This window comes from Niallia sp. HCP3S3_B10 (assembly GCF_052064465.1).
Lineage (GTDB): Bacteria > Bacillota > Bacilli > Bacillales > Cytobacillaceae > Niallia > Niallia hominis.
In genome coordinates, this window is sequence record NZ_JBQHVO010000028.1 from 1 (window position 1) to 57606 (window position 57606).

Here is a 57606-nt window from a genome sequence, read left to right on the forward strand (position 1 = left end):
ATTATACAATAAAAAAAGGATAGTTCCTTCAAATAATGAAGGACTATACCTTTTAGATTATGAACATTTGGAGGACTTTTTCAGTGGCCTCAATTAAATGGACTGTTTCTTCTTTTCATCATTTAGCACCTTTTATAGTTCATTAAAGGCTTCTGTTAAGACTGGTACGATTTGTTTTTTGCGTGACACAACACCTTTTAATAAAGCTGTGTTCGTTTCTAGCTGTACGTTAAATGCTTTTTCTACTGCCTGTGCTTTATTACCTAAAGCAACAGCAACAGAATCATTATTTAGAATATCTGTTACAACAAGAAGGAATAAATCTAAGCCTTTTTTAGTAATGATCGCTTGAATAGAAGATTCTAATTCTGCTTGTTTAGAAATGACATCATTTGTGTCAACTGCATTTACTTGGGCAATTTCCACTTTGTATGTACCCATTGAGAATTCTTTCGCATCAATGCTTAATAATTGATCAACTGTTTTGTCGCTTAGATCTGCACCGGCTTTAAGCATTTCTAAACCATACTCTTCCGCATTCACACCAGCAATCTCTGCTAATTCTTTAGCAGCTTGTACATCTTGCTCTGTGCATGTTGGAGATTTAAATAATAAAGAATCAGAAATGATTGCGGAAAGCATTAGCCCAGCAACTTCTTTCTTAATTTCCACATTATTTTCTTTATACATTTTATTCAAAATAGTAGCTGTACATCCTACTGGTTCTGCACGATAGTATAAAGGATCACTTGTTTCGAAGTTTGCAATACGATGATGATCAATAACTTCTAAAATTGTTACATCTTTAATGTCTTCCACACTTTGCTGAAACTCATTGTGGTCAACTAAAATAACAGACTTTGTTTCTGAACTTGCTTTTTCGATGAAACGAGGAGCTTCCTTTTTAAAATAATCTAAAGCGAACTTTGTTTCGGCGCTAATCTCACCTAGACGAACAGCTTCCGCTTCCACTCCAAGCTCTTTTTTTAATTCTGCATATGCAATAGCAGAGCAAATAGTATCCGTATCCGGATTTTTATGACCAAAAATCAATACTTTTTCCATTTAGCAAATCTCCTTATTACCATAATCTGATGACGTAATAACTAAAATCATACATCCCACTTTATTTTATCATAACTTACCAAAATTTAAAGAAAAGAACAGAAAAAAGAGGCGATTTTGCTTGGCATTTAATCACAATTTAATGTTTGAAAAGTAGAATGCCACACTAGCTAAACAACAGACCCCATTTATCTATACTTATAAAAGAAATAAATAAAACTGCAAACAAACTACCCATACAGGTGTTTATTTGCAGTCTAATAAGAGTTTGAAGCTCCTATTCTATTTAACTAGTATATTAGAATTTATATTGATAGTTTTCGATTTCCCAAGCATGAATTGTAGTACGGTAGTTATCCCACTCTTCTTTTTTAGCAGCTACATATTCAGTAAATACGTGCTCTCCAAGAGTTTTAAGACCAATTTCTCCAGCTTCAAGTTCTGCGATTGCAGCATCTAAACCACCAGGTAAGCTATCAATGCCAAGTTCTTCACGACGTTCATCTGTCATATGGAAGATATCTTCGTTAATTGGTGCTGGAGCCTTCAAGCCTTTTTCTACTCCATCTAATCCTGCAGAAGCAATAACAGCAAATGTTAGATAAGGGTTTGAAGATGGATCTGGACAACGAAGTTCAACACGAGTTGCCATTCCACGTTTTGCAGGAATGCGGATTAATGCTGAACGGTTGGATGCAGACCATGCTAAGTAACAAGGTGCTTCGTAACCAGGTACTAAACGCTTATAAGAGTTTACTAGCGGATTCGTAATAGCTACGAAATTTTTAACATTTTCTAATACACCAGCAATGAAAGAATATGCAGTATCAGATAACTCTAAATCATTGTTTGCGTCATAAAAACTATTGTCTCCATCCTTAAAGAATGACATGTTAACATGCATTCCAGAACCATTTATTCCAAATACTGGTTTTGGCATAAATGTAGCATGCAAACCATATTGAGCAGCAATTGTTTTTACAACCCATTTATATGTTGTAGCTAAATCAGCAGCTGTTAATACATCTGCATATTTGAAATTAATTTCATGTTGCCCTTCTGCTACTTCGTGGTGAAGTGCTTCAATTGTGAAGCCCATTGCTTTCAAAGTTTTGAAAATTTCCACACGAACTTTTTCCCCTAAATCTTTTGGTGATGGCTCAAAATAACCGCCTTTGTCACCTAATTCAGTAGTTGGATATCCATTTTCATCCGTAGCAAATAAGAAGAATTCTAATTCAGGTCCAACTGAAATCGTATATCCTTTTTCAGCTGCACGTTCAACAGTTTTCTTAAGAACATTTCGTGTATCGCCTTCAAATAAAGTACCATCTGGGTTTGTAACAGAGCAAAGGAAACGAGCTTCTGAATAACCTTCTGTTTCTGTCCAAGGTAATACTGCAAATGTGTTTAAATCTGGTAGTAAATAAGAGTCTGATTTGTTAATGGGAGAAAATCCTTTAATGGATGAACCATCAATCATGATTTTTCCTTCTACAGCATCATCTAATTGTTGTGCAGTAATAGTAATGTTTTTTAAAATGCCTTCAATGTCCACAAATTGTAGATGTAATAATTCTACACTTTTTTCTTTAACGATACTTTCAATTTTCTCTAATGTAAATTCAGCCATGTTAACTTACCTCACAATTCATGTTCTATTATCTAACTTGCTTTCATTATAAGGAATTATTTCTCTTAAAACAATGTTTTTTTATAATTTTTTAAAAATTATATTAGGTAGCGCTTTCATCCCTTTTCGTCGTTTTTCTCCTGTTATTGACACTATTCGCTAAGTGGATAAAGTAGGCATATGTCGAAATAATAGATTTGTATGATTCTTTTCCATATAGCTACTTTTGTAAGAATTAGTAAGCATAAAGTAAAGTGGATCTACCATCTGTAACTATTTCCACTATACTCTCTGTTGCGTAGTTAAACTATCCAGACCTTTAACGGCTGTTAAATAACCACCTACCCTCCCTTAACTCTTATAGTCATATTGTTTTTCCTATTTCACTTCTGAATTTCGTGTATTAAATAATTTTTATTATAAATTAATAAAATTCCGAATTTTTGTTATTTTATGTACTTTTTATCTTCTAATCTCTTGTTTTCTTTTATTTTTAAAGTTTTTTAATATTTCCCATTACGAAATAAATAGCTTATATTAATTGAAATAGCCTTTTTAAGAAAAGGAGTGACTTATTATCCTTTTAACAAGCAATGAACGCATTAGATAGTAAAGCTCTCTTTAATTTTTTTAAAATAACATATGGACGGTGGTAAACATGCATCTATTAAAGCAATTTTCATTTAGTAAAAGGTTCCCTGAAATAGAAGTTGTCGGATCTGCTTTTGCAGGGAAACAAGATGATCTGATCCCTTTATCTTTTGGCTTTCCTGCACCTGAATCTCTTCCAGTTGATAAAATGACCGCAGCGACAGAAGCTGCAATGAATACACAAGGAAGACAAGCTTTGGCTTATAGTGGTGGAACTGGTCCTAAGAACATCCTAAATTGGATTAAAGAGCGATCTAAGCTGAGAGAAATTGAAGCAACAGAAAAAGAAATTATCGTTACTGCAGGAAGCTCCCAAGCGATTGATTTAATCACAAGAACACTCACAGATCCTGGTGATGATATATGGGTAGAAGCACCAACCTTTTTTGGAGCCCTTAAAACATTTCGCTTAGCGGAAACGAATTTGCTTTCTTTTCCAATCGACGAACATGGCTTACGAGTGGATCTAGTCGAACAAGAGCTAATTCAACGGGTAAAAAATAATCTTCCTTTGCCAAAATTGATGTATATCATTCCAAATTACCAAAATCCAGGTGGCGTCAATTTATCTATTGAAAGAAGAAAACGCCTTGCTGAATTGGCTTATGAATACAATTTCTTTATTATTGAGGATGACGCCTATGTGGAGCTTTCCTTCAATAAAAACTACACTCCAGCTATTTATTCATTTGGACCTGAAAGAGTTATTTACTTAAGTACTTTTTCAAAGATAATCGCACCTGGCTTACGACTTGGTTGGGCAATTGGATTAAAAGAAATAATCGAAAAAATGCAAATTTTAAAAATAGATGGGTTAACAAGTGTGTATGTACAAGAAGTCACAAAGAATTTACTTGAACAAATAGATATGGATGAACAAATCAATAATTTGAATTCTATCTATCTTTCACGTAAAAACGCGATGGTTTCTGCGATAAAGCAACACTTTGGTGAAGATGTTTCCTTTCATGAACCACAAGGAGGTTTCTTTCTTTGGCTTACTTTCCCAGATGACATTGATACTAGTGAGTTTGTTGATGCCGCAATGCTGGCTGGTGTTTCCTATATCGCTGGTAAGCATTTCTTCTTACAAAACGAGGGATACAATCATATGCGTTTATGTTTTACTTTCTGTGAAGAAGAAATTATCCAAGAAGCAATTAAACGACTTGCAAAAACCTATTATGAGCATGTTAATAGTAAACAAATGATTGAGGAAGCAAATTAATGACTAATGTATCAAATATGCCTAAAATTTATATCAGAAGAACTATACCAGAAAAGTATCTTGCTCAAATATCTGCATTAGGAGCAGAAGTTATTGTGGATCATTGGGAATACGGAGAACCTGAACCACCGATAAGCCAGGATATTAGTGACTGTAATATTGTGTTAACTTTAGGTTTAACTGATACCCTATCGATTTTGAAAAATGCCCCAAATATAAAATGGGTGCAATCATTAAGTGTTGGTCTGGATGCTCTTTTACATGAGGAAGTAAGAAAGAGTGATATTGTTATTACGAATACAAAGGGTTGCACATCTGTTCCAATCGCAGAACATACAATTGCGATGATGGCTGGTTTGGCAAGAGGAATACACTTAATGATTCGAAACCAGCTGGACAATAGGTGGGCGCCCACTCCTATTACGGACCTTTCAGGCTCAACAGTTGGAATAATTGGCTATGGGGAAATTGGAAAACAAATTGCTAAACGGGCAAAAGCATTGGATATGTTTGTCATCGGCTGTAAGAAAAGACCTTCCAAATTATCTGGTGAGGATCCTGCAGATAAAATCGTTGGTCTGGACCATATAGATGATGTGATAGCAGTGGCTGATTTTCTTATTCTTGCTTTGCCTTCAACCCCTGATACATACCAGCTGATTAACAAGGAAAGATTAGCAAAAATGAAAGAAAGTAGTTTTCTAATTAATATTGGAAGAGGAAATACGATCGAAGAAGAGGAACTCATCCATTTATTAAACGAGAAAAAAATTGCTGGAGCTGCATTGGATGTATTTGAGGTAGAGCCTTTGCCACATGAACACCCATTATGGGAGGTGGAAAATGTTATTATATCTCCACATAATGCCTTCTTTTCGCCAAACACTATAAATCGTTACATGGAGGTATTTCTAGAAAATATCCAGCGATTTAAAGATGGCAAAGACCTAATCAATGTAGTTGATAAACAATTGGGCTATTAATAAGGAAAAAACTGCCGAATTTAATCTCGGCAGTTTTTTTACTTGCTCATTCACTTATACTGTTTCAAACCCTTCTTTTTTCCATGCAGTTGTTCCGCCTTCGATAAAAGCAACATCAGTAAATCCCATTTGTTTTAATAAATATGCACCAAGTGATGCTTGTCCACCAAGACCGCATGTAACAAGAACTGGACGATTACGATCAGCTAATTCTGGATCTCTTAATTCTTCCGGCAATTCCAAATCAGCACGAATTGGAAGCATTCCTAAAGAGATATTAACAGAGCTTGGAATTAAGCCACATGCTCCTGCATCTGCTGCATCTTGCACATCAATTATGTAAGTGTTTGGGTTTTCCTCCATTTTCTTTTTTGCTTCTACAGATGAAATTCCAGGTACATTCTTTCTTGCTTCTTCGACTAGTTGACCAAAAGTTAATGGCATTTACATCACTCCTTATATTATCTAACATTTACATAGTAACAAAATTTTCCTCCATTTACTAATAAATCGCTTCCTTTTTTTACTCAGACAAGAACCTTGACATTATAATGGTAGAATAGTATTCTCCGTCTTCAAGTAGTTTATCCTTTTTTAATATTCCTTCTACTTCAAATCCAAATCGTTTATATAATTTTATTGCTTTCTCATTCGTTTCGATTACAGATAGTGTCATTTTCGCCATTTTATTTTCCGTTGCCCATGTTAAGGATGCTTGTAATAATTTCGGTCCAACTTTATAGCCCCAATAGTCCTTTAATACTCCAATGCCAAATTCTACTTTATGCATAAGACGTTTCAAGCTAGTGCCTTCGCATCGTGAAAAAGCAATAATTTGACCTGTTTCTGTTTCAGCTAGTAAAAACAATCGATTGAATCCTTGTAAATCTGTATGAATCAATTGTTTAAAATCATTTGGAGTTAGCATCCCTTCACCAGGATTTCAATCAAAGAAAGATGTTTCTCCATCTATTTTTAGCCTTATTTGCGAAAGTTGATCTGCGTCTTTTTCTTCTGCACATCTTATCGTATAACGTAATCCATTTTGATGATAAGAAATGGGAATTATTTTCATGAAATAGTATTCTCCTTCATTTAAGATTGTAAATATATACTAATATTATAAAAAATTACGCTAAGGTATGTAGAGGAACTATTAAGTCAATAGAATGAATCAATAAAAATCCTACTAAGATAATAATTCCTAATGAAAAAAACTCTCTCTAGAATGAGACATTTTGTCTAACTATTGAGCATTAACTTACCCAAAAAGCTAGAAAAAACTTGTCAACCTTCCATAGAGAGAGCTTCTCTTAATCTATTAGTTTTTTAATTTCTCACGTAATACCATTGGCAAAATACCACCATGGCGATAGTAATCAATTTCTACTTCAGAGTCAAAACGCACTAACGCTTCGAATGTAATCTTCTTTCCATCTTCTGTAGTAGCTGTTACTTCTAAGAAATCACGTGGTTTAACCGTTTCGTCTACATATACGTTAAATGTTTCTTTTCCCGTTAAACCTAAGCTTTCAGCATTCTCGCCCTCTTTAAATTGTAATGGAAGTACTCCCATTAACACTAAGTTAGAACGGTGAATTCTCTCAAAGCTTTCTGCGATAACTGTTTTAATACCTAATAGGTTTGTTCCTTTTGCAGCCCAGTCACGAGATGAACCCATTCCGTAATCTTTTCCTGCAATAACCATTAAGCCAGTTCCTTCTTCTTTGTACTTCATACATGCATCATAAATGGAGGTTACTTCACCTGTTGGCCAGTGCGTTGTGAATCCACCTTCTGTTCCTGGTGCAATTTGGTTACGAATACGTATATTCGCAAATGTTCCTCTCATCATAACTTCATGGTTACCACGACGAGAACCGTATGAGTTGAAATCACGTGGCGCTACACCATTATCTTTTAAGTATTTACCAGCTGGAGTATTTACTCCGATTGCACCTGCAGGAGAGATATGGTCAGTCGTTACCGAATCGCCGAACTTCCCTACAACTCGCAAGCTTTTTAATGGTAATACTTGTTCAGGATCAGGCTTTAATCCTTCAAAGAACGGTGGGTTTTGAATATAAGTAGAAGTATCATCAAAACTATATAACGAATCACTGCTTGTTTGAATTTCGTTCCAGCGCTCATTATCATCAAATACTCTGTCATATTCTTTATTAAATAGATCAGGCGTAACTGTTCGATGAACTAGTTCGTTTACTTCTTCTGTAGATGGCCAAATATCCTTAAAGAATACATCGTTACCATCTTTATCTTTTCCAATAGGTTCTTTTTGTAGGTCAATATCCACTGTTCCAGCAAGTGCATAAGCAACAACCAATGGTGGTGAAGCTAAATAGTTTGCTTTTACTAGCGGATGAATGCGGCCTTCAAAGTTACGGTTACCAGATAATACACTTGTTACAAGTAAATCGGAATCTGAAATAGCTTTCTCAATTTCTTCTTTAAGCGGACCTGAGTTACCGATACATGTCGTACATCCATAACCTACAAGGTTGAATCCAATTTGCTCTAAATATGGTAGTAGTCCAGAATCTCTTAAATAACCAGTAACTACTTTAGAACCTGGTGCTAAAGATGTTTTCACAAACTTAGGTACTTCCATACCTTTTTCTACTGCTTTTTTCGCAACTAATCCTGCACCAACTAATACATATGGATTGGATGTATTTGTACAGCTTGTAATCGCCGCAATTGCAACAGAGCCAGTCTTCATTGTAGTGGAATCTCCATTTGCAAAATCAACTACTACTTCTTTATCAAATTCGTCTGCTTTTAAGCCAAAACCTTGGTTTCCTTCTGGTGCTGTTACAGACGCATTAAATACCTCTTTCAATTTAGAAAGTGGAATTAAATCTTGCGGTCTTTTTGGACCAGAAAGATTTGGCTCAATTTCTGCTAGGTTTATCTCTACAACATCTGTATATACCGGTTCTAAATTCGGATCGAAGAATAAACCGTTTTCTTTACAGTAAGCCTCAACAACATTGATTTGCTCTTCGGAACGCCCAGTTAAGCGCATGTAGGATAAAGATTCCTTATCGACTGGGAAGAATCCACAAGTTGCTCCATATTCTGGTGCCATATTCGCAATGGTTGCACGGTCTGCAAGTGGTAATTGCGGGACACCAGGTCCATAGAATTCAACAAACTTTCCGACTACACCTTTTGAACGAAGTACTTGTGTTACTTTTAAGGCTAGGTCTGTTGCAGTAGAACCGTTTGGCATTTCACCAACAAGTTTTACCCCTACTACTTCTGGTACTGGAAAATAAGAAGGTTGTCCCAACATACCTGCTTCTGCTTCAATTCCACCAACACCCCAGCCAAGCACACCGATACCGTTAATCATTGTTGTATGAGAATCAGTACCAACTAATGTATCTGGGAATGTTTCGTATTCGCCCTCTGGCGTTTCATTAACATGTACTACATTTGCTAAATATTCTAAATTTACTTGGTGAACGATACCGGTTGCTGGCGGTACGGCACGATAATTATCAAATGCCTTTTGCGCCCAGCTTAAGAATTGATATCTTTCTGCATTTCTTTCGAATTCTAATTCCATATTTGCTTTTAATGCATCTGGAGTTCCGTATTTATCTACCTGGACACTGTGGTCGATAACTAGGTCTACTGGTTTCTCAGGATTAATTTTACTAGGATCTCCGCCTAAGTCAGCCATTGCTTTTCGTAGAGAAGCAAGGTCAACAACTGCAGGAACGCCTGTAAAGTCTTGGAGGATTACCCTCGAAGGTTTAAATGGAACATCAATTTCCTTTACCTCATCCGTTCCCCATTTTGCAAGATTTTCTACATGCTCTTGTTTAATAACAAAATCGTCCATTTGTCGTAAAACTGATTCTAGTAACACCTTGATAGAATAAGGCAATTTCGATACTTTACCGATTCCCTTCTTTTCCAAAGCTGCTAATTGATAGTAATGATAGCGCTTCCCACCTACTTCAAATGATTGGCGGGCATTATAAAAATCCTTTGCCATATGTATTACCCCCTCATTGTAATCATATACCAAAAATAGAAAAATAGTCGAACAATTTGATCACTCTATTATCTATTTACCATCTATAATTTTAATACAAGGAGCATGATAAGTAAATAACAAGTAAGTTATCAAATACGATAAGTTTTTCTTATTGACTTTCATTTTCTTGCTGAAAAAATAGACCATCGAAAAAGACTGGCTTTTCAGATGGTCTCCTATTTTAGATTTCGTTTACTTCGTCAACAATACTTTTTAAATCTTTTTGAAAGCTTTCTAATTGCTCCTTTTGATGCTCAGAAGCTACTTCCAAAGCATTTTCAATTTGTTGATATGTTTCATTTATTTCTTGTTTTAAATGCTTAAGCTGATGTCCATAATTAGCTGAGTCTTTTACTATATCCTGATAAAGATTCTGCGTTTCATACAAATTTCGTTGGGCATCTTGAAAAGCTTCTTGTTTATTACTATGATAAGGCATGTTCATATCCTCCTGCATTATATATTCATGTTGCTTACCAATAAGTTGTGCAGAGAATCATAAAAATATGCGGTATAAATGTCGGCTTGAAAAACCATTCTATAAAGGTAGTGAAGCAATACCTCTTCATGAAAAAACGAAAGGAGAGAATACAAATGAACAAAAATGATAGCAAAGATATGAGAAGAAACGCGCCTAAAGGGAATCAATCAGGACAGCCCGAGCCACTTAGCGGTAGCAAAAAGGTTAAAAATCGTAACCATTCAAGACAAAAGCATAACAACCACCATGATATGTAAGCAACACTAATTTATTTTTAATATATTATACTTGTCACACATTTACATGATCATATATGTGGTAAAAAGAGCCTTCTCAAAGTTGAGTTGGGCTCTTTTTACTTCTGATAAAAAGCAACAAAGAATTTTGTCAATCCATAAGCAAGCATTGAAATAATAACATCTATTAAAAAAACATGAAAATTATTTAGTCCTTTTACAAGGGCAATAAATCCAATTTTCTTTTCAATAGGAACAAATAGGAAGGCAATTACAGCAGCCAATACTATGGACCATAATAGATAATTCTTATCCTGTTTTATACAATACTGATATAATAGCATAAAAGAAACGGGAAGAAAGGAAGATGTTATTCCAATGGCTTGTGGTAAGAACGGAAGAAGAAAATAATGATGATCCATAAGCCCCAATCTGATCAATATTATTTCTGTATAAGTCCATAGCATATGTACAGTGTATCCAAAGAATAGAATTTGAAGTGCTTTCCATTTATCCAGTTTTATTAAAAGAACAATAAGTGGGAGAATTAAACAGGTTAGAATAATCCAAAATTGCCAGCTAGTCCAATCAGAATGCTCATGCCAATAGGAACTAATTAAAGAGGATACTTTCGCGCTTGCGTGGTTAATTTTACTCCAATACTCTTCAACTGACATAGTATTTCCTCCCATTAAAATTATTTATCTATTCTTCTGTAATTTGTCCTAGATACGTCATTTTATACTTAGGTGAAATGACTCTTTTTTAGTTATAAACCTATCTATCATGCCGTTATTTTAAAGTTTTGCTATAAAATCTTAAGAAAAAATAAAGAAATCTTTCTTATAATTAATTATTATTAAATAGGAAGGGAAAGAGAAAGCATGATACAATCTATTTCAAATACCAGCACAGGAATTACTAGCACAAGCACCCGTTCCTCTGATGTGACCAATCAAATTAAAACATTAGAAGCCCAAAAACAACAATTACAATCACAGCAAACTCAAATTGAGCAAAATGAAAGCATTCAAGAAGAAGAAAGAGAAAAACAGATTGAACAGCTTAAAAAGCAAATTTCTGAAATAGAAGAACAGATTCAAGCACTGCAGAATCAGAAATCAGAAGGAAGTAGTAGTTCCAATACAGCTTCAAAAATACAAGAAGATAATATACTTATCAGTAGGGAAGCATACACTTTGTACAAGGATTCAAAAAAAGAAACGGAGAATAATCCAAAATAGTCCATATATCAAAAGTGAATATCCTATTCTTCACTTGATAAATATTGTTCAAAGCTTTGCTAAGATAGTGAGACCGATTTCAAGAGGAAACCGGTCTCCGTTATCTTTTATACTGAATAAATCTTAGCCAATGCTTTCAATAGTATTTTTTCAAACTTGTATTGTCATACAAGCCAATTGTTTTTTTAGTTATGAAATGATTCATGCCTTCAGTAAGCTGTCATTGTGAATAATTCATGTTATCTGGTCTCCACGAACTTCTCCTATTTTTTCATTACAATATAGGCAAATTTAAGGCTGTATCAATATTTTGCAAATTAAGATTGATTTGTTCCTTTGGCTCAAAAGCGTGATACCAGCCTTTTTCAGCCATATAACTTGATAATCTTTCATGCATATCAAGTGCTTCATCTAAATGACGTCCGAGTATCTCTTTTATTTCAGGATGAACAGTTTCCGTTATTGCCATAGAATAATTTCTGATTCCGCTTTTTACTGAAATTAATAAATCAGTCGCAATCATTTGATCGGTTAAAGCATCCATGCCTGTCAAATATTCAATAATAGAATTCATTGCATTTTCACTCCTAAGCCTTCCATCTCTTTCGCTTTTGATAAGATAGAGGAAAATTCTTGTAGCTGTCTAGTTGAAAGGTCTACATCCTCCATCATCATATCTTTTAGCAGAGGGTCTGATACTAACGCACGCATTGTTTTGGATTTTGTCAAACAAATCGTTTTAAAAGTAGCTAATTCTTGAACCTCTAGCACCTCATGTAAACAATAGTTCATTTTATTCCCTTCTTTCCTTATGGTTTGAGAACAACTTTTATACAATTGTCTGTTTTCGTATCAAAAATTTCATAGCCGTGCTTTGCTTCACTAAGAGGTATAACGTGGCTAACTACATCACTTGGATCAATTTTGCCACTAGAGACTAATTCAAACATATATGGCATATAATGAATAACCGGTGCTTGTCCAGAACGAATATTAACATTGCGCTGCATAATATCCCCTAATGGAAAACCATTATATCTACCACCATAAACCCCTGTTAGTTGAATGGTTCCACATTTGCGAACTGCTTGGGCTGCCATGACTAGGGCACTCATTGTTCCGCCTTGTAGCTTCATGCCACTTGCTAGAAATTCTAGGTCATTCATCTTCCCATCCATTCCAACCGCATCTATTACAACATCTGCTCCACCTTTTGTGATTTCCTTTAAATAGTTTCCTACGTTTTCATGCTGTTCAAAATTAACTATTTCTACCTTATTCGTCCGTTTAGCATGTTGAAGCCGATAATCAATGTAATCTACAGCTATCACACGCTTTGCTCCTTTTAGCCAAGCAAACTTTTGTGAAAAAAGCCCAACAGGTCCACAACCAAATACAATGACCGTATCACCTTCCTTAACACCTGCATTATCAACACTCCAAAAACCTGTTGTCATTGCATCGGAAATTACACTTAGCTTTTCATCGGGCTCCTCACAAGTTTCTGGAATTTTAAAATGGGTAAAATTAGCAAAAGGCACCCGTAGATACTCTGCTTGTCCACCTGGATAGCCACCTGTATTTCCTGAATAGCCAAAATAGGCACCCATATCTCCATGATCATTGGAATTATCACATTGACTCTCCAAATTATTTTTACAATACTGGCATTCTCCACAAGCAATATTAAAAGGAATAATGACTCGATCCCCTTTTTTTAGTTTCGTTATACCGGGTCCAATTTCTTCCACAATTCCCATCGGTTCATGGCCAATTATATAATTTTCCTCTAAATTTGGAATCATTCCATGAATTAAATGCAAATCAGATCCACAAATAGCAGTGCTCGTTACCTTTATAATCATGTCATCTGCCTTTAAAATCTTCGGATCCTCTACTTCTTTCACTTCCACATTTTTAATTCCTTGATATGTTACTGCTTTCATTCCATATACCCTCCAAGTTTAATGCGCATCAGGTGTCCGATCAAACATTCCTTTGCGATTTGTTTCACCAGTAAATAAGTTCATATTTCCAATCATTATTGTATTCTTTGCAGAAAGCTGGTCCAATTGATATTGCTCACTTAAATCATGGGGATGAAACCACTTTTTTTCCAACATCAATTCGGTAATTTCTTGATGCATTTGAATTGCCTGCTTAAGCTGTTTGCGCAAGAGAATTCTTAAATCAGGTGATGCTGTTTCAGTTAGTGCTACTGCTAAATTTCTTACTCCTTCTTTAGCGCGAATAAGAAAATCGGTTGCTAAGGTTGTATCAGCAAGCTCTGGCATATTTAATGCATTAATGGGATCAAGATAGTCATTGTTCAACTTTTATACCTTCCTCTCCATCTAAAATTGGTGTTGGACGCATTTCTGGGATTACCGTTTCAAATGGGCCATTCTTATACATTTCTTGTAGTTCTGACAGTGCCAGAATAGACTGTTCAACATCTTTTTTCATTAAATTTTTTAAGTCTTGGTCAAAAACAAGACCTTGCATTAACTTTGATTTTGCTATGCATAGTGTTTTAAAATTGATAACTTCATGTAAATCCAATGATTCATGTGGAGTCAAGCTTTTGCTTTCCATGACCAATTACCTCCTGTCTTAATAAGAATTACTTAGCTATTTTCTCCTTCTTTCGTTGTCATCTCACTAACAATATTTAACAATTAATTCCTTTTATAATAAATCCTCTCTATTTCGGTAAAAGAGAAAATAAAATTATGTACATTTTCCCTTTAATGTTCTTGTTTCTTTTGCTCATACTAATAAAGCAAATGACTTCTTGAAAGGATTAGGTTCTTATGCTAAATAAACAACAAATGTCCCATTTTCAAAAAGTATTAGATGAACAGAAAATAGATTTAGAAGTAAGATTTGATCAAAATGATAATTTAGGATTGAAAGATGGGCATTACCATGAATCTGTTGGAGAGTTATCAAGTTATGATAATCATCCAGGTGATGAAGGAACAGAGCTTTATGAGCGTGAGAAGGATATCGCCCTTGCTGAACATTATCATCATGAATATATGGGAGTTTTAAATGCTTTAAAAGCAATAGACGAAGGAACATACGGAAAATGCGCAACCTGTTCTCAAGATATACCGATTGAAAGATTGGAGGTTATTCCTACTACACTTTATTGTAGGGAACATTCTCCTGATCAGAAAATTTCTGAAAAGCGACCTGTGGAAGAAGAAATTTTAATGCCTCCTTTCGGCAAGTTTGATATGGATAATAAAGATGAATCTGTCGTATTTGATGCAGAGGATTCTTGGCAGGAGGTTTCTAGCTGGGGAACATCCGAGACGCCATCTGATTTTGCCCATCCAGTCTTTGATCATTATAATGACGTATACACAGAGAGCAATGAGAATATTGGCTATGTGGAAGATTACGAAAATTTCATCGGTGTAGATATAGAAGGGAAAAATATAACTGTCTATCCGAATGAGCAGCATAAACGATATGAACAAAGCTTAGACGAAGAAGGCATTATGACAACATTTGGTGACTTGCCTGCATATGAGCATGAACCTTATGTTGAAAATGAGGATTAAAATTATTTGTCTTTCTTAGGGGAGAGTATTCTCCCCTATACTTTGTAGATTCTCCGTCACTCTTTCCCCCTCTTTAGAATATGCTACATATACTAAGGAGGACTTAATATGAATGATGATAACTGGATTCATTTAATGGATGAATGGTTTAAAAATCATTTTCTTGATCCACTTACTTCCGTATTAGATGAAGCAGAATTTCGCATTGATGTATATGAAACAGAGAAGGAGTATATTGTCGAAGCATTTTTACCAAATTGCCGGGCAGGCGATATTCATATTTCAGTTGAAAAAAATCTCCTAATTATTAAGGCATTCCTTCAAGATTCGATTTCTTCTGAGAAAAAGAGGAGAACAATTGATTTTCCGATTGCTATAACTCAAAATCCAATACATGCTGTATACACAAATCAAATTCTTGAAATTTTCATTCAGAAAGAAAAGCAACAGAACTATTTGCAATCATCTTCTGTCCCAATTCAAAATCTATAAAGATAATTCCCTTTCATATGTTTTTAACAATGTATAATATTGGATGCCTTTTGTATGCTTTAAAGCACTTTTAGCATGCCTTTTCGCAATGTCCTCTTCCCCATTTTTTAACGCAATTTCTGCTAATAGTGCTTCTTTCATCCATTTTTTCTTTATCGCTTTCATCGACTTATTAGCTTCTGCTAATTTATTTTCTTTAATAAAAATCAATGTTCGATAGTACAGCTTTTGTTCTGATTTCTTTATTTTCTCTACCTCTTCCCCAAGATATAACGTCTTATCAAAATAAAGAGAAAATATAATCGTGAAAAGAGCATACTGAGACTGATACTTTTTCTGTTTTATCAGTTTCCGATAGCTCGTAATCACCCTTTTATCGTCTTTATTGCTTATCGCATAAACAAAGCTGTAATAGGGATGCTTTCTATTTTTTTTAAATAGCTTTTCCAATTTATTTATATTTCTCGTTGCGTTAACACTAATCAATGTTGTTAAGTACATGATGATTAGGACTATAATATAACAAATTAATATATTCAGAGTGACAGGAAATGAAAAATAGTTGTCCAATAGAAAGAAAGTAAAAAAAGCAACTATTATCCCAATAATAAACGTTATTACGGAAACCAAAACTATTCCTCCCTTATGTAAATAAAGCACGTGCTAATCGTTGTATTCCTTCTTTTATTTCCTTTTCTTCCAATCCCCCAAAACCTAGTAAAAAAGGATATCTGTCTTTTTTCTCTGTATAATAAGATTCCGTTGTATAAATTTTAATCCCTATTCTTTCTGCTTCTTCAAGAAATCTATCTTCTTTATTTGGAATACGGATAAGTAAATGTAAACCAGCCTTCTCCCCAATTACTTGCACTTGCTCTCCCATATATTCCTTTATGCATTGGACTAAGAACACATATTTTCTTTCATATACCTTGCGCATTCGCTTAATATGGCGTTCAAAATCTCCGTTATGAATAAAGCTTGCCAATGCCTGCTGTAAAAGTGGAGAGCTTGCTTGTGAATCAGGCCTCCTTTTTTCTTTCCATTTTTCAAGCAACACGTCTGGTAAAATCATATAGCTTATTCGTAGAGATGGCAAAAAAGCCTTTGAAAATGTCCCTAAATAAATGACTCGATCCTGTTGATCAATGGCTTTCATGCTTGGAATTGGCGCTCCTTGAAAACGGAACTCACTGTCATAATCATCTTCTAAAATATAGCCATCTCTTCTTTCTGCCCATTTTAATAGCTCTATACGTTTTCCAATAGGCATAATCTTCCCTATCGGAAATTGATGAGAAGGGGTAACATATGTAAGGTTACATGCACTGTTTAGAAGTGCCGACAAGTCATGCCCGTCCTCTTCTAAAACAGGTATTGATTGAATCGGGATTCCCCTTTCCATAAATACATTTCGTACTCCATCATATCCTGGCTCTTCCATCCCAATAAATAAGGACTTATCTTCCATAAGAGATAGCACTAGATGAATTAAATGTTCTGTCCCTGCCGTAATGACAAGATTGTCAGCAGTAGTTTGAATGCCCCGAGATCTATATAAATACCCAACCAATTCTTCTCTTAATGCTAATTCTCCTTGTTTATTGCCATACTTCATCCAGTGGGTCTGATTGTCCTCCATGACGGCTTTAATCGTCTTCTTCCAACCGTTTAGAGGGAAATTAACCCCATCAATATCTCCATAATGAAAGTCTATACAAGCATTTGTACCCGTCTCTGGACTTTTTGCAACTACTTTTTTCTGTTGCTGTGCTGTATATTCATAGCTAGGTAATGCAACAACCGTATAGCCACTTTTCTCCTTGCTCTCCACATATCCTTCCATCCATAATTGTTGGTATGCATCAATCACTGTATTTTTGCTAATATGCAAGAAACTCGCTAAATAGCGAATCGACGGTAGCTTTGTCCCAGCTTCTATTTTCCCTGTCAAAATCTCCTGTTTAAAATAGTGATACAACTGTATGTATACAGGCTCCTTCTTATCTTTATGCAAATGAATCGCAATATTCACGTTCTTCCCCCTATTTTTCGATGCTATTTAAATTTGTACCTATAAAATTATCTTAAACTGTTCCTATTGAAATGACTATTTATATTTTAAAATATAGAAACAATACAAGGAAGGGATGGAATAAATAATGAATGCGATGCGACAATCAACGATGGAAGTGACAGACAAGGAAAAAATTAATGATTTTTTACATAAAACAAATATAGGGCATCTTGGATTAGTGGATGAAAATGTTCCATATGTTATTCCATTAAATTATGTTTGGTTCCATGAATGTTTATACTTTCACGGTGCCAGTGAAGGCAGAAAAACGCGGATTATCCTTAAAAATAACCATGCTTGCTTTACTGTCAGTGAAGCAAGAGGCGTGATGAGCAATCCCATACCAGCTAAAGTAGATACTGCCTATATGAGTGTTATAGTCTTCGGAGAAGTTACACTGCTTGAGAATATCAATGAAAGCCGTGATGTCATGCAGGCAATGCTAAATAAGTATGTACCTGGATATTATGAGAAACCGCTCGCTAAATCTCATTTAGAAAGATATGTCTCGGCATTGGGGAGTAAAACAGCTATTTATAAAATTACTCCAAGCCATATTTCAGCAAAAGAAAATAAGTTAGATGAAGTAGCAAAATTCACCCCTGGTAGAACGATTAAAATGGATTCGTAAAGATGATTGGAATGGATGGATAGCCTAATTATTATCGAGTTAAGTTTTTGTCTTTTATCCTCTAACTCTAACGCTCCCATTTTTGGATGTTTTAGGCTATCCTTCTGTTGCCTTTAGAATGCTGTGCTCTCGCTTTGGGCACTGACGACCGGACAATATATCTTCTATCATGCTTTGAATCATATATTAGTTTTTCCAATCATACCCCACTGCTCATCAGCCCTATCCTCCACTTCCTCCCAAAATAAATTTTCCTATTCACGTATTATTTTCATAAAATGACAAACACTACCAATAGAATTATGGAGGTGACTTGTCTTAATGAAAAAAATTCTTCCTTCTCTTCTTCTTTTCTTAGGAGTATGCATGCAAGCAACACCTGCATTCGCTTCTCCAAGTGAAAAAGAAATAGAGACTTTAGCTAGTAAACTAGGTTGGACTACAGATGATTTAGAAGAATATTTAACATTTAAAGGATTAAACGTTAATGATTTTGATAATATACATTTATTAGAAAAACAGCTGGGCACCCCTATCACTCCTACAAATCTGGAAGAACTGCTTATTCAAAATTCGATGACAAGAGAAGAATTAGATATCTTATTGGCAGGCTATCATGAAACAGTAGAGAATTTTTGGTTTTTAGAAGATTTAGAGGTTGCCATTGATTTTTATAAAAATCATGAAGAGAAAATGCTGCAATTAGAAGAGTTTCTTGAGAATATCGGGTTTGACGACACAGAAAAACAGCAATTTTACGGGCACTTAAATAAACAAAGCCCTACCTTACTCGCAGCAAAAGTCGTGGAATGGAAAGAAAATTTAAATCGATTCCAAGAAATAGACCAAGAAAGCGAGATTAGTGATAAAGAAAATGCAGCGTTAACTCATTTTTGGCAAGATTTTTTTACCACAACAGCTATGAAGCCTGTACTAATAAGTATTGATGATAATGGGAAAAGAAAAGAGCTTGCACTAAGTGATCTTTTTAATAAACAAATGGATACAACCGTTGCAATTGAATTATATGACACCAACAATAAGTTAATTGGAGATGCCATTGTGTCACCAGACATGGTTTCCTCTGTCGATGCAGTAGATAAAATGGTAGAATTGACCGAAGTAACAAAAGGTTTAGCTACTCTCTATGCAGCACAGCTTCCAAATACAGCATCACCGCTCCCTGTCATCCTATGTATTGGATACATGCTTGTACTAATAGGCGTGTTATTAACCTTTAGGAAACCATCTTATGAATAAGCCCAATAAAATTGGAGTTTTCTTCCTATCGATAGGATTGATAATGGTTTTCTATTCTCTTTCTAGCTATTGGAAGATTAATGCCATTATAGAGCAACCAGTTTTTCAGCCCAGCAGACAAATGGCCTTATCCAATTTAAGACAGGTACAACCAGGTGAAACAATTGGAGCAATCATTGTCCCTAATACGAAGAAGTCTATTCCCGTCTATGAAGGGACAAGTGCAAAAATTTTAGAAAAAGGTGCGGGTCACTATCGAAAAAGTGCTCTACCTGGCGAAAACAATAATATTGTACTGTCTGGACATCGTGATACTTTTTTCAGATTCCTTAAGGATTTAGAAAAGAATGATTCATTAATTCTCGAAACAAGAGAAAATGATTATGAATATAAAGTTACAAAATTCTCCATTGTAGATTCAAATGATTCAACCATTCTAACCCCTAAATCCAGACCAATTCTTACCTTAACCACATGTTATCCTTTTGCCTTTATTGGAAATGCACCGAAGAGATATATTGTTACCGCTGAATTAATAAATACAATTACTCTAGTAAACAAATAGGCCTGAACTTTTAACCGTCCAGGCCATTATATTATTTCCATGTTTTTAAAAATAGCAGTAATCTATTTTTCCAATCAAGGAGCTTTGTAATAGCTAAAGGCTGCTTCCCTTGTTTTTGCATTTCGTAAATACTTGCAATCGCAATGAGAATGGACCCAGCAATTAATAAATACACCCACCATGGGAAATTCCCCCAATATGGTCTTGTTTGTAACAAAACATTGAGAACAAGTACACCAATGCCAACAAAGAAATAGGATTTATACCGGAAGTAAAAACCAGAGAGAATGGACAAAATAGCAAGACCACCTAAGATTATCGCATCATAGATAGTATGGGAAATATATCCATCAATAGCTAATATAAGAGCTACAATAACGATAACTCCCCATTCAATATAGTGTAATGCCATTAGCTTACTTATTATTTTCTTTGTAGCAATCACCATGATTATCCAAGGCAATACAACTAACTCTGTCACAATATATTCTTTGATAGTAATAATCATTAGAAACGAATAATACGGAACGAGCAACAAATATATGCTTACAAGTTTAGGTATCCATTCGATTTCTTTTTTAACTCGTTTAATTTGCAAATAAGCTAGAAAAGAAAGGAACAATCCTGGTATTATAATATCCCAATTAAAGGTTGTTTCCACTCCAAATAACGATATTGTAGAAAGGATACTACCAATTAGATAAAAATCAATCCATTTTTCCCCATCTTCCTTCCACTTCAATATGGACGAGTAGACTGTCGTACTTATAAACAAAAACAATACTCCCCAAACACAAGTAAATACATAACGATCAAATGGGATAAACTCCTTTGCATACATCAATATTTCATTATTGATAAGCAGGAAGACAACTCCTCCAATGGAGAATAAATGCAGTTTCTCCAAATGAATTACAAGCAGCACAATCATAATATATAGTAGGATTACAAAATAACTGACCGTCGAAAATGGGTAAGCAAACAGCCAAGAAATAATCCCTAATACACTAAATGGTAGAAAAAAGTAAAGAAGCCCTACCTTATTCTGTGTTAGAAAGTACAAACCAAATAAAACAATTGACAGTACCATAAATGCAAGTTGATACGAATTTCCTCCTGCAAAATCAAATGAGATAATTGTCGCTAGAAAGAGATAACTAGATAGATAGCTACCATATCGAAAAGCCATTTTCACATATTTATTCGCAACTAAATAGATACTTATGCTATAAACAATGAACAAATAGATAAACGGAAGGAAGGAATCACTTCCTATAAATAAACGATCAATGACCATACTTCCAATAATATACACATGGGAAATCGTTAGGAATGGAAGCTTAAATGATGTATGTTTTAGCCCTAACGCAATAATAAACAGGCCAATCCATCCATACTTCATAAGCGTTTCAAAAAGAAATGTATCACTGTTCCAAATAGAACCAACAAGGGTTAAATAGCTAATCAAACTAACAATACCAATTAGCCATGCGATAAGATTGTTTTTTATTTTTCGATATAAATCGTAAAAAACAAGGATTGCTACTAAATACATTCCAGTTGTGACCCATTTGTTTAATGTGAAATATTCAAGAATTAGAAGCAATCCAAAGCCGTACAAGATTTGACCAATATAATAACCAATCCTTCCCATGTTCTTATCCAGTCTTTCATACAAACTTCCAGTTATGACGGTGAATATACTTCCTATCGCAATCGATAACGATAGTCCTTGTTCTTGTATAAAGCTGAATGTCTCTGCAGTCGTAAAATAAACACCAAAAACAGTAATCGGAATGAGATAGGAAAGGAGTTGGTTATGCGTTTTATTTCTTATCAAGCGCCTTCCTAAATATAGACTTAATGCTATTCCTCCTATCATGACAGGAATATACCACTTTCCAATAAAAATTGCTGTTGATAAAAAGGCTATTAACACCATCCAGGATACATTATAGATGGTAGATTCCTTTCTAATATCTTGTAAATAATGCCACTTATTAAATATGCCTAACAGAAATAATAGCACTATATTTATTCCATAGATTACAAGGAATAAGCTATCAACATCGTTTATTAACGAAAACAATACAGCTATATTCCATAAAGCTAGGTTCAAAAAAAGAACTGGCAAATAACGAATAAACGAATATGTTAGTTTTTTCGTTAAAAGAAGAAATTCAACGGCCAGTAAGAGATAAGCAAACACTAAATACATACTGCCTTCGAGAAAAAGTTCCCCATAAAATACAATAGTTACGAAAAAAGTGGCAAGTGCAATGACAAAGCTTGTAAACTCCCAAACTTTTCCCCATTCCAGCTTCTCTTTTAAGATAAACACAAAAAAGAGAAGGAGAATACTAAAGCAAGCAAAAGCTACTGGTAATAAGTCTTGAAGAATTGGATTGGTGAAAATTCGATAAAGACCAAACGCAATTGCAATGGTAATAAAAAAATGATCATGCTTTCGTTTCGTTAACGCAACGGTCATCATGAAAAGACTGCTGATTACTAAATAATAAAAACCATTTATCATACTGCTATCAAATAGAAATGTCATAAATAATGCAGTTAAAATTAACTGTAGTTGAACAATTGGTGTCAGTTCCTTCTGATAGTATTGTATCCATTTTAAATGCTGACACTTCAATAAAACATATATCAATATAAATTGATAGATTATCATAAAAAAGAAGAATCCATCTTGAGCTAACGGGAGGAAAGCAAAGAGAAAAGCAAGCGTTCCAGTTATTGTCCCAATGGTCAGGATTTTATATAGACCAGACTTTAAATAAACAGCTAGAGCAGTATAGATTGGGAATAATACCAATCCAGCTATTACCCCTAATAAAAATCGACCTTCACCATGCATAGAAAGATAGTCCCCTGCTAGCTGAAAAAAGCTGACGGAAACAAATCCTATTGGCAAAAAAAGACTCCCAAGGAGAAAGAAAGCAAATGCAGTATGATCAATTTTGATAATTTTTTTCGATAATAAACCAACCCCAAAAAATAAAATCGAAACAAAAAAGATCGATACTGCTTTCATCCATCCTGGCATAGAGTCCCAATTACTAGTCGCAACGACTAACCCGCCTATTAGCAGTAGTGCTACTCCTAAATAAAGCATCACCCCTATATTTCGTTCACGGAGCTGTTCAGCAGTATACTTTTTCTTTTCCTTTACAGGCTGCTTTTTCACAATTACTTTTTTTACAGGTTTTTTTTCTAATCCTTCCTTTTCTAGCTCCTTCTTTTTCTCTTCATCTGTTATATACCGCTCAAAGCCAGCAGTTATGTCCATATAACTTTCGTATGATATGTATTGCTTTGTATATAAAATTTCCAAAATGCGATTAAAAATGGCAATCGTATTCTTCTGCATTCCATGCATCCTTTCTTCTTAACAAGCCTTAATTCTTACAATTTCATCTAATGGTGTAATTTTACATCATCATTTATGATTTTTCAATATATTTTATTTTCTAAAAAAGAGGATATTCTTTTTATATAACGAATTTATTTTTCATATCGAAATAATTGGAGGAATACAGAAATGAAAATGATTGAAGATTATTTAAAAGAGAAGCGAAATGTCCACTTGGAAGAATTATTTTCTTTCTTATCATTGGAAAGTATCAGTGCCCTCCCCGAGCATAAAGAAGATATACAGAAAACAGCTGAATGGTTAGTACAGGCACTTACGAATGCAGGCTTAGAAAATGCTTCCATCTATCAAACAAAAGGCAATCCAGTTGTTTATGCAGATTGGCTTCATGCAGAAGGAAAACCTACTGTATTAGTATATGGGCACTATGATGTACAGCCAGTCGACCCACTAGAACTATGGGATACTCCCCCTTTCTCACCTGAAATACGAGATGAGAAACTCTATGCAAGAGGTGCAAGTGATGATAAGGGACAGGTTTTTATGCATATTAAAGCTATTGAAGGGATTCTTCAAACAAATGGTTCTCTTCCAGTAAATATAAAATTTTGCATAGAAGGAGAAGAGGAAGTTGGCAGTCCTACCCTTCCTCTCTTTGTAGAAGAAAACAAGGAGTTATTAGGTGCTGATGTGATTGTTATTTCCGATACGGGGATGATAGAACAAGGGAAACCAACCATTTGCTATGGTCTTCGTGGTTTATGTGGCATGGAAATTCATGTTAAAGGTCCAAGAAGTGATCTTCATTCTGGATTATTTGGAGGAGCGATTCAAAATCCAATTGCTGCCATAAGCGGGCTATTAGCAAGCTTTCACGATCAAAATGGAGTAATTGCTGTAGAAGGATTTTATGATCGTGTAACACCTTTAACACCAGATGAAAAGGAAGCCTTTAAAGCATTGCAAATTTCAGATGACACTTTCATCGAGCAAAGTGGCTCCCCTACTCTATTCGGTGAAGAAGGATTTTCTACTTTAGAAAGGCTTTGGGTGCGTCCTACTCTTGAAATCAATGGAATAAAAGGTGGCTTTCAAGGAACTGGCGTAAAAACCGTTATCCCTTCAGAAGCTAGTGCAAAAATTACCTGTAGACTTGTGCCTGCTCAGGATCCTGAAGAAATAGTTGCATTATTAGAGAAACATATTGAGGCTCATAAACCAAAGGGTGTAGATGTAACAGTTCAATTATTTGATAAAGGTACTCCTTTTGTTACGCCATTTGATCATAAAGCGATACAAGCAGCTGGCAAAGCTTATGAAACAGTGTATAAGGTGCCAACTTCCTATACGCGTGGTGGTGGATCTATTCCAATTGTTGCAGCATTTGACCAAATTTTAAATCTGCCTGTTGTGTTAATGGGATTTGGATTACCAGATGAAAATTTCCACGCCCCAAATGAACATTTCCATTTAGAAAATTATGATAAAGGCTTACAAACTATTTGCCATTATTGGTTTGAACTTGCAGAAGTCTGGTAAGAAAACCAAAAAAATTACTTACTAATAAAGCAGCAGCCAAAATACACTTTGTCACAGGGGCTCTCCCCTGTTTCGCGAAACATCGAGTTCGTGTATTTCGGCTGCTCCGTTTTACTTATTACTTCCAACCACTTTTAAATTCATCTATCTTTTTTTAGAAAAATATTATCTTCCATCAATTAACTCATAAGTATCTTCCTTTATCCACTCAAAATATGGATTCAGAATTCCATCTTCTATATACATAGCTAATCCATGCATGGCTCTTGTGCAGGCTGTGTAAAACAATTCCTTTTCTAAATCGCCCTTATAGCTTGATGCATTATAAAGAATCACTCCATCAAACTCGATTCCTTTAGCTAAATAAGCAGGGATAACGGAAATGCCTTTTTCATAGGATGTCGTGCCCTTTTGAATAAATCTTGCTTCTACTTTCTCTTTAAGCATTTCGTATACTTTACTGCTTTCTTTAATCGTTTTACAAATAACTGCAATTGTTTTATAGCCATTACCCTTCCAGTCTTCGATTCGCTTTAATAAATCATCTATTTGCTTAGCCGAATCTCCTACACTTACTACATGTGGTTTTTCACCATGACGATTAAAAGGTTCGATTTTGTCTCCATTTACAGCAAGGCCTCTTGTAAACTCCACAATTTCCTTGGTCGAACGATAGCTTTTCATTAAAACGATGCTTTCGACATCTTCCTTTTTTCCATTAGCAACAATCTCATTATGCTGGTGGGCATATATTGCTTGATTAATGTCGCCAAGTAGCGTCATTTTGCTATAAGGAAATAGCTCTTTTAAGTAATTAATTTGAAAATCAGAATAATCTTGTGCTTCATCAATAAATACTTGACGAATTCCCGAAGTGGATTTTTTTCCTTCCAATTTATCCTTTAAATACGCAAAAGGAGTAGCATCTTCGTACGAAAGTGTTCTATTTTGCAGGTTTAAGATGGTTTGCTCGCCAATCCTTCTCCATTCGTCCGTTGTTAATTGTGCAGGACAGCTTAAATCGAAAATCCCTTTATACATAGCAGAAACATCAATAAATCGCATTTTTTTAATAGCCGCATAGATAGATTTAAAGTGCTTATTAACAATAATTTTCCGCAAGAATTTTTCCTCTTGATCGAAATAGTCGAAGTCTTCTTCTTTATGAGCTGCATGAAATGCTTCCAAATACTCCTCTTTATCCAACAGCTCCATTTCGTTATCAACCCAACCTTGTTTTCTTTCGGTTCTTGCATGCTTTTTCATTTCTTTTTGGGCCCATTCAATTAATAATTGCATTCGGTTTGGTATGGATATATGGCTCTCCATTTCATAAAATTTTCTCATCAATTCTTCACTTGATATAAATACTTTGTTTTGAAATACGATATCCTTAAATACGACACCATCTTTATGTAAATTATCTAAATACTCATCAATAAGCTTTTTAAACCCTTCACTACTTTTAAACTGTATACTTTTTAATCTATTTTCTTTTTTTAGTGAGTCCGTTTCCGTTAACAAATATTCTAATTGGGAAAAGGAATCCTCTACTTGAAAAGATTTTCCAATTCGTGATTGTAAATACTCATAAATAGTAGACTGGCGCATATTTTCTTCCCCAAGCTCCGGCAAGACTGTAGACACATAGCTATTAAATAATGGGTTAGGTGAAAATAGCATAATATTATCTGATTTCAATGTATCACGATGCTTGTATAACAAATAAGCTACACGTTGCAATGCAGCAGATGTTTTTCCGCTTCCTGCCACGCCCTGCACAAGTAAGTATCTGCTTTTTTCATTGCGTATAATTTGATTCTGTTCCTTTTGAATCGTCGCAACGATTGATTTCATCATGGAATTAGCATTATTGCCAAGTACTTCAAGCAATAGCTCATCACCAATCGTTACTCCTGTATCAAATAAACTGATAAGCTTCCCGTCTCGGATGATAAATTGTCTTTTTAATAGTAAATCACCCTCAATTTTCCCACCAGGCGTTTCATAAGATGCTGGTCCTGGCGAATAATCATAATAAACACTTGAAATAGGAGCTCGCCAATCATAGATATAAAATGTCTCATTTTTTTTATCCATAAAAGAAGCAATGCCAATATATATTTCTTCTGTGCCTTCCCCTTCCTCATCGAAATCAATTCTGCCAAAGTAAGGAGTATCCTTCAATTTTTGAAGAACCTTTTGTTGCTGATGAATTTGCCCATAAGTTCGTTCCCGTTCTCCAAGGAGCTCTGCTTGTTGTTTTATACTCGTAAAGGTTTCAATAACATCATCTGGTTCATCAAGGTTTACCGTAACATCCTCCCAAAAGGTTGAACGTAATTGACCAACATCACCGCCAATATTGTGAATGTCTTTTTCCATCACATTCAACTTATCGTCGATTTCCTTGCGAACAAAATCTATCCTCTTTTGTTCCTGGACCTTTTCTTTCGCTTCTTTATTACTCATATTGCATACACCCCTAATCAATTATCTTGACAAGCAGAACAATTATGTGATATCATTATAATAGATAAATTATATGTATTTTCCTGAAGATAAATTGATATCACTAAAAGATTCATTTATTTTAACATATTCCGAATTAATTTTCCACTTTAATAAGCATAGACATCCCATAGCCTTTACGGATATGGGATTTATTATGTGTATTTATATTTTTGCCATCTTGCGTTTGAATGAAACTCCTTCTCTCCTCTTTAAATATATATAGAGGAAAAAGAAAAATATCCCACTAAAAGCTCGTAAAAATCCAGAAATATTCATCGCTGTATAAATATTCGTTGTTTCTAAAAGAAATACACCAAATTGTGGCGCAATAAAAGCAACAAACGCAAGTAAAATATTATAATTAGAAATACATAAACTGCGATTATCCTCATTTGTCACATCTAATAATTGATTAAATAGCATTAAGACAGTACCTGACACAAATAATCCAGCAAATATATTCGTTATTACAAGAAAAACAAGATTGGTTGAAAAGATCGTGATGAATGGGGCGATTGCCATTCCAAGCGATACTAAGATTAGCATCTTTGCATTGGAATGTTTATCTGCCATTCTTGCCCACCATTTAAAACTAATAATTTGACCAATTGAATTAGCAACGGCAAATAAACTGATCCATAATCCTGTAGCTCCAGCGTATTTTATTTGATAGATACTAAACAAGGTCCAACACATTTGCCATGCAAAATTAAAAAACAAGGCGCTAATGATAAAATATAAAAAAGCTTTATTTCTAAACACAGAAATCCCAAAATGCGTAGACCTTTTTTTAGGCAATTCTTTCTTTTTGGGCTCCACATGCTTCTTCAAATAATTTATTTCAAGCAAACCTAATACAAAAGCTAATAAATATAATCCAACAAAAGGAATTGGATCTGTTTTATCAAAAAATTGAAGAAATATGCCAATAAAAAAAGTAGAGATCATCCCGATTAAAGTCATCATTTTATTTCTTGTGCTAAAAAAACCACTTCGTCTATCTTCTTGAATAATGTCCCCTATAAATGCCTGCCAGCTTAAATTCGCAAAGGAAAAAGGAAAATTCATGATCCCAACCAAAACAATAAAGACGATTACTTGATATTTATCAGGTATAAAAACGACTAATGCAATACCAACTAAAAAAAGCCTTGCAGCTAAAAAAGAATACACGGTAAACATCTTCTTCTCCTGAAGCCGATTAATGATCAATGAACCAATAATCATCGCAAACATTCCAATAAATGGAGGAAGCGAGCTAATTAAACCAACTTGATAATTGGTTGCTCCTAAAACACTTATTGCAAAGAGTGGAAAATAGTTATTAGAGATGTTCAAAATTATCGTTGTGTAAACTCCATTCTTGATGCTTAGCCTTTCATTTTCTGAATTCGTCTGTTCTGATTCCATCATTCCTATATCATCCTTTTTCTTATCAAAATTATTTCAATTTCTGAAATATTCATTGTTATCATACTCTCATCCTTCTTAACCTGCAAGCCTTTTTTAAAAGAATTTGATGAAATATTTTTGAACATTTAGAGCCTTTTTATAAGCAAAAAAAACAGCTTCAAACATCCGTATTTCAGCCAAAGAATTATAGATTCTTTGGCTTTAGAGATTATCTATTATAGTATTTTTCTGCCTTTCTTTTTAAAGACAAAAAGAGGCTGGGACAAAACTAAATAACTAGTCTTTAAAGACGAACAATCTTTAATTTAGCTCTTAAATAAAGCTACTTTCTCATGATGGTTATCTATGTTTTTTAATATAGTTAAGTGTAAAAACTCAGTCGTTCCATTGCGCTACAGACGCACGATGCGCCGGGGAGGAAGCTGAGCCTCGCATGCGAGGGCACTGAAAAAGTCTAGTTCTCCAAATAAAATGAGGTTTTATTTATTTGAAAGCGAATAATAAGTTGGTTTGGAGAGGCGTCCGCTCGACTCCTACGGGAGATGCGAGAAAGTCCGAGACCCTGCAGGAGCGTAGCGACGAAGCGGCTCGGCGCTCGCCCCGTGGAAAGCGAGCGGTAAGCCTCGGAAAACAAAAATCTACACTAAGTTAGAATGGTTTGGTAACTACCGATTCACCAGGTAATTCACTTTTTCAGTGGCCTCCTCTCATGCGCTGCGGGGTCTTAGCCTTTCCTCTATTTCCCGCAGGAGTCGAGCGTCCTCCGCTTCATTTCACTTCGTTTTTAAACCTTTTTCTAAAAAAACAAACACGAACTTTTATGTAATATAATTACATTTTAGTCCGTGTTTGTTGTTGGTTGAAATACTTATGTCCCAGCCTTTTTTATTTCACATTATTCTTCTACTGATTCCTCAGTTTCAGTTGTTGTTGTAGAACCTTTTATATAATTATAATCATCACGATTAATTGGCGTGAATCCATCCGGCTGATGGAATCTTAATAAATCTTTCATGACAATGTTGTCTGATGCTTGTAATTCTGCAGCAGCTGCTTCTGCTTGTTCAGCACCTTGTTCTGCATCAACTAACTCGCCCTCAGCATTATAATAGTTATCACCAATTTTTGTTAGGGTTGGAGACACAAAGTCACCATTTCTAAATGGAACTGTTTCACGATGCTGTTCAGATAGTAAATCAGAACCTACTTGTAAATAATCCTTTGTATCAATACCTAGAAGATGCATTAATGTTGGCATAACATCTACTTCGCCACCAAATTCACTTACTACATTTCCTTCTACACCTGGTACATGGATAAATAACGGTACTCGCTGTAGCTGTGTGTTCATAAATGGTGTTACTTCATCGACGCCAAGCACTTGAGCCATTGCTTTATTATGATTTTCAGAAATACCATAATGGTCACCGTACATAACAATAACTGTATTATCATATAATCCAGATTCTTTTAATTCTTCAAAGAATAAGCGAATCGATTCATCTAAATAATGAGCTGATTGGAAATAATGGTTTACGGCATTATCACCAAAGTCCCCTGCTGGGAAGTCCGTATCGCCTTCATCCATTTCGAATGGATGGTGGTTGGATAACGTAATAAACTTCGTATAAAAAGGCTGCTTTAATCCTTCAAGTAAAGGCATACTTTGTTCGAAGAACGGGATATCCTTCATTCCATAATTTTTCGTATTTTCCTCTGACATATCATAATACTCAGCATCAAAGAAATAATCGTACCCTATCGTTTTATACATTTCATTACGATTCCAGAAAGTTTTATAGTTACCATGGAACGCAGCAGAAGTATATCCTTCCCCTTTAAGAATGGCGGGTGCTGATTGTAAGGTATTTTGTGCTTTATTTACAAAAACAGCTCCTTGAGACATTCCATATAAGGAATTCTCCATCATGAATTCAGCATCAGAGGTTTTTCCCTGCCCTGTTTGATGGAAAAAGTTATCAAAATAGAAAGTATTATCATCTTTAATTAACGAGTTTAAAAACGGCGTTACTTCTTCTCCGTTTAATTCATAATTAATAATAAAGCTTTGCAGTGATTCCAATGAAACGTAAATAACGTTTTTACCTTCAGCCGCACCAAAATATTTATCATTTGGCTCAGCATAATTAGCACTTATAAAGTTTTGCACTTCAGTAATATCACTGCTATCGGCTAAAGCTCTTTGACTTTCAGATCTAGCGTTTTGCACGATATCATAAATGGTAAAGTTGTATGCGCCTAAATATTTTACTAAATAATTTCTATCAAATGAACGACTTAATAATTGCGGGCGATCTGCCTCTGCTAATCCTAAATTGATAACAAATGTCAAAATAGCTAGTGCAAAAACAGATTTTGCTGCTCTTCTATTTTTTTGTATCGTAGGTTTATACGCTTTTGTTGCTAGTAAGACGATTAAAATAATAACATCTAGGAAATAAAGAATATCATAGGGTTTAAGTAATGATAAAATACTGTCACTTAACTGTCCACCATTAACTTTTACCTGCATTACAACTGGAACTGTTATAAAGTCTGTAAAGAATCGATAATACACAATGTTTGCATACAATAAAGCAGACATTAACGCTGTATTAATCGTAATATAAACAGGCTGTGCTTTCCCTTTAACAAATAAAGCAAGTCCGATAAAGAGAAGTGCAGAGCTTAATGGATTAATAAATAATAGAAATTCCTGCATAGGTCCTTGTACACCAATGCTGAACTCTACCTTATATCCAATATACGTTTTCATCCAAAATAAAAATATGGCGATTAAAAAGAAAGAAGAATGTTTAGATAACATTTTACGAAATAATTCTGCTGTACCTTTCAATCCCGTTCACCTCAATTCAAAATTTACAATTTCTAAAGTAATTTGTTTATTTTCCCTTAATTAGTGCTACCTTATCTACATATGTTACTGCCCTTCCTTTTGTTCATCCTAGTTAAGAAGTAGCAGCTAATGAAAATGCCGTTATCCATTATAACATATCATTTTCAAAATGGTTATTCCTTTTACTTCCTATTAATAGAAATTTACTTAAAGTAGATTTCAAATTAATCACATCTTACATTAAATTAATGAATATTTCCAGCAATATCTATATTTATACGAAAAATAGGGCTAAAAGAACAGAATTTGTGTTTTTTCGACAAGAATGAATAATAGCAGATATTTTCTAAAATGAAAATGGTAAATACTCACAGCCCTCTCTTTCTTCCCCAATCATAAGTATGATAAACAGCGAACAAGCATATTTAATATTCATTTATTTAATAGTATAATGGTGTAGATAGTAAAAGGAGGAATTTCATTTGATACATATTGATCAAAAAGAATATTTAGCTCTATTAGAGCAATTGCTTAATGTCACTAGTCCATCAGGGAATACAGAAACAATTATTCAATTTATAGAGAAATATTTAAAAGAGGCCAATATTTCTACTTATCAAAATAATAAAGGAGGATTGATTGCGACACTTCCTGGAAAAATTACAGACAAACAGCGCATGCTTACTGCACATGTTGATACACTTGGGGCGATGGTAAAGGAAATCAAACCGAATGGCAGACTGCGCTTAGATTTAATTGGCGGTTTCACATACAATAGCATTGAAGGAGAAAATTGTATAATCGAAACTTCTTCTGGTATGACATATACAGGAACAATCCTTCTTCATCAAGCATCTGTCCATGTATATAAAGAAGCCAGAACGCTTGAGCGTAATCAAGCCAATATGGAAGTTCGCATTGACGAAATGGTTAAGAATCAAGAAGAAGTGAATAACCTTGGCATTGCTGTGGGTGACTTTGTATCTTTTTACCCACGTGTAGAGGTTACTCCTTCTGGCTTTATTAAATCAAGACATTTAGATGATAAAGCGAGTGCAGCGATTCTTTTACTATTAATAAAAAAATTGAAAGAAAATAACATTGAATTACCGTATACAACAAACTTTCTTCTTTCGAATAACGAGGAAATTGGCTATGGCGGAAATTCCAATATTCCTGTAGAAACTGTTGAATATATGGCTGTTGACATGGGAGCAATGGGAGATGGTCAATCAACAGACGAGTACACTGTATCCATTTGTGTGAAGGATTCAAGCGGACCTTATCATTATGCTTTAAGAAAGCATCTTATTCAATTAGCAGACAAGCATGAAGTACCATACCAACTAGATATTTATCCATATTATGGATCTGATGCTTCTGCTGCCATTCGATCTGGTCACGATATCAAACATGCGTTGATTGGGCCAGGAATTGATTCCTCACATGCCTATGAACGTACACATTTTTCTTCTGTTGAAGCAACAGGAAAATTAATTTATCATTATTTACTTAGTGAATTAGTCTAAATTGTTAACAAAAAGAGGATGACATTATCATGTCATCCTCTTTTTGTTATTCTGGTCTTTTGCCCTTTTGCAAATCTTTCATTGTTAATCCAAAATCCATTTGAAAATGGGGATAATCCTTAAAATTAGCCCAGTCTCCTCCCCACTGAAAACCTAATTCTTTTGCTATTTCCACCACTTCCATCCAATCACTTTTGCCATTTCCATTCCCATCATAGTCCATATCCCAGATGACTACACCGTTAATATCTAAAAGAGCGAAGTCTATTGCTAGTCCATAATTATGATAAGACTCCCCGCCCTTTGCATTGGTTACAATTGAACCATCTGTCGTTCTTCCTTGCTCATATAAACGATCTTGCTCTTCTATACTTCTAAAGTCCTCTGTAATGACAGTCCGAATTCCAATATCACCTGCCTTTTGAACAAGGATATCTTTCTTTTCCTTTACAATAGGATTCAATTCAGTAGGCATTGGCACATCACTATAGTCTCTTTCAGGCACATTTAATTTCCAATATATTAGAAGAATAAAGATAAAAATTAATAATATAAAAATGCTTCTGCCATGCTTCTTTCTTTTTTTTCGCAAAATTACGCTCCCATACTTCTGATGTTGTTTTCATTCATTAAGCCGATGATTTTGGACGGATAGTTAATTTTTTGGGGACATGAAATAGATGCCAGATCATGGACAGAAGGATTCCCCTTTTCTAGATTTGACATGCCAATACAGCCACTGACTTATCCATCCCGTCTCTACCATATTTTAATGTAAATATTCAAAGCGAGTAGTGCTTCCAGTCTGTCCAGCAATAACCTCTAATCTAACTTCCATTCGATCCTTTAATTCAGGAACGTGGGAAATGACCCCGACTAATCGTCCTGCGTTTTGGATATCCATCAGTGTTTCAATTGCTTGATCTAGCGACTCTGGATCTAGCGTTCCAAAGCCCTCATCAATGAACATCGTTTCCAGTGAGATTCCACCAGCAAAATTTTGTACGACATCACTTAAACCTAATGCTAAGGATAATGCTGCCTTAAAACTTTCTCCTCCTGATAATGTTTTAACATGCCTTTCTTGTCCAGTATATTGATCAAATACGAGTAATTCTAATCCACTTTGCACATTTCCCTTTGATCGATCACTCTTTCGGACAAGCTGATATCGCCCACTAGTCATTTTTTTAAGTCTACTGTTCGCTTGAAGTAATATTTCATCTAAAAAGGATGCAAGAACATAGCGCTCAAATGTAATTCTTTGTGCATTTTGACCTCTTGAAATATCATATAAATGCCCAACAAGATTAAATTGATTTTCTAATTCTTTTACTTTCCGGTTTATTTCAAGTACTTGTGCTTGGATTTCTTTATTATCTTTTTGTTTTATTATCATATTTGTATGCTCTTGCTGGAATCTATTTTCTTCTTCCACTATTCTTGTTAGCTTCGTTTCGAGCTCTTCTATATTTGGAACCGCAATATCTTTAAGTGCAACTTCTAAATCCTTTAAGCGATCAGAAGCAGAACGACACTCTTCTCGATATGCTTGAACCGCTGCTTTTAGCTTTTCTACTTCTTGTTCCTGCAATTTACTTTCTGCATAGGATCGATAGGTTGGAAACCCTTGCTTTGCCATTTTTTCTAAGAATATATCCCTTTCTGTCTGTAAGCTTTCGGATAGCTGCCTAATTTGTTTTTCTAGGCTTTCTAAACGAACTAACTCCTTTTGTGATTTTTCTTTCGTATTCTGCAACTTTTCTTGAGCTAAAGCAAATTGAGCTTCCAATTTTTCTAACCGCAGCATACTTTCTTGCGATACTTTTTTATATTTGGGTAATTCTCTCAAGTCGGCCGGAATCGTATCCTGCATTTTTTTTAAGGTTGTATTTTGTTCCGTATATTCAATAGTTGTTTCTCTTATTACTTCTGTTGTTTGTTCAAGTAGTGCTTGCACTTCTTGAAATTGCACTTCAACATCAGATAGAGACAACTTCATTTTTTCCATCTCTATTGTTTGCGCCTCTAATTTCTTTTGCTCAAGACTCAATTCCTGCAATTGATTTTTAATTGTATTTGCTGTTATCTCGCTATCCCCATCACTAAATAAAGGATAGACATCGACAACCTTTTTTAGCTTATTCTTTGCATCTTCTGTATACCATTTCCATTGTGTATTGGCCTCAAGCCAAGCAGTTTCTGCTTTTGTTTTTTCTTTTTCTATGCTTTCAAGATCCTTTTTTGCACTTTTTCGATCCTCCTCAGAGAAATCTTCGGTATGAAGATGATTTGTTGCTGGACTTGGATGATGTACACTTCCACAAACCGGACATGCTTCATCCACTTTTAAACTTGCTGCTAAAATAAGCGATTGGTTGGCAATCCACTTATTTTCAAGTTCTTCTACTAATGCTTTTGCATCATCATATCTATTTAATACTTGATCTAGCAATTGTTTTTTTGAATTGGCATCAGACTTTCGTTTCATGCTAGTATGTTCTACTTCCATATATTCATTTATTCTTTCTAATATAGTTTGCAGATTCCGAATTTTATCTTTATTATCTAGAAGTAATTCCTTCATACCGTCTAGCTGTTTTATCCGCTCTTTATACTTTTGAATATTAATCTCTTTTTCTTTTCGTTGTTTTTGAAGGATTTCTTGTTTAGAAGCTTGGCTTTTCATCGCTTTTGTTAATTGATGGAGCTTTCCTTCTACTTCCGCATACTGCAGAACATCCTTTTCCATATTTTTCAATTCAACAAGGTAATTAGCTAATTGTTTACGCTCTTCTTCTTTCGTTAACTCTTCCTTATATAGTTGATCTGCTTCCATTAGTTGTGCTTTAAGCGCTTCTATAGATGTTCGAATTGCCTTTTCTTCTACTTTTCTATCATCAATTTGTCTTTTTAAGTGATGACAAATTTCCTCTTGCTGTGCAAGGACGGCAGCTTTTTGGGCTAAATCGATTTTCTTTTCTATTTCTGTATATTCCGTTTTCTGACTTTCCAATTCCTTTAAACGTGTGGAAAGATCTTCTTTTAACTTCATTTGCTTAATTATCGATTCTGCTTCAAATAAATGCTGTTTAATGACATCTCGTTCTTTATTTTTCTCGTCGACCTTCGTTTGTAATCTTCCTACCTCTTTTTCCATCGACTCTATTTCTCGCTCTAATAGCGGGAGAATGGCGACATCGTTCTCACTATCTTGTGCCATTTGTGCAATTAAATCTTTATTAAATACTGCAGCTATTTTAGATAGTGAATTTGTTCGTAATATTACCTTTTGCTCAACTTCCTTTTTTAGTCCTTGTGCCTGCTCCTTTAGTTTATCTTCAATACGCTTATACATTTCTGTATGGAATAAACGTTGCAAGATATTCTCTTTTTCTTTACTGTCTGATGTAAGTAATTTGCGAAATTCCCCTTGTGGAATCATCAGTATTTGGCGAAATTGATTGCTATCAATTTGCATAATTTCCTTCACTTTTTCATCTACATCACGAACAGAGGAAGCAACAAGCAATTCCTTTCCTTCTTCATCGAATGTAAAGAGTTCAGCTTTCGCACCAATTGTCGTAAATCCATCTCCTCTTTCTTTTTTCTTCTCTTGCTGAGGAGATCGAGTGATGAGATAACGTTTTTCCTTTAATTTAAATTCAAAACTGACTTCTGTTAATAAGGAATCATCGGCAAATTGACTTCTTAATTCTTGCCCATTGCGATCTTCCCCGCTGGCTTTGCCGTAAATAGCATAGCTAATCCCATCAAAAATAGTAGTTTTACCTGATCCTGTTTTTCCAGAGATGACAAACATTGTACGATTGCCTAAAACAGTAAAATCAATAACCTCTTTGTGAGCATATGGACCAAATGCCTGCATGGTTAGTTTTAATGGTCTCATTTTCGTCCCTCCTCTCTTAGAACTTGATTAATAACACTCGCCATCCAATCCTTTTTCTCTTCTGAAAAGGTTGCAGTAGTCATTTCTTCGTAAAAAGATGCAAATAATTCCAGTTCATTTTGCTGTATTTCCTTTTGCACTTGCAAAACAGACTTATCTTTTCGATCTTTGTTTTCTATTTTTCTTTCTAAGTGCAGAACATTTGGGTAGACTTGTCTTAGCTTTTGGATTGGATCAAGTATCGCTCCTTCATCAAGCAAAGTTATTTTCAAATAATCATCTACTTTTTGTTGCTGATAAAAATTTATATCTAGCAGTTCTTCTATATGACCTTCTAGCTCTCTCATATCTTTCTCCGGTGTTAGCGCATGATATTTTTGCGTAAAATTCCCTTTTTCATCCATTTCAATAATGGACACAGATTTCTTTTGCTTCGCTTCGGAAAATGAATATTTCATTAAGGAGCCTGAATATTTAACCGTTTGATGATTAATAGCCTCCGGGCTATGCAAATGACCTAAAGCACTATAAGCAAAGGGGGCAAACAATTCAGCTCCGACACAGCCTGATCCACCGACAGATAAAATCCGCTCCGAATCAGATGTTTTCCCCCCCAGTACAAAGCTATGTCCAATCAACACATTTGGTTCATTAATCTGCAAATTATTTTCCATTTTACCAATAATGGCTTTCATTGCGTCATGATGATTTAGAATCGAATCATCCTCTAGCATTTTTCTGACTACTACTGGCTCGCAATATGGTACTAAGTAGAAATTAACCCCAGCTAAAGACACCGGTGAAAAGCTATTTTCGATTTTTCCATTTAAATAAAATTGATTTTTCTGGTACCAAGAACTTCCGAAAGATAATCTTTCTGCACTATCATGGTTTCCAGATATAGCAAGTATTGGTGTATTTAGCTCAACATTAATAAAATATAAAACCTCATCCAGTAAATTAACGGCATCTGTAGGCGGAATGGAGCGATCATATAAGTCGCCTGCAATAATGACAGCATCTGGCTTTTCTTTCTCTACCAGCTCCATAAATTGTTTCAGCATAAAGCGTTGATCTTCTGTCATGTATAATCCATGAACTAATTTCCCCAAATGCCAATCGGCAGTATGAATAAATTTCACTATTTTCACCTCTAAAATTTTTTATGAAAAAGCATTTTTGGCTGTTTTCGTAAAGTTTGTTGCTATATCTGCACCCTGTATACACTTCGTTTACAATCGGGCGCTACATTCTAATCTCATCAGATTGTACGTATATGCAGAGTGCTTCTTATTACTAATAATTTTTGTAACCCTTTGAAAATGCAACTATTTATAAGCTGCATTTACGCTTATTATTTACTTCAATTTATTCCATGCAGTAAAGTCATAATGCATTTACATGGAGATAAAAGCATATATTCTATCATTATAGCAAACATTTTGTAAGAGAAGGAATGAGAGAAAAAGTAAACCAATTATTTCTATTTACATAAATCTAATAGAGCTGGTTATATATAATGAGGGATATGGTATAGAAAAAGGTCAGACCTTTTAAGAGATCTGACCTTTTTTATATGAGGAATGCTATTATTATATTTTAGTAACGTTAGCAGCTTGAGGTCCACGAGCACCTTCTACTACTTCAAATGAAACGTCTTGGCCTTCTTCTAAAGATTTAAAACCTTCCACTTGAATCGCTGAATAGTGAACGAATACATCATTTCCGTCTTCTGCTTCAATAAAACCAAATCCTTTTTCTGCATTAAACCATTTAACTTTACCGTTTTTCATGTGAAAAAATCCTCCTAAAAAGCTTTGCTAGCTTCATCTTTTAATTACCATTTTCATCGCATAAGCATTAAACTATTAATCTCTTAAAATATAAGTTCGATCAATAAATAACATACTAAATACGTTAATAACGGTTAATGTAAATTTAACATTTTTAACTATTATTGTCAATAGAAAACCCTTTCATTTTTCAAACAATTATAATTAATAGAGAAGCTCTTTCATTCTATCCTTTTATTAATTCGGGTAAACTTTGAATTGATTTGATCATAATATCCAGTTTCGTTTCAATTCTATTCAGCAAATAGAAACTGATTACAATTGGAAATCCAACTTGGCTTATAAATGAAATCAAGTCTTCCATTATAAGTTCCTCCTCATAGTATCTCTTTATTACCTTAGGGCTACTGGCATGGAAACCATTAGCCCTTAAGCAATTTGTTCAAAAACCGTTACTAATCGTTAAATCTCATAATCAGTTACATTTCTTTCAACAAGGCGTATTCCTTTCACTGCAATTAATTCTCCGTTCGCACTGCTTAATGCATTAGCTGAAATAATACTTTGCATGACTGTTGATACTTGTTCCGCATCTACTGGTTCAACAGGACTTTCAAGGGAAATTTTTGTTGACTTCCCATTACTCGTTTCAAAAGTTAACTCTAATGATTTCGCCATTTAAGATTCTCCTTTCATTCCTATTTAGGTGTTACTACGGCTGAATAATTTCTGAGACATCATTTCTTTCAATAGAAAATAAAGTATAAGTAACTAGCGATGATAAACTTGCTGCGATCTCAGCTAGCTGTTCAGGGGATGCCGTTTGCTTAACATTCCTAAACGTCTTTGTTACATAATTAGGATCCCCGTTTTCCTTCATACCATTTTGAAACGTTAGCTTAATACTTGATTCATTCCAAATTGCTTCTGCCATCTCCATCACCTCCTTTCACTCCCTAAATAGAGGAAAGGAAAGAAAAAGGACAGTGTATGAATAAATAAGATGATTTTTTCTTAGAGTGTTTTCTGTCATAGGTTATGTAACAATCATTTTTCTTCCTTAGTACATATGCTAGTAATATAGAATAAAAGGAGGGAAAATACTGTGGAATGGTTACAATCTTTTTTACTTGACCATTATTATATATTAGTACCGGTTCTATGGATCATCGGCTATGCTCTTAAGCAAACGCCAATAATACCTGATTGGTCTATCATTTGGATTCTTCTCCTAGCATCTATTGTATTAGCCACTTTTGCATATGGATTTAGCTTTGAAGCAGTTACTAACGGCATTATAGCTGCAGGAGTATCTGTATTCGGACACCAGCTTGTCAAACAGACAGTTAAGGATAGAACGAAATAGTTCTATTCTATAGATACATGGTAAAGGGATGATTACATGTTTTTGCTAAAAAAGAGCCGATCTTCCTTTTGTTTATACAAAAAGATCGACTCTTTCTATTTATAGCTAATTATAATGTAAAATGGGACACAGTTTTTTGAAGCCTTGATGCAATTTCCGATAACCTTTTAGCTGAATCTGTCATCTCGGTCATAGATGCTAACTGCTCCTCTGTTGCTGCAGACGTTTCTTGTGTAAAGGAAATACTTTCTGCCGAAATTTTATAAACACTTTCCATAATCCGCTTCATTTCATTGCTATTTTTTGATAGCTCTTCTATTTCATTCGTTACTTCTTGTACATTTTCTGATACATCGGAAACAGATTGAAAAATTTCTTTAAAGGCGATACTTGTTTTTTCCGTTTCTAAGAGACCTTTACTTACAATCGAGTTAGTATTATTCATGCCATCAACTGCCAGGCTTATTTCCTTTTGAATCGTATCCGTTACATGTTGAATTAAATGGGCAGAATTACTGCTCTCTTCAGCAAGTTTTCTAACCTCGTCTGCCACAACAGAAAATCCTTTACCATGTTCTCCTGCTCTTGCAGCTTCGATGGCTGCATTTAATGCCAATAGATTTGTTTGCTCTGCGACATTCGTTATTAATTCAGCAATTTTTTTAATTTCTACAGACTTTTCTTCCAGCATTTTGATGGTCAGGGAGGAATCTTCAACAGAATAACTTATGTCCTTCATTTTATGAACCACATCATCAATGGAGCGATTACCGTCCTTTGCCTTCTGCATGGAGCCAGTCATTTTTTCTTTCATACTGAAACTACGTACGGTTATTTCTTCCATGCTTTTATTCATAAGACTGTAATTCTCAACTGCAATTTGAAATTGGTTTAATTGGCTCTCCACTTGTTCTACCGTTTTTTCTGAAATACTAGAAACCTGTTCCGCCACAATCGCCGTTTCTTTTGCACTATTTTCCATTTCCGTACTACTGGCAGTAACGATATTAGCTGTCTCTCTTACCTCCTGGATAATTAAGCCTAATTCATCGTTCATTATACTTAATGATTGGACCATTTCTCCAAATTCATCATTTCGCTTTCCTTTCACTTCTTGCTTTGTAAGATTCCCTTCACTAACCTTTTTGATAATACGAGAAGAATCTCTCATGCCTCTTGCTATCGTTCTACTAATCCACACAGCAAGTATGACTGCTGAAATCATCGCAAAGGCACTTATTGCAAGGACTATATAAATATAAATCTTTGTTTCACTTTCTACTTTGCCTCTTATTTCACTCATTCTTGTTTCTTCATATTTAATTAACTGATCTGTTTGATTACTAAATTCAGTACGAATGTCATTAGACTGATTAATAAGGGAAAGATAATTTTCTTCATTTTCTAAAATTTTTTCCTGGACTGCCTTGTCACCTAGAACTAAAAAATCAGCTTGAAGCTTTTGGATGCTTTCAAATAAGTCTTTACTAGTAGCATCGTTTTCCATACTATTTAATGTATCAAAATCATTCACCAGTCTTTTCGAACTACTATCATAATTTGTCAGATAGGAGGTTTCTCCTGTAAGTAAATATCCATTTATACCATCTGATTGGAGCAACATGTCTATTTTCATGTTTTTTAAGATGATTACCTTATTTACTTGCTGATCAATCACATTTGTGTAGTTTTTATCAACCTTTGCAATTTGTGTTATAGAGAGAGTCGCAATTAATAAAATACATATAATAACTAAGAGAAAACCTAGCCCCAACTTTTTTGTAATTGTAAATCTCATAACCTTCTCCCTTCTATATTAACCAATTAAGATTTTTAAGAAATTAATGACTTTTTCTATTATTCTATGATGATTATTCTATTATACTAGCAATTAAGACTTTTTTACTAGATAGTTTTTTAGTAAAAAAATTTTTTCCATCGTTACAGATTTACTCCAACATAAAAAACTAGCAGGAATTCACACATGAATTCCTGCTAGTTTAGCGATATTTACCTTAATGGACAGTGCTTAATTTTTTTGCCAGCTTCTTGTAATTGAAATACATAGAAATTCGCCAAGGTACTATCATACAGAAAGCTAGCATCCAGAACATGCCTCCTAATGGTCCCACATCAATTGAACTGCTTAAAATAAATTTAGCAACAATTCTAATGGCTAATAGTCCAAATAAAATATAGACAAATGCTTTCGAATTAATTAAATATATATCCTGATCCTTAATTTCAAACTTTGTTGTTTTAATTAAAAGAAATGAGAATAATATTCCCGCAATGGCTGCTTCCAAAATTTCCTGTCCAGTAATCCGAAAATAAGGAAAAACAAACATAAGTGCACCTGTACTCATAAAAAATGGAGGAAGAATAATCTTTTTTGGTGAAACTGGCTTCGTAGCCGCTTTCATTCTTAACACCATAAAAAAGACACCCATAAACACTGCGATACATGTTGAAATTATGACAGAAGCCATAGAAAAAACCCCTTTACTTACCTTTTATCTCATAATAATATTTTTAATCTTACCATCAAGATTAGTCCTCTGTCCATTTTTTATAGAACAACAGTGTCTAATTAACGGCAAAAAAAAACGGATACGATAAACATATCCTTTAATACTACACAATCGTTATTTTAAAACTCTATTTATTGCATCTAGTACACGTGTATCATCAAAAGGCTTTACAATAAAATCCTTTGCACCTGCTTCAATTGCTTCAACGACCATTTTTTGTTGCCCCATTGCAGAACACATAATTATTTTTGCCTGCGGAAATTCTTGTTTTATTTCTTTAACAGCGTCCAATCCGCTCATCTCTGGCATTGTAATATCCATTGTGACCAAATCCGGATCTAATTCACGATACAATCTTACTGCTTCTTTCCCGTTTTCTCCTTCACCAACTACTTCATGATTTGATTTAGTTAAAATATTTGAGAGAGTAATTCTCATAAACTTTGCATCATCCACAATCAATATTCTAGCCATCTTGCTTCCTCCTCAACACCCAAAAACAAAAAATCTATTAATATAAATTTATTTACTATCCCTTATTTCAATATAGCGAATCTTTATGATAATTTCAATCTATTTTGTCATAATATATGACAAACCATGGCATGTATGTGTCTAACTTTTTGAGATTTTAAACGAATTTTCTATCCTACTTTTTAACTATCATTATACAGGAACATAAGACTATTAAAAGCCTTGAAAATCGCCAAATATTGGTGAAATGACGCGTGTTAACCATTTCATTCCATCCATATATAACAATATACCCATTAAAATCATACAATAACCACCAATTTTCATCCAATAATGACTATACTTTTTTAGCTTGTTCAAATGTGAGACAAAATAAGACAATAAGATAAACGGAAAAGCAAATCCAAGAATGTAGGCTGTTAAATATAGTAAGCTCGTTTCTGGATGAAGGCTTGCTAATGATAAAACTGTTGCTAGAATTGGACCATTGCATGGAGTCCAGCCTGCTGCAAAACTTAAACCGATTAAAAAGGAGCCAAGATACCCTGTTGGTCTTGTTTTAAAGGAAAAACGATATTCTTTCATCAACCACTTAGGCTGCCATAACCCAATTATCATGAGACCAAACAAGATAATAAGAATGGATCCTATCTTTCTAACTTCTTCTTGATATGTCTTAAAGTATGTCCCTATGAAGGACGAACCGAAACCGAGCGTTATAAAAATAAGTGAAAACCCTAAAAGGAATAATAGTGTATGCCAAAAGCTAGCATTTTTAATGATACTTCCCTTTTCAAGCTGCCCAATTGACATTCCAGTAATATAGGATAAATATGCTGGATATAATGGTAAACAGCATGGAGAAATAAAACTTAAAAAACCTGCACCCAAAGCTATAAATAAATTTATATCAACCATTATTTATTTCTCACCTTCTCCCATATATTAACTATATGCTTGTTCAATCTGTTTATGTACTTTTCAATATTTTTGCATTTACTTCCAAAAATAGATATAATTAAATAAATCATTTTCAAAAAAATAGAAACTTGCATTAGTGGGGATACTTCCTACTATCTTGTATGAGTAAATTAATATCAAACTATGTTTCCTAACGATTTCACAACTATTAGAGTAACAGGATTAATATACGGAAAGGACCATATACCATGCTAAAAAAGCAATTACTAACTCAAATTGAATTAAAACGGTCAGAGCTAATTGAAATTGCTATGAAACATGGTTTTTCATCGTCCTCAGCCATTATATGCAGTCAAGAATTAGATGTATTACTAAATAAATATAATGAAATGAATCTAAAAAAAGAATTTCCTAACTTTCGAAAATCAAAAGAGCAATGGAATGTTTAAGCAAAAAAACCGAAGTTAACCGCAAATACTGCGGAAATCTTCGGTTTTTTATTCGCTTAAAAGGCTTTTTGCTATTTTAAGTAAGTTCTACTTGATGCTCTACCGTTTCTTCAATAGAATCTGCCGCTCCATTTTGAAGAAGATACATTTTATAATACAATCCCTTTTGCTGAAGCAATTGCTGATGATTACCTCTTTCAACAATATTTCCTTTATGAAGGACAAGAATTAAGTCCGCATCTTGAATAGTAGAAAGACGATGAGCAATTGCAATTGTTGTTCTACCTTTACGCATTTTTGATAAGGCAAACTGAATTGCCTCTTCTGTTTCTGTATCAATATTTGCGGTTGCTTCATCCAAAATCAAGACTTTCGGATTGGTCAAGATTGTGCGCGCAAACGCAATAAGTTGGCGCTGTCCGCTAGAAAATGCAGAACCTCTTTCCACCACTTTATGATTATATTGATCCTCTAGCTTTTCTATAAACTGGTTCGCTTGCACAAATTTTGCCGCTTCGATTACTTCTTCGTCCCGAACTTCCCTATTATATAGACGGATATTATCCTTTACTGTCCCATAAAAGAGGAACGGATCTTGTAGTACCAAGCCCATTTTCTCGCGGAGTTCATGCTTGCTGAAGGTCTTTAACGATTTGCCGTCAATAAGAATATCCCCTTTTCCAAAATCATAAAACCGCATAAGTAGATTAACAATCGAGCTTTTTCCACTTCCGGTATGCCCTACTAATGCAACAGTTTCTCCTTCGCGAGCAGTAAAGGAAATATTTTTCAATACATCTTGTTTGCCATCATAGGAAAATGTAACATTTTTGAATTCAATAACTCCATTTTCAATTTTATTCTTGCTATCGGGCACAAGAGTTGGCTCTAAATCTTCCTCATCCAAAATAGTAAATACGCGAAACGCAGATACAATTGCTTGTTGGTATAGCGATAAACGCATCATCATATTATTTACAGGTTCGAAAAAACGGTCTAAATAGCTAACAAACGCGTATAATACACCGATTTCAATTGGATTCGTAAAAGAAGATATTCCAAAATAACTTAACACAAGAATTAGACCTAAGACATAGACTAGATCTATTGCTGGTCTAAGCAATAAACCTTCAAGCTTTATATTCTTCATTCCTGCTTTATAGTGCTTTGTATTAATATCATCAAACTCCGCATTTAATCTTTTTTCTTGTCTGAATACTTGAATAATATTCATTCCCTGTAAAGATTCGCTAAGTTTCGCATTTAACTGGCTTAATCGTTCTCTAATATCCTGATAAAAGCTAGCACTATACTTTCGATACGTATAAATAATAAATCCAAGAATCGGCAGTAAAATTAAACAAATGGCACCGAGCTTTACATTTAACACAAACATCGCGATTACGATGCCAAATATCATAAATCCACTTTGAATAAAAGTCGCAAGAACGCTAACAAACATATCTTTAATTGCCTCTGTATCATTCGTGACTCGCGAAACAATACTTCCAGCGGGAATTTTGTCAAAAAAGCGTAGTCCTAGTGTATGAATTTTTGAAAATACATCAACTCGAAGCTGCTGGATAATGTATAACGCTATTTCTTGAAACTTAAACAATTGAAAATACATAATTACGACATTCATTATTTGAATAAGAATATAGGTTATGCCCAATACCGCTAATGGCTGTAATTCTAAATTTCGTGGTGTTAAATAATCATCAATAAATACTTTAATTAAGTACGGTCCTGCAAGTTCTCCCAATGTTGATAAAATTAGAAGAGCGAAAGCAATCATTACCGCTTTCTTGTGTGGTTTAATATAACGCAATAAACGAAACAATACTTTTCGCTGTTGTTCACTCGTCAATTTAATTGTCTTATCCATTTGTATCCCCCATGCTGACCATTACTTCTAAAGCTTGGCGATGGTACATCTCTTTATACCAACCATTTTCTTTCACAAGCTTTTGATGGTCCCCACTTTGAATAATTTGCCCCTCATCTAATACAATGATAAGGTCTGCATGCTCAATTGCACTTAATCGATGTGAAGTAATGATCGTTGTTTTCCCTTCCCTATTTTCCTTCAGGGCTGTTAAAATGGTTTCCTCGGTTTTTGCATCCACCGCTGAAAGGGAATCATCTAAAATAAGAATTTCTGGATTCATCAGAAGTGCTCTTGCAATAGAAATCCGTTGTTTTTGACCACCAGATAAGGAAACTCCTCTTTCTCCGACAACTGTGTCGTAGCCATCTGTAAACATAAGGATATCCTCATGAATATTTGCCAACCTTGCAGCCTCATGGATTTCTTTCTCAGAAGCATTCGGATTTGTAAAAGCAATATTTTCTCTTACACTAGCGGAAAAGAGAAAATGCTCCTGTGGTACATACCCAATCGAAACTCTTAATGCATCTATATCTATTTGTTTTATTTCTGTCCCGTTAATCATTATCTTTCCATCGTAATGATCATATTCTCTAAATAACAATTTTAAGAGTGTTGTTTTCCCAGCCCCAGTTTTCCCTACTATTCCAAGTGTCTGCCCTCGTTTTAAATGATATTGGATGTTTTGTAGAACGTCTACTTTCTTGTTATAGGAAAATTTTTTCAAATCGTACATAATGTCTCCTGCTGGAGGAGTCTTGATAGCTGCTGGATTATTGATAATATCAACTCTGGTTTCAAGCAACGCAGTAACTCGGTCGTAAGACGCTCTCCCTCTTTCCATAATATTAAAGAGCCATCCAAATGCAAGCATTGGCCAAATCAGTAGTCCCAGATAGGTAGTAAAGGAAACAAGCTGTCCTAAACTGAGTTCACCATTAATAACATAACGAGAGCCAAAAACAATCGCTAAAAAGAAAGAGATACTTACAATAATAGAGATGGTCGGATCATATAACGCATCCACACGAGCCACCTTAATATTCTTATCTACAACATCAAGAGAGGACTTACGAAAATCTTCTATATCTTCTTTTTCTTGCCCAAATGTTTTTAATACCTTTATTCCCGAAATACTTTCTTGTGTCTTATCATTTAAAGAAGAAAAAGCAGCCTGTGCTTGATGAAAATATTTATGTATTAATGAGCCATAATAGCTAGTCAATATTGCCATTAAAGGCATGGGTAATAAACAAATAAGCGTAAGTTTCCAGCTTATGGTTGTAGCCATTGCTATAATAACAAATCCGCCTGTTGCTAATGAATCAACTAGTGTAAGCACTCCCTGCCCAGCTGTTTGCTGGATAGCTTGAACATCATTTGTTGCATGTGCCATTAAATCCCCCGTGCGATTTCGCTGATAAAAGGACTGGGACATCTTTGTAAAATGACTATATAATTGATTCCTCAATAATTTTCCAAGCTTGACAGCTGATCCAAATATCATCACTCGCCAATAATAACGTAGCACATACATGGCTATAGCTGATGCAACTAGAATTCCTAACCACTGTAATAAAATGGACCAATTCAACGTCCTTCCTTGAATATGGTCAACTACAATACCAACTACTCTTGGAGGAATAAGCTGCAGAACTGCAACTAAAATCAACAGGAAAACTCCTCCAACATATGCCTTCTTCTCCTGCATAAAATACCATTTTAAATCGAAAAAAACTTTCAAACTTATACACCTCTTGTCTGTTGGAAACTAATTATGTAAAAATACCCTTCATTAGTTTAGCAAAATATTTAGGAACTGGAAAGAAATTTTATTATATTTTCAAAATATTTAATGGAGTAAAAATATTAGTTCTTTTAGGATGATATTACTTTATTAATCGTCTTTTTATCTAGTGTGTATGTTGCTTTATATTTCTCGATAATGTTTTGTCTATTTCCCGTCTCTCCCCCTAATCGAATATGTGTTCGTATATAAATTTAGTTTAATATCGCCATTGTTAGCTGTCAATACAAAAAGGAATAAATGTTCGAATAACTCATCTTTTGTAATATGGTTTAAAAAAATTTAATTAAATTAATTTTCTGTATATATGTTATAATAAAAAGGTTGTTTATTTAGAAATCAAATTTGTTAAAGGAGGCGTTCATTATGACAAACAAGCAATTTAATCATATCGATTCCAAGGGGAATATGCCTAATTAACAAAACTATTTAGGATTCCCCAAATTTGAAAAGGGGAAAAAATGATGAATACTGCCAAAGTAAAAATTGTAGAACTGAATGCTGATAATTGGTATACATGCTGTGGATTAAACTTATCAGAGGAACAAGCAAAATTTATGGAACCAAATGCTATATCTATCGCTCAATCTAAATTTGCACCAACTTTGAATCCGTTTGCTATCTATTATGAAGAGAATGTAGTAGGTTTTTTAATGTTCAATTCTTCAATCGAAGAACTTGGTGGACATTGGATATATAGAATCATGATTGATAAAGATTTCCAAGGACAAGGGATAGGAAAAGCAGCCACTTTATTAATGGTAGCGGAAATGAGAAAAATACCTGATCTCAAAAAAATTGTGGTTGGCTATCATCCCGAAAATAAAGCAGCCCATTCTTTGTATTCCAGTTTGGGGTTTATTGATAATGGAGATAGATTTGGGAAAGAAATGGCTGTTGTTAAAAATATAAAATAAAGCTTCTATCAGAATGGACATCTATCCTTACTGCAACTAAGGTTGGGACATAAACATTGCAGCTAACAATAAATACGAACGATTATGCGGTTAGTTTACATAATCGTTCGTATTTATATTTTAGAAAAAGGTTTAAAAATGAAGTGAAATGGAGCGGAGGACGGTCGACTCCTGCTGGAAGTAGAGCAAGCTTTAGACCCCACAAAACTTAAGCCGAGGAGCCTTTTTTTAATTTATTTACATTCTTTTTAAATAATCCAAAAAGGAATCCTTCATTTCATCTTTTAAATAGTTGCATCTATATTTTTCATATTTTTGGTCTGAATTAAGAGAAAAAAGATAGGTGGAATGTGGCATATTCACCTTTTCTCCTATCTAAAATAAACAGACCTTCACCAATTGTACTAACCTCAAAAAATTAAATTCTTTATTATAACTTTTAGCAATCAGTATAAATTTAGGAGAGGGTTTCTCATATTTCATTAATTAATTCGATAAAATCTTCAGCAGAAAGAACATTGAATGAATATTGTGATACATCGAACATGCCGCTTTTATAGTCATTTGAAATAATAAAGTCTGCGTTATAACCTATGGCACATTGCACAAACATTAAATCTGTTTTATCTTTAATCTCAGAAACATCATCCATATCTGCTATATTTACTGAACTACCATAATAAAATAATTTTGAAATGTAATTTAAAGTTTTCAATCTATCATTTTTATCATCGATAAATTTTCTAGCGAAATTTTTAGTAACATATAATAATTCGCCTATACTATCTTGTGAAAAACCTAAATTTATTTTATTATCTCTTATTAGTTTAAGAATAGTTTGGCAATTTGAATTACCATAAAACTATCCTTGAATGAAAATGTTTGTATCAATAACTACTTTATACTTTTTCGTCATCTTCTTTTATAATCTAATGCTTTTTTAATTTCATCAGGAGTTAGATTTTTTTCACTAATTGTTTTTTGAATAATGTCTTGAAGATCATCCATGAAGTCTAATACTTGGTCTTCTTTTTTTACGACTGTTGCCATGTCTTTTTCCTCCCTATTATCCAAATAGTAACACCACCTTAAAAGAAGTTATTACTATACTTTATTGCCTATATTGTACCATATATTCCTCTTCGGAAGAAGAAATTCATTGGGATATTTTCTCATTGACAAAACAAAATAATTTGAAATAAAGAATATTTTGTCAATTATCGAGGTTTTTGGAGAAATAAATAAACCAGGAGTTAAAACCCGCCCTAAGCATTTTCAACAATGTTTTTAATTGTATTTACTAACTCTTCAATACATTCTTCGTGCGAAATTATATATACTCTAGCTGTTGAATAAAGACTCCCTTACAACATACACGTAAATCAATAACTTCAGTCACGTTTGGAAAATTCTCAGTAGCTTGTAATCCTATAACTTCTGCATCTGAAAAAATGGTTAAACCACTTCCTTCACCAAAAATCGATATACCAAAATCATTAATATATTTGAATTATTAGTTCGAGAAAGGTAACTAAGGCGATTCAACTTTTCTAGCAATCTTCTCTTCATATCTTTTAGATTCAAACCCTAAGAGGAATGCTCTGTGATCTTAAACATTGAAACAATAATTTGAGCTTGTAAACCCTCTAATTGTATAATTCTAATATAAGCTTTTACATCATGTACTGTTATAAAATCTTACACAGTAATTCCTTTTTTCTCTTGTAGATAATGTTTCATCGCTCGATACTCTTGATTTTTGTTAATAATTTTTTTGTGAATCTAATACAAAAAACCACCTTCCTATTGGTTTAGTTTCCAACAGAATAGGCGGTTTTAACTAGTTTGATGACAGATTAACCAATTTCACTTAAAACTTCTATGTTTGTTTCATCTATCACTAATAATCACGTTATAAAAACGAATGATTGCTATCTAATCAACCAAGAGAATAGGATGTCACCCCTTGTTACCAAGGGAGCTCGTCTATTATTTTCCTTGTTGCTTGTTCATCGCTGTCATCATTTGATTGATTTTCTTTTGAGAAGGTTTCATTCCCATTTGCATCATCATCATTTTTAACATTTGCTCATTAATTGGTGGGTTTTTCTTTAAGTAGTTCATCATGTATTTACGCGCAATAAAAAATCCGATAACAATACCGGCGATTAAGGCTACGACAATACTTAACCAAGCGTACCAAGGCATATCTTTTTTCCTCCTTCATGTTGTCTATACTTTAGTGTACTAGACCAGATAATATTATACAATATCTGTTACAGAATTTCTCCATTTTACACAAAATTTCTTTCTTTTATCGGTTTTAACCAGCCGAATCTCCCATTTTCTACATCAATGGCTAAAAAAGAAGGCTCATGTTTGCGAATAATTTCAAAGAAAATAGATTCTGCATCATAGTAGCCATCTGCTTCTATCGATAAATAATTCTCTTCCACTGTTAACGATGCTTTGCTTAAATTTCCATTATCAATATAAAAAACTCCCTCTTTTAATTGAAAGCTTTTATTTTGCTGCAGATCGGCATATAATTGATTTTCAATCATCCATTTGGAAATAGGAAGTGTGATAAAATCAACCTGTTTTTGAAGAATTCTCTTTAATTGTTCATCGTCTGTTTTAGTATGGTCCGAAAATAAATTGTAAAACAAGCGTTCTCTACCGTTATAATGAATGGCGACCTTTTCTTTTATTAAATACAATTGATATCTTCTCATACTTCACCTTCACCAACCTGTCCACTTCTTTTCCTTCTATTATAAAGAAGGTTTATTTCAAGATGTGTCTCAAGGTGTAAAAAAAACAGACTTATTTTGTCGAATCAGAGAAAGTAGGATGGACTGATAGTAAACACAGCCATCCTGCACCATTTAATTTTCTAACAGTGCTTTTAATCGCTTCACTACGTTAGACACGCTAAATCCGTATTCTTCTAAAATTTCATTTCCAGGCGCAGATGCTCCAAAGGTTTCTATGGAGAGTACATCTCCTTCGTCCCCTGCATATTTATGCCAACCAAGAGAGCTTCCCATTTCAATCGCTAATCTTTTTTTCACTGTTTTTGGCAATACTTTTTGTTTATACTCTTTGGATTGCTGCTCAAATCGATCCCATGCTGGTAGACTAACGACTGAAACATTTATTCCTTCTTTCTCTAATTCTTTTTGGGCTTCAACCGCTAGGCCAACTTCTGAACCTGCTGCAATTAATAGGGCATCAGGCGTTTCTGCTTTTGAAGGAGAGATGATATAGCCACCCTTTGATACCCCTTCATAAGCACTATCCTTTGTACCTTTAATCGTCGGTAAGTTTTGTCTTGTTAACACTAATGCTGTTGGCTTATCCTTAGACTCTAGAGCAATTTTCCAAGCGGCAGCTGTCTCATTCCCATCGGCTGGTCGAATGACAGATAGATTTGGCATCGCTCTTAATGAAGCTAATTGCTCAACAGGCTCGTGAGTTGGGCCGTCCTCACCTACTGCAATACTATCATGGGTGAATACATAGGTTACAGGCAATCCCATTAGTGCTGCAAGACGAATGGCAGGTCTTAAATAATCGGAAAAAACAAAGAATGTTCCGCCAAATATTTTTAAGCCACCATGCAACATAATTCCGTTTAAAGCAGCTCCCATCGCAAATTCTCTTACTCCAAACCAAATATTTCTACCTTCTGGAGTTTCAGGTGTAAAATCTTTCTCTCCCTTTATCATTGTATTATTACTTCCTGCTAAATCGGCGGAACCACCAATTAAGAATGGAAGATTTTTTGCAATACTATTGATTACTTCCCCTGAAGATGCACGACTTGCTAAACTGCTTCCCTCTTCATAAACTGGCATTTCTCGATTCCAACCCTCGGGCAAGGTATCTGCTAATGCAGCTTTTAATTGTTTTGCAAGTTCTGGATATTCTTTTTCATAGCTTGAAAAAAGCTCATTCCATTCTTTTTCCTTGTTCTCGCCATGTACAGCAACAGACTCTTTAAAGTGATTATATACTTCATCTGGAACATAAAAATCTTCATCGAATGTCCAATTATATGCTTCTTTTGTTAGCTTAAGTTCATCTGCACCAAGGGGAGCGCCATGAACAAGGGATTTACCGGCTTTATTAGGCGCACCAAATCCAATTATCGTTTTCACTTCAATTAACGTTGGTTTCGTTTGATCATTTTTCGCTTCTTCAAGTGCTTTTGCGATCCGATCTGTGTCATTTCCATCTTCTACACGGATATACTGCCAACCATATGCTTTAAATCGCTGTTCCACACTCTCGGAGAAGGATTTATCTAAATCGCCATCTAAAGAAATATCATTGGAATCATACATTACAACTAATTTGCCTAGCTTTAGATGTCCAGCAAGAGAAGCAGCTTCAGCAGATACCCCTTCCATTAAATCGCCATCCCCACAAATGCTATATGTATAATGATCAACGATTGGATAGTTATCTTTATTGTAAACTCCCGCTAATTGTTTTTCTGCAATCGACATCCCCACAGCCATCGCAATTCCCTGTCCAAGAGGACCTGTTGTAGCATCAACCCCAGCAGTATGTCCATATTCAGGATGCCCTGGAGTCTTACTTCCCCATTGTCTAAATTGTTTTAGGTCGTCAAGGGTTAAGTCATAGCCTGATAAATGCAATAAGCTATACAGTAATGCAGAGCCATGTCCGGCAGATAACACAAAGCGATCACGATTAAACCAGTCAGGATTTTTAGGATTATGATTCATATAAGATGTCCATAAGGTATACGCCATCGGAGCTGCTCCCATCGGCATTCCTGGATGACCTGATTTTGCTTTTTCAATTGTATCAATGGATAGAGTTCTAATCGAAGCAATCGATAAATGGTCAAGCTTTGTATTCACTATTCAACATCCTCTCATTTTCAAATAATAATTATGCCTAAAAGATTCTTTTTCTCCAATAAACTAAGAAAATAAGCACCACTATATACTTTCGACATTTATTTCGTATTTTACCCATAAATTCCAATAGAAAACATAAAAAAAAACCTTAACAACGTATGTTAAGATTTTTTCATAAAGATTACTTTATATATTTTTCTTCGTTCATAAACAACAGCCCTTTATTTAGGACGCGAGCATGAAACTTAGTGCATCTTTTTTTTGTTTTGTATATCTTTCACTTTTTGTGGTGTTACATCATTACCTTTTGGATCAAAAATCTTTACATTTTCAATCGTATTTACCATTGTGGAACGGAAATTTTTCAAATACTCACCACGGAGCTTAGTTTGTTCTTTTGCTTCTTCATGTGTTAGGCCCTTCTCTTTTTTCTTTTTTGCAAGTTCATTTATGCGATCAAGTTTATTTTTAGGAAACATTTTAAACTCCTTTATAGAAATAGTATATGATTTCTGTTTAATAGTCTTCTTCATTTACTTTTGCTGTGTTTACATGTATGGACTAAAGGTGGTTATTTATAAAAGCAAAAATAAAAAGCTCAGTCTATAAAAATGAACTGGCTAATTGAAAATCTATTATATCATAAATACATGTACATTCCTATTTTTAAGCATAGCATAGAAGTAATCTAGTCTTTCCTATTATAGCTTCTCCATATATTCTTGATATCTGCGATGAATAGTCGCCTTTGAAAAATGATATCCAAGTCCCTTTAAAGTGGAGGTTATTTCTGTAAATGTTAACCCATTTTGCTTTAGTTTTACGATTTCCTCTATGGGAACATCTAACTTCTGTCGACCTGAATGATCCCCTAAGTTTTTTAAATTCTTGTCTGGGCGATACCCATTTTCTACAGCTCTTCTCATGCCTCTTTTTATCTTTAAATTATGTATTTTCCGTTGATATTCTTCCACTATGCTAACAATCTGTAAAACCATCGTATCGGCTTCTGAAAGAGTAAGCTCTCCTGAGGAAGAGATACTATAAAGTTTAACATTTTCCTTTAAAATGCAATGAAGAATCGCTATCCTTGCATTTCCCCTTCCTAATCTTGTTTCATCCTGTATTAAAATCGACGAAATTTCTTCTTCTTTTATAATCGATAAAAGCTCAAGTAGCCCTTCTCTATCTAAGTCGTAACCACTGGCTCTTTCCGATATGATTCTTTTCACTTGAAAATCCATTTTATTTGCTAACTCTACTAATTCCTCTTCCTGCCTTGCTAGGGAAGTTGTCTGTTCTTCTTTATCTGTACTCACTCGACAATAGATTATTGCATTCTTTTCATTCTTTTTATTCATCATTACTTACTAGATTCCTTTTCTATTATTCTGATGCTAACATTAATTGATGATCCTCTACTTTTACTGGAATGACTAATTCTTCTCCTGCTGAAATATTATTTGCAGCTACATTATTATGCTCTTCAATCCATTTAATAAATTGTTTTTTGGTCATATTATAGGATCCGGCATATTCATTAGATAATTGCCATACCGTTTCACCATTTTTTACCGTAATCGACACATATTTACTAGAATCTGGTTGTCCAGTATTCGCTACAATCATTATACACGCTATAAAACCACAAATTAAAAGAATAATAGTATAAGAATATTTTTCCCACAATTTAGACATTTATAATTCCACCTTTATTTAGAATGTATGTTCGTTTATGCAATTAGTTTAATACGAACAAACGTTTCCTGTCAACAACAAAATAGAACTTATGTTTGTATCCTTATATAGAACGTGCTATAATTAGTACAAGAATAATTTAACGAGGTGCGTATAATGCAGAAGCTTTCAAAGAGGCAATTAGACATACTAGAATACATAAAAGAAGAAGTAAAGCTAAAAGGATATCCACCTTCTGTTCGTGAAATTGCAGAGGCTGTTGGACTTGCATCCAGTTCAACTGTTCATGGCCATTTAGCAAGATTAGAGAGTAAAGGATTAATCCGTCGTGATCCAACAAAACCTAGAGCTATTGAAATATTGGATTTAGAAGAAAGTAATATACCAAAATATAATATTATTAATGTACCTGTAGTCGGAAAAGTTACAGCGGGGTTGCCTATCACTGCTATCGAGAATGTCGAGGAATATTTCCCGTTACCGGAAAGACTAGCACCAAGTGATGAACAAATATTCATGCTAGAAATTATGGGAGAAAGTATGATTGAAGCAGGAATATTAGATGGTGACTATGTTATCGTTAGACAACAGCATTCTGCTAACAACGGAGACATTGTTGTTGCAATGACAGAGGAAGATGAAGCTACGGTTAAACGATTCTTTAAAGAACGCGACTTTATTCGCCTTCAGCCTGAGAACAGTACAATGGAACCAATCATTCTTCGTAATGTAAGCATTCTTGGGAAAGTAATTGGCGTATATCGTCATATTCAATAATAATTCTCAATATAAGAATATAAGAGCACGCAAAAGGCTTGTCCCATTTTTGGACAAGCCTTTTCTATGTATCATTTATGCTCATAGATGGAGATTCCTTTTATTCCCATCCCTTACAGACATCTACCCAATCAACTGCATTGCTATATATATATAGCTCTTCATTGGTCAATTCGATCGCTGAATTACTGCTTCCACATGCTGGGAACACAGTGGTAAATCGTTTTAGCGATTCATCCATATAGACAGGCAAATTTTCTACTAACCCAAAAGGACAAACACCACCAACTGCATGGCCTGTTTTTTCCAATACTTCTTCTGGCGCTAGCATCCTTGCTTTTTCTGCAAAGATTTGCTTAAATTTTTTGTTATCAATTTTCGCATCCCCTGCTGTAACTATTAATATGGCATCATCATCTTTCCGGAAAGATAACGTTTTGGCGATTCTTTCTGGCTCTACCCCTAATGTTTCAGCTGCTTCTAAGACAGTAGCGCTAGACGTTTGAAATACTTGAATATCTTTTTCTCTATTCCATTTACTTAAATGAATTTGAACATTTTCTAATGACAACGCATGACACTCCCTGAATATTCCTTTTTTTTTAATAATTTAAAATATATCATTAATTGCTATAAAGCTCAAATTCTTTAAATGAATCGATTGAGTCAAGTTTTTGTGGGAGTTTTTTTTAGCTCCCTTTTTATAAAGTAAAACTTCTAATTTTGTATCCGTTTTCTAAATGTTTTCTT

At 34.3% G+C, this 57606-nt stretch carries 55 protein-coding genes and 1 pseudogene; 15 read left to right on the forward strand and 41 right to left on the reverse strand.

Annotation, left to right across the window (positions count from 1 at the left end; all coding sequences use genetic code 11):
* Positions 1-132: 132 nt before the first annotated feature.
* Positions 133-1065, reverse strand: coding sequence for a manganese-dependent inorganic pyrophosphatase (locus ACTNDN_RS13280; RefSeq protein ID WP_031537649.1), 933 nt, complete (start codon positions 1063-1065; stop codon positions 133-135).
* 298 nt (positions 1066-1363) lie between these two features.
* A complete protein-coding gene (gene glnA, locus ACTNDN_RS13285) occupies positions 1364-2698 on the reverse strand; it encodes a type I glutamate--ammonia ligase (protein ID WP_031537647.1) in 1335 nt (444 codons plus the stop codon).
* Between the two features lie 658 nt (positions 2699-3356).
* Between glnA and ACTNDN_RS13290 the strand changes: the two genes are divergently transcribed.
* Both ACTNDN_RS13290 and ACTNDN_RS13295 read left to right on the forward strand, forming a co-directional pair.
* Complete coding sequence (locus tag ACTNDN_RS13290; protein ID WP_031537646.1) at positions 3357-4577, forward strand: aminotransferase-like domain-containing protein; 1221 nt, start codon at positions 3357-3359, stop codon at positions 4575-4577.
* A complete protein-coding gene (locus ACTNDN_RS13295; RefSeq protein ID WP_031537645.1) occupies positions 4577-5560 on the forward strand; it encodes a D-2-hydroxyacid dehydrogenase in 984 nt (327 codons plus the stop codon). The genes ACTNDN_RS13290 and ACTNDN_RS13295 overlap by 1 nt, the downstream gene beginning before the upstream one ends.
* A gap of 54 nt (positions 5561-5614) precedes the next feature.
* On the opposite strand, the gene ACTNDN_RS13300 is transcribed toward ACTNDN_RS13295, so the two are convergent.
* The 5 genes from ACTNDN_RS13300 to ACTNDN_RS13320 all read right to left on the reverse strand — a co-directional run bounded on the left by ACTNDN_RS13300 (position 5615) and on the right by ACTNDN_RS13320 (position 10068).
* Positions 5615-6004, reverse strand: coding sequence for a rhodanese-like domain-containing protein (locus ACTNDN_RS13300; protein ID WP_031537644.1), 390 nt, complete (start codon positions 6002-6004; stop codon positions 5615-5617).
* Positions 6005-6083: 79 nt separating this feature from the next.
* Positions 6084-6488, reverse strand: coding sequence for a GNAT family N-acetyltransferase (locus ACTNDN_RS13305; RefSeq protein ID WP_192840937.1), 405 nt, complete (start codon positions 6486-6488; stop codon positions 6084-6086).
* A gap of 15 nt (positions 6489-6503) precedes the next feature.
* Positions 6504-6635 (reverse strand): hypothetical protein, encoded by a 132-nt coding sequence (locus tag ACTNDN_RS13310; RefSeq protein WP_269320382.1) that lies wholly within the window; start codon positions 6633-6635, stop codon positions 6504-6506.
* A 246-nt stretch (positions 6636-6881) separates the two neighbouring features.
* On the reverse strand, positions 6882-9587 hold the full coding sequence (gene acnA, locus ACTNDN_RS13315) for an aconitate hydratase AcnA (RefSeq protein WP_031537643.1): 2706 nt from the start codon (positions 9585-9587) through the stop codon (positions 6882-6884).
* A gap of 223 nt (positions 9588-9810) precedes the next feature.
* Positions 9811-10068 (reverse strand): hypothetical protein, encoded by a 258-nt coding sequence (locus ACTNDN_RS13320; RefSeq protein WP_031537642.1) that lies wholly within the window; start codon positions 10066-10068, stop codon positions 9811-9813.
* A 155-nt stretch (positions 10069-10223) separates the two neighbouring features.
* On the opposite strand from ACTNDN_RS13320, the gene ACTNDN_RS13325 reads away from it, so the two are divergent.
* Positions 10224-10367 carry a small acid-soluble spore protein P gene (locus tag ACTNDN_RS13325; protein ID WP_031537641.1) on the forward strand — a complete coding sequence of 48 codons (144 nt, stop codon included), beginning with the start codon at positions 10224-10226 and terminating at the stop codon, positions 10365-10367.
* 98 nt (positions 10368-10465) lie between these two features.
* On the opposite strand, the gene ACTNDN_RS13330 is transcribed toward ACTNDN_RS13325, so the two are convergent.
* Positions 10466-11023, reverse strand: coding sequence for a hypothetical protein (locus ACTNDN_RS13330; protein ID WP_441131308.1), 558 nt, complete (start codon positions 11021-11023; stop codon positions 10466-10468).
* A gap of 207 nt (positions 11024-11230) precedes the next feature.
* Between ACTNDN_RS13330 and ACTNDN_RS13335 the strand changes: the two genes are divergently transcribed.
* Positions 11231-11590, forward strand: a complete 360-nt coding sequence (locus ACTNDN_RS13335; protein WP_031537638.1) for a FlxA-like family protein — start codon at positions 11231-11233, stop codon at positions 11588-11590.
* 274 nt (positions 11591-11864) lie between these two features.
* On the opposite strand, the gene ACTNDN_RS13340 is transcribed toward ACTNDN_RS13335, so the two are convergent.
* From ACTNDN_RS13340 to ACTNDN_RS13360, 5 genes are read right to left on the reverse strand one after another with little or no spacing between them, the layout of a single operon-like run.
* Positions 11865-12164 (reverse strand): spore coat protein, encoded by a 300-nt coding sequence (locus tag ACTNDN_RS13340; protein ID WP_235249361.1) that lies wholly within the window; start codon positions 12162-12164, stop codon positions 11865-11867.
* Complete coding sequence (locus ACTNDN_RS13345; RefSeq protein WP_031537636.1) at positions 12161-12382, reverse strand: hypothetical protein; 222 nt, start codon at positions 12380-12382, stop codon at positions 12161-12163. Before ACTNDN_RS13345 ends, ACTNDN_RS13340 begins: the two co-directional genes overlap by 4 nt.
* Before the next feature lie 17 nt (positions 12383-12399).
* Positions 12400-13536, reverse strand: a complete 1137-nt coding sequence (locus tag ACTNDN_RS13350) for a zinc-dependent alcohol dehydrogenase (RefSeq protein WP_441131309.1) — start codon at positions 13534-13536, stop codon at positions 12400-12402.
* Between the two features lie 18 nt (positions 13537-13554).
* Complete coding sequence (locus tag ACTNDN_RS13355; protein WP_031537631.1) at positions 13555-13923, reverse strand: spore coat protein; 369 nt, start codon at positions 13921-13923, stop codon at positions 13555-13557.
* Positions 13913-14185: a hypothetical protein gene (locus ACTNDN_RS13360; RefSeq protein ID WP_031537628.1), complete on the reverse strand. Its 273-nt coding sequence runs from the start codon at positions 14183-14185 to the stop codon at positions 13913-13915. The genes ACTNDN_RS13355 and ACTNDN_RS13360 overlap by 11 nt, the downstream gene beginning before the upstream one ends.
* 218 nt (positions 14186-14403) lie before the next feature.
* On the opposite strand from ACTNDN_RS13360, the gene ACTNDN_RS13365 reads away from it, so the two are divergent.
* Together ACTNDN_RS13365 and ACTNDN_RS13370 are read left to right on the forward strand one after the other, a co-directional pair.
* Positions 14404-15162 (forward strand): TraR/DksA C4-type zinc finger protein, encoded by a 759-nt coding sequence (locus tag ACTNDN_RS13365; RefSeq protein WP_235249383.1) that lies wholly within the window; start codon positions 14404-14406, stop codon positions 15160-15162.
* Positions 15163-15270: 108 nt separating this feature from the next.
* Positions 15271-15654: an Hsp20/alpha crystallin family protein gene (locus ACTNDN_RS13370; protein WP_441131310.1), complete on the forward strand. Its 384-nt coding sequence runs from the start codon at positions 15271-15273 to the stop codon at positions 15652-15654.
* On the opposite strand, the gene ACTNDN_RS13375 is transcribed toward ACTNDN_RS13370, so the two are convergent.
* Positions 15649-16284, reverse strand: a complete 636-nt coding sequence (locus tag ACTNDN_RS13375; protein ID WP_031537623.1) for a hypothetical protein — start codon at positions 16282-16284, stop codon at positions 15649-15651. The two genes, ACTNDN_RS13370 and ACTNDN_RS13375, sit on opposite strands and share 6 nt — an antisense overlap.
* A gap of 13 nt (positions 16285-16297) precedes the next feature.
* Positions 16298-17689 carry a MocR-like pyridoxine biosynthesis transcription factor PdxR gene (gene pdxR / locus ACTNDN_RS13380; protein WP_235249393.1) on the reverse strand — a complete coding sequence of 464 codons (1392 nt, stop codon included), beginning with the start codon at positions 17687-17689 and terminating at the stop codon, positions 16298-16300.
* A 127-nt stretch (positions 17690-17816) separates the two neighbouring features.
* Between pdxR and ACTNDN_RS13385 the strand changes: the two genes are divergently transcribed.
* The 3 genes from ACTNDN_RS13385 to ACTNDN_RS13395 all read left to right on the forward strand — a co-directional run bounded on the left by ACTNDN_RS13385 (position 17817) and on the right by ACTNDN_RS13395 (position 20187).
* Entirely contained in the window at positions 17817-18362 is a 546-nt protein-coding gene (locus ACTNDN_RS13385) for a pyridoxamine 5'-phosphate oxidase family protein (RefSeq protein WP_031537619.1), read from the forward strand.
* A gap of 321 nt (positions 18363-18683) precedes the next feature.
* The gene (locus ACTNDN_RS13390; protein ID WP_441131311.1) at positions 18684-19622 is read left to right on the forward strand and encodes a processed acidic surface protein; all 939 of its coding nucleotides are present in this window, start codon (positions 18684-18686) and stop codon (positions 19620-19622) included.
* Positions 19615-20187, forward strand: a complete 573-nt coding sequence (locus ACTNDN_RS13395) for a class D sortase (RefSeq protein ID WP_235249415.1) — start codon at positions 19615-19617, stop codon at positions 20185-20187. The genes ACTNDN_RS13390 and ACTNDN_RS13395 overlap by 8 nt, the downstream gene beginning before the upstream one ends.
* Positions 20188-20218: 31 nt before the next feature.
* On the opposite strand, the gene ACTNDN_RS13400 is transcribed toward ACTNDN_RS13395, so the two are convergent.
* On the reverse strand, positions 20219-23572 hold the full coding sequence (locus ACTNDN_RS13400) for a hypothetical protein (RefSeq protein ID WP_235249424.1): 3354 nt from the start codon (positions 23570-23572) through the stop codon (positions 20219-20221).
* 171 nt (positions 23573-23743) lie between these two features.
* On the opposite strand from ACTNDN_RS13400, the gene ACTNDN_RS13405 reads away from it, so the two are divergent.
* Positions 23744-25114 carry a dipeptidase gene (locus ACTNDN_RS13405; RefSeq protein WP_441131312.1) on the forward strand — a complete coding sequence of 457 codons (1371 nt, stop codon included), beginning with the start codon at positions 23744-23746 and terminating at the stop codon, positions 25112-25114.
* 165 nt (positions 25115-25279) lie between these two features.
* Here ACTNDN_RS13405 and helD read toward each other — a convergent pair whose 3' ends face one another.
* The 3 genes from helD to ACTNDN_RS13420 form a co-directional block, all read right to left on the reverse strand.
* On the reverse strand, positions 25280-27586 hold the full coding sequence (gene helD, locus ACTNDN_RS13410; RefSeq protein WP_031537614.1) for an RNA polymerase recycling motor HelD: 2307 nt from the start codon (positions 27584-27586) through the stop codon (positions 25280-25282).
* A gap of 204 nt (positions 27587-27790) precedes the next feature.
* Complete coding sequence (locus tag ACTNDN_RS13415; RefSeq protein WP_031537612.1) at positions 27791-29041, reverse strand: MFS transporter; 1251 nt, start codon at positions 29039-29041, stop codon at positions 27791-27793.
* Positions 29042-29936: 895 nt separating this feature from the next.
* A complete protein-coding gene (locus tag ACTNDN_RS13420) occupies positions 29937-31868 on the reverse strand; it encodes an LTA synthase family protein (protein WP_031537610.1) in 1932 nt (643 codons plus the stop codon).
* Positions 31869-32380: 512 nt separating this feature from the next.
* On the opposite strand from ACTNDN_RS13420, the gene ACTNDN_RS13425 reads away from it, so the two are divergent.
* The gene (locus ACTNDN_RS13425; protein WP_031537609.1) at positions 32381-33427 is read left to right on the forward strand and encodes a M42 family metallopeptidase; all 1047 of its coding nucleotides are present in this window, start codon (positions 32381-32383) and stop codon (positions 33425-33427) included.
* A 46-nt stretch (positions 33428-33473) separates the two neighbouring features.
* Here the strand turns inward: ACTNDN_RS13425 and ACTNDN_RS13430 are convergent, their stop codons facing one another.
* The 7 genes from ACTNDN_RS13430 to ACTNDN_RS13460 form a co-directional block, all read right to left on the reverse strand.
* Positions 33474-34019 (reverse strand): M15 family metallopeptidase, encoded by a 546-nt coding sequence (locus ACTNDN_RS13430; protein WP_031537607.1) that lies wholly within the window; start codon positions 34017-34019, stop codon positions 33474-33476.
* A gap of 177 nt (positions 34020-34196) precedes the next feature.
* Positions 34197-37337, reverse strand: a complete 3141-nt coding sequence (locus ACTNDN_RS13435) for an SbcC/MukB-like Walker B domain-containing protein (protein WP_441131313.1) — start codon at positions 37335-37337, stop codon at positions 34197-34199.
* Entirely contained in the window at positions 37334-38479 is a 1146-nt protein-coding gene (locus tag ACTNDN_RS13440) for an exonuclease SbcCD subunit D (protein WP_031537604.1), read from the reverse strand. Before ACTNDN_RS13440 ends, ACTNDN_RS13435 begins: the two co-directional genes overlap by 4 nt.
* Before the next feature lie 450 nt (positions 38480-38929).
* Complete coding sequence (locus ACTNDN_RS13445; protein ID WP_031537602.1) at positions 38930-39130, reverse strand: cold-shock protein; 201 nt, start codon at positions 39128-39130, stop codon at positions 38930-38932.
* A 226-nt stretch (positions 39131-39356) separates the two neighbouring features.
* Complete coding sequence (locus ACTNDN_RS13450; RefSeq protein WP_031537601.1) at positions 39357-39494, reverse strand: YvrJ family protein; 138 nt, start codon at positions 39492-39494, stop codon at positions 39357-39359.
* A 98-nt stretch (positions 39495-39592) separates the two neighbouring features.
* The gene (locus tag ACTNDN_RS13455; protein ID WP_031537600.1) at positions 39593-39808 is read right to left on the reverse strand and encodes a DUF2922 domain-containing protein; all 216 of its coding nucleotides are present in this window, start codon (positions 39806-39808) and stop codon (positions 39593-39595) included.
* Between the two features lie 34 nt (positions 39809-39842).
* Positions 39843-40064: a DUF1659 domain-containing protein gene (locus ACTNDN_RS13460; RefSeq protein ID WP_031537599.1), complete on the reverse strand. Its 222-nt coding sequence runs from the start codon at positions 40062-40064 to the stop codon at positions 39843-39845.
* 171 nt (positions 40065-40235) lie between these two features.
* On the opposite strand from ACTNDN_RS13460, the gene ACTNDN_RS13465 reads away from it, so the two are divergent.
* Entirely contained in the window at positions 40236-40496 is a 261-nt protein-coding gene (locus ACTNDN_RS13465; protein WP_031537598.1) for a phage holin family protein, read from the forward strand.
* Positions 40497-40605: 109 nt separating this feature from the next.
* Here ACTNDN_RS13465 and ACTNDN_RS13470 read toward each other — a convergent pair whose 3' ends face one another.
* From ACTNDN_RS13470 to ACTNDN_RS13485, 4 genes are all read right to left on the reverse strand, one after another.
* The gene (locus tag ACTNDN_RS13470) at positions 40606-42294 is read right to left on the reverse strand and encodes a methyl-accepting chemotaxis protein (RefSeq protein ID WP_031537597.1); all 1689 of its coding nucleotides are present in this window, start codon (positions 42292-42294) and stop codon (positions 40606-40608) included.
* Positions 42295-42511: 217 nt separating this feature from the next.
* Positions 42512-42985 (reverse strand): CcdC family protein, encoded by a 474-nt coding sequence (locus ACTNDN_RS13475; protein WP_031537596.1) that lies wholly within the window; start codon positions 42983-42985, stop codon positions 42512-42514.
* 156 nt (positions 42986-43141) lie between these two features.
* A complete protein-coding gene (locus ACTNDN_RS13480; protein ID WP_031537595.1) occupies positions 43142-43501 on the reverse strand; it encodes a response regulator in 360 nt (119 codons plus the stop codon).
* A 213-nt stretch (positions 43502-43714) separates the two neighbouring features.
* Positions 43715-44419: a cytochrome c biogenesis CcdA family protein gene (locus ACTNDN_RS13485; RefSeq protein WP_031537594.1), complete on the reverse strand. Its 705-nt coding sequence runs from the start codon at positions 44417-44419 to the stop codon at positions 43715-43717.
* A gap of 251 nt (positions 44420-44670) precedes the next feature.
* Here ACTNDN_RS13485 and ACTNDN_RS13490 point away from each other — a divergent pair, with 251 nt between their 5' ends.
* Positions 44671-44871, forward strand: coding sequence for an aspartyl-phosphate phosphatase Spo0E family protein (locus tag ACTNDN_RS13490; RefSeq protein ID WP_031537593.1), 201 nt, complete (start codon positions 44671-44673; stop codon positions 44869-44871).
* 76 nt (positions 44872-44947) lie between these two features.
* Here the strand turns inward: ACTNDN_RS13490 and ACTNDN_RS13495 are convergent, their stop codons facing one another.
* Both ACTNDN_RS13495 and ACTNDN_RS13500 read right to left on the reverse strand, forming a co-directional pair.
* Positions 44948-46759 (reverse strand): ABC transporter ATP-binding protein, encoded by a 1812-nt coding sequence (locus ACTNDN_RS13495; protein ID WP_031537592.1) that lies wholly within the window; start codon positions 46757-46759, stop codon positions 44948-44950.
* Positions 46752-48506, reverse strand: coding sequence for an ABC transporter transmembrane domain-containing protein (locus ACTNDN_RS13500; RefSeq protein ID WP_031537591.1), 1755 nt, complete (start codon positions 48504-48506; stop codon positions 46752-46754). Before ACTNDN_RS13500 ends, ACTNDN_RS13495 begins: the two co-directional genes overlap by 8 nt.
* A gap of 527 nt (positions 48507-49033) precedes the next feature.
* On the opposite strand from ACTNDN_RS13500, the gene ACTNDN_RS13505 reads away from it, so the two are divergent.
* A complete protein-coding gene (locus ACTNDN_RS13505; protein ID WP_251630086.1) occupies positions 49034-49486 on the forward strand; it encodes a GNAT family N-acetyltransferase in 453 nt (150 codons plus the stop codon).
* A gap of 472 nt (positions 49487-49958) precedes the next feature.
* Here the strand turns inward: ACTNDN_RS13505 and ACTNDN_RS13510 are convergent.
* The 8 genes and pseudogenes from ACTNDN_RS13510 to yneA form a co-directional block, all read right to left on the reverse strand.
* Positions 49959-50324 (reverse strand): annotated as a pseudogene (locus ACTNDN_RS13510) (PIN domain-containing protein); the annotation flags it as partial.
* A 74-nt stretch (positions 50325-50398) separates the two neighbouring features.
* On the reverse strand, positions 50399-50536 hold the full coding sequence (locus tag ACTNDN_RS13515; protein ID WP_155986794.1) for a hypothetical protein: 138 nt from the start codon (positions 50534-50536) through the stop codon (positions 50399-50401).
* Between the two features lie 939 nt (positions 50537-51475).
* A complete protein-coding gene (locus ACTNDN_RS13520; protein ID WP_016205025.1) occupies positions 51476-51694 on the reverse strand; it encodes a YneF family protein in 219 nt (72 codons plus the stop codon).
* Between the two features lie 86 nt (positions 51695-51780).
* Positions 51781-52221: a sporulation inhibitor of replication protein SirA gene (sirA, locus tag ACTNDN_RS13525; RefSeq protein ID WP_441131314.1), complete on the reverse strand. Its 441-nt coding sequence runs from the start codon at positions 52219-52221 to the stop codon at positions 51781-51783.
* Between the two features lie 153 nt (positions 52222-52374).
* A complete protein-coding gene (gene tkt / locus ACTNDN_RS13530; RefSeq protein WP_441131315.1) occupies positions 52375-54381 on the reverse strand; it encodes a transketolase in 2007 nt (668 codons plus the stop codon).
* 245 nt (positions 54382-54626) lie between these two features.
* The gene (locus ACTNDN_RS13535; protein WP_251630089.1) at positions 54627-54860 is read right to left on the reverse strand and encodes a DUF896 domain-containing protein; all 234 of its coding nucleotides are present in this window, start codon (positions 54858-54860) and stop codon (positions 54627-54629) included.
* Between the two features lie 222 nt (positions 54861-55082).
* Complete coding sequence (locus ACTNDN_RS13540; RefSeq protein WP_031540278.1) at positions 55083-55742, reverse strand: YneB family resolvase-like protein; 660 nt, start codon at positions 55740-55742, stop codon at positions 55083-55085.
* Positions 55743-55767: 25 nt separating this feature from the next.
* Positions 55768-56079: a cell division suppressor protein YneA gene (gene yneA, locus ACTNDN_RS13545; RefSeq protein ID WP_031540277.1), complete on the reverse strand. Its 312-nt coding sequence runs from the start codon at positions 56077-56079 to the stop codon at positions 55768-55770.
* 156 nt (positions 56080-56235) lie between these two features.
* Here yneA and lexA point away from each other — a divergent pair, with 156 nt between their 5' ends.
* Entirely contained in the window at positions 56236-56856 is a 621-nt protein-coding gene (gene lexA, locus ACTNDN_RS13550; RefSeq protein WP_031540276.1) for a transcriptional repressor LexA, read from the forward strand.
* Positions 56857-56956: 100 nt separating this feature from the next.
* On the opposite strand, the gene ACTNDN_RS13555 is transcribed toward lexA, so the two are convergent.
* Positions 56957-57427, reverse strand: coding sequence for a YbaK/EbsC family protein (locus tag ACTNDN_RS13555; protein WP_251630092.1), 471 nt, complete (start codon positions 57425-57427; stop codon positions 56957-56959).
* Between the last annotated feature and the right edge of the window lie 179 nt (positions 57428-57606).

Coding starts and splice junctions, on each gene's coding strand:
- ACTNDN_RS13280 (WP_031537649.1), bottom strand. CDS start 1,065: ATGGAAAAAGTATTGATTTTTGGTCATAAAAATCCGGATACGGATACT.
- glnA (WP_031537647.1), bottom strand. CDS start 2,698: ATGGCTGAATTTACATTAGAGAAAATTGAAAGTATCGTTAAAGAAAAA.
- ACTNDN_RS13290 (WP_031537646.1), top strand. CDS start 3,357: ATGCATCTATTAAAGCAATTTTCATTTAGTAAAAGGTTCCCTGAAATA.
- ACTNDN_RS13295 (WP_031537645.1), top strand. CDS start 4,577: ATGACTAATGTATCAAATATGCCTAAAATTTATATCAGAAGAACTATA.
- ACTNDN_RS13300 (WP_031537644.1), bottom strand. CDS start 6,004: ATGCCATTAACTTTTGGTCAACTAGTCGAAGAAGCAAGAAAGAATGTA.
- ACTNDN_RS13305 (WP_192840937.1), bottom strand. CDS start 6,488: ATGCTAACTCCAAATGATTTTAAACAATTGATTCATACAGATTTACAA.
- ACTNDN_RS13310 (WP_269320382.1), bottom strand. CDS start 6,635: ATGAAAATAATTCCCATTTCTTATCATCAAAATGGATTACGTTATACG.
- acnA (WP_031537643.1), bottom strand. CDS start 9,587: ATGGCAAAGGATTTTTATAATGCCCGCCAATCATTTGAAGTAGGTGGG.
- ACTNDN_RS13320 (WP_031537642.1), bottom strand. CDS start 10,068: ATGCCTTATCATAGTAATAAACAAGAAGCTTTTCAAGATGCCCAACGA.
- ACTNDN_RS13325 (WP_031537641.1), top strand. CDS start 10,224: ATGAACAAAAATGATAGCAAAGATATGAGAAGAAACGCGCCTAAAGGG.
- ACTNDN_RS13330 (WP_441131308.1), bottom strand. CDS start 11,023: ATGTCAGTTGAAGAGTATTGGAGTAAAATTAACCACGCAAGCGCGAAA.
- ACTNDN_RS13335 (WP_031537638.1), top strand. CDS start 11,231: ATGATACAATCTATTTCAAATACCAGCACAGGAATTACTAGCACAAGC.
- ACTNDN_RS13340 (WP_235249361.1), bottom strand. CDS start 12,164: ATGAATTCTATTATTGAATATTTGACAGGCATGGATGCTTTAACCGAT.
- ACTNDN_RS13345 (WP_031537636.1), bottom strand. CDS start 12,382: ATGAACTATTGTTTACATGAGGTGCTAGAGGTTCAAGAATTAGCTACT.
- ACTNDN_RS13350 (WP_441131309.1), bottom strand. CDS start 13,536: ATGAAAGCAGTAACATATCAAGGAATTAAAAATGTGGAAGTGAAAGAA.
- ACTNDN_RS13360 (WP_031537628.1), bottom strand. CDS start 14,185: ATGGAAAGCAAAAGCTTGACTCCACATGAATCATTGGATTTACATGAA.
- ACTNDN_RS13365 (WP_235249383.1), top strand. CDS start 14,404: ATGCTAAATAAACAACAAATGTCCCATTTTCAAAAAGTATTAGATGAA.
- ACTNDN_RS13370 (WP_441131310.1), top strand. CDS start 15,271: ATGAATGATGATAACTGGATTCATTTAATGGATGAATGGTTTAAAAAT.
- ACTNDN_RS13385 (WP_031537619.1), top strand. CDS start 17,817: ATGAATGCGATGCGACAATCAACGATGGAAGTGACAGACAAGGAAAAA.
- ACTNDN_RS13390 (WP_441131311.1), top strand. CDS start 18,684: ATGAAAAAAATTCTTCCTTCTCTTCTTCTTTTCTTAGGAGTATGCATG.
- ACTNDN_RS13395 (WP_235249415.1), top strand. CDS start 19,615: ATGAATAAGCCCAATAAAATTGGAGTTTTCTTCCTATCGATAGGATTG.
- ACTNDN_RS13400 (WP_235249424.1), bottom strand. CDS start 23,572: ATGCAGAAGAATACGATTGCCATTTTTAATCGCATTTTGGAAATTTTA.
- ACTNDN_RS13405 (WP_441131312.1), top strand. CDS start 23,744: ATGAAAATGATTGAAGATTATTTAAAAGAGAAGCGAAATGTCCACTTG.
- helD (WP_031537614.1), bottom strand. CDS start 27,586: ATGAGTAATAAAGAAGCGAAAGAAAAGGTCCAGGAACAAAAGAGGATA.
- ACTNDN_RS13415 (WP_031537612.1), bottom strand. CDS start 29,041: ATGATGGAATCAGAACAGACGAATTCAGAAAATGAAAGGCTAAGCATC.
- ACTNDN_RS13420 (WP_031537610.1), bottom strand. CDS start 31,868: ATGTTATCTAAACATTCTTCTTTCTTTTTAATCGCCATATTTTTATTT.
- ACTNDN_RS13435 (WP_441131313.1), bottom strand. CDS start 37,337: ATGAGACCATTAAAACTAACCATGCAGGCATTTGGTCCATATGCTCAC.
- ACTNDN_RS13445 (WP_031537602.1), bottom strand. CDS start 39,130: ATGAAAAACGGTAAAGTTAAATGGTTTAATGCAGAAAAAGGATTTGGT.
- ACTNDN_RS13450 (WP_031537601.1), bottom strand. CDS start 39,494: ATGGAAGACTTGATTTCATTTATAAGCCAAGTTGGATTTCCAATTGTA.
- ACTNDN_RS13455 (WP_031537600.1), bottom strand. CDS start 39,808: ATGGCGAAATCATTAGAGTTAACTTTTGAAACGAGTAATGGGAAGTCA.
- ACTNDN_RS13460 (WP_031537599.1), bottom strand. CDS start 40,064: ATGGCAGAAGCAATTTGGAATGAATCAAGTATTAAGCTAACGTTTCAA.
- ACTNDN_RS13470 (WP_031537597.1), bottom strand. CDS start 42,294: ATGAGATTTACAATTACAAAAAAGTTGGGGCTAGGTTTTCTCTTAGTT.
- ACTNDN_RS13475 (WP_031537596.1), bottom strand. CDS start 42,985: ATGGCTTCTGTCATAATTTCAACATGTATCGCAGTGTTTATGGGTGTC.
- ACTNDN_RS13480 (WP_031537595.1), bottom strand. CDS start 43,501: ATGGCTAGAATATTGATTGTGGATGATGCAAAGTTTATGAGAATTACT.
- ACTNDN_RS13485 (WP_031537594.1), bottom strand. CDS start 44,419: ATGGTTGATATAAATTTATTTATAGCTTTGGGTGCAGGTTTTTTAAGT.
- ACTNDN_RS13490 (WP_031537593.1), top strand. CDS start 44,671: ATGCTAAAAAAGCAATTACTAACTCAAATTGAATTAAAACGGTCAGAG.
- ACTNDN_RS13495 (WP_031537592.1), bottom strand. CDS start 46,759: ATGGATAAGACAATTAAATTGACGAGTGAACAACAGCGAAAAGTATTG.
- ACTNDN_RS13505 (WP_251630086.1), top strand. CDS start 49,034: ATGAATACTGCCAAAGTAAAAATTGTAGAACTGAATGCTGATAATTGG.
- ACTNDN_RS13515 (WP_155986794.1), bottom strand. CDS start 50,536: ATGGCAACAGTCGTAAAAAAAGAAGACCAAGTATTAGACTTCATGGAT.
- ACTNDN_RS13520 (WP_016205025.1), bottom strand. CDS start 51,694: ATGCCTTGGTACGCTTGGTTAAGTATTGTCGTAGCCTTAATCGCCGGT.
- sirA (WP_441131314.1), bottom strand. CDS start 52,221: ATGAGAAGATATCAATTGTATTTAATAAAAGAAAAGGTCGCCATTCAT.
- ACTNDN_RS13535 (WP_251630089.1), bottom strand. CDS start 54,860: ATGTTTCCTAAAAATAAACTTGATCGCATAAATGAACTTGCAAAAAAG.
- ACTNDN_RS13540 (WP_031540278.1), bottom strand. CDS start 55,742: ATGAATAAAAAGAATGAAAAGAATGCAATAATCTATTGTCGAGTGAGT.
- yneA (WP_031540277.1), bottom strand. CDS start 56,079: ATGTCTAAATTGTGGGAAAAATATTCTTATACTATTATTCTTTTAATT.
- lexA (WP_031540276.1), top strand. CDS start 56,236: ATGCAGAAGCTTTCAAAGAGGCAATTAGACATACTAGAATACATAAAA.